The organism is Flavobacterium sp. UW10123, assembly GCF_040538975.1.
Lineage (GTDB): Bacteria > Bacteroidota > Bacteroidia > Flavobacteriales > Flavobacteriaceae > Flavobacterium.
Map to the genome: position 1 here is coordinate 1 of NZ_JBEWQE010000022.1, position 57,671 is coordinate 57,671.

Sequence of the window (57,671 nt, forward strand, 5' to 3'; positions counted from 1 at the left end):
CTAACTAACTAACTAACTAACTAACTAACTAACTAACTAACTAACTAACTAACTAACTAACTAACTAACTAACTAACTAACTAACTAACTACTTAATAATCTAAGGGTTAAACAAAAAAAAAAAAAAAAACTCTCTGATCCCATTATCCCTAACCAAAATCAAGAATAGAAATAATCTAAAGTAACTGACATGGAGCTTGTAAAAAAACATTAGAGAATAAAAAACAGCCCGAAGACTGTTTTTTTATTTCATGCGATGTGAGGTATAAATCATCTATAATCTATGGATGCCAGATGCAATAATTAACCGCTAGCGCATCTGATGCATTATCCTTTTTCCTTCTCTATTTGATTAAAAACTTCGTTTTATAACTCGAATCTGTATTTCGCAGCATTAAGAAATAAACACCCGAGGTTCTTAAATGCATTTTTATTTCTTTATTGAAAACGCCATCGATTTCCAGTTTAGATTGTCTGTAAACCGTTTTACCGCCGGCATCAAAAATAATCAGATCAAAAATTCCCTGATCGCCAGTTAGATGCAAAGTAAAGTTTCCATTATTTGGAACCGGAGAAATAAAGAAACCTTTTTTATCTGAAACTGGATTTTCTACAGACAGCGATGCGTCCACTTTTACTTCCAATGCTGTTGTTTTACTGCATGATCCCTGAGTTAAATAATTCAGAGAAAGTGTCTGATTTCCTTTTTCTGTCCATTTAATGGTTGCCATATTATTATTTTGCCCAACAATTTCTCCACCGGTAACATCCCATGTATAAAGTCGCATAGACGGTGTAGCTGTATATGTTACTGTTGTATTATCATTTGTAATAAGAACATCACCTGTAATCTCTGCAGTATTATTTAAAGCAGTTTCGACATTAACAGAAACAATTCCTTTTCCTTGCAGACCGCTTGATTTTTTATTCAGTTTTGTTAAATCAACTCCGAATGTATGATCTCCCTCAAACTTTTCTATGTTTCCAATTTCAAATTCTTTATCTGAAACTTTAGTTAAAGTTATGTTTTCGTTAGAAACTGCAATTCCGCCTGACTTCACAATAATGTCATTTTTAGTCAATGACGAAGCCATAATTTCATCGGCAAACTCCACTTTCAAAATATCCGTTTCAAAACAATTATTATTTGCGCCGCTTAACGGAGTAACTGTACAATTAAGATCTGCAATGTCAATATAAACATCTATTTTGCTTGCATCGCTTGAGTTTCCAAACTCATCAAGAACTGCCGCTTCAAAAGTATTTTTCCCGAAATATCCTTTTATCGGAATTAAAACTTCTTTTGCCGTTTCCTGTTTTTGTCTGCTAACCAAAGTTCTTCCGGTTGGCGTTACAGCATACAGCTCAACAGTTTGTTTGTTCCCAGTAGCGGTTAAGGCAATCGATAAATCATTGCCAGAAGTAATATTATCTGAAGCCGATGATCCTCTGTCTGGCGTAATGCGCATATTGGAAGGTGGAGAAGGCTTTCCAAACTTTACTTCCCACATTGTGCTTGAATTTCCCGTTCCAAAATTGCCCGAAAGATCTTTAAAGCTTGTTTGGTCTACGACAACTTTATAACCGCCTTCGGCCAGAGTGTATTCTCCTAGACCTGAAATTAAATAATGTAAATCGTCTTGTTTGGCCACATTCAGATTTGCATTTAAATTAACGCTGCCTTTGTAAAGCGTAACCCAGCTTTTCTCAAAACTGCTTATTGGTTTATTTAAAGTTACGGCAATATCTGTTACGTTCTGGGTGTGTACTGCTCCCTGATATTTAGGGGTGAACGCATCAATTTCTGGGATAGTGATATCCACTTTCCATTTTTGGGTTTGCACAATTAACCCCAAGGTGTTGTCTTCTGCTTTTATTGACGGAAGATCAACTGCCAGCTCATATTGGCCTTTTTCTTTGTTGTACTCATTTAATCCAACAATAGTATATTTTAAATTATCATCGGTAACAATAGAAACATTATCCAGCGGTTTCCCGTTCAAAGTCAGTTTGTCTTTTGTAAACTGAACAGGTTTTACAGGTTTGTTAAATGCAATTTCGACACTATTTACAGCCTGGGCTTCTATTTGATCTGTTTTAAACTGAACAATTCCAAGTTCGCCGATTATCTGAATCCATGAAATGCTTTTTCCTTCATTTCCTTCATTTCCTTCCAAATCTTTTATTCCGGCACATTGAACTGCTAGCTCATAATATCCGGAAGCAAGTGATAGTGTTTTGATGTTTAAAACATAAGTCGAATCGTTTACCTTGCCAATAAAACTATCATTAAACGGAATCTTTGTCCCCTGATGAATCAAGGTGACATTCTGCGCTGTAAATGTGCTTGAGCTAATTGCTTTATTAAAGTTTACCTGAACAGATTCTACTGGTTTTGTAGCTGTTGAAGGCAGGCTTTCAAAAGAAACTACTTTTGGAACGTTGGCATTGATGACGCTGTAATACAAGGTATATCGTTCTAATCCTGATATTTTATCAAGGAAATGAAGTTTGTATTCATACTTTGGCTCGAGTCCGTCTCTCAGCGTTACATGCGTTTGCCAGAAGTTTTCTATTGGCAGTTCCAGATTATCGCTAATTCTGACTACTCTTTCCAGTTTGTACTTATCTGATCCTGGATCAGCTGCGTTACCGTAGTTCCATCCTGTTTTAGACGAATCCATAGTTAAAGTCGTTGTAAGCTGACTTGGAGAAATTGTATTGGAAACTGTTCCTGCTGTTACTTTATACACTTCATCGCTTTCTCCGTTTGAATAATAAATGGCATCTGGAGTATCATTTAAATCTACGACATCATTTACCAAGAAGTCATTGATATTATCCTGACCTGCTCCGTAAGCTTTTACGCTCTTAATTAATTCGTGAGCATACGATGCTTTTATCAGACTCAGGTTTTTATTGCCATAGCTGCTTAAATGCTTTATTTTAAGATCGTATTCTACAAAATGGCCCAGCAGAGTACTGGTAAACCACCACTGTCCAAGTGCTGTTTTTTGAGCTTCTATATTTCCGAAATCAACATTCAGCAAGCCTAATTGTTTTGGTTCGTTGTTAAAGTTGCTCCCGATAATTTCGAAATCGATCAGTAAGCCCTTTTTATTTTCTATAATTTCTGGCTGAACAGATTCTACCTGAACATTTTTAGCGATTCCGTATCCTTCGTTTTTAATTAATAGAGCCATTTCTGCCGGAGCAATCGGCTCGATTTTATCTGTAAGCGGATCATCACCTAAAATATCGCGCTGCATAAAATAATGCATCACCAAATCTGGACTTGGATTCACTTCTAAAGTTACCGGATATAATTGCACCGTCACTCTGTCTCCTGTATTTGGATCTAAATACGATAATGTACCTCCAAACGAATATGATTTTGGCACGGTTGGCGCGGCATCTTTCGTAGGGATAAAAATAACGGTTCCCGATTCGTTGCTGTTAGGCCCCACAAGTCCTGTTCCGCTAAGGAAAGCATCTTTATTGATCTGGAACAAATGCGTCATATCGTTTCCAGCTTCGTCTCTAATCAGTAAATCTAAGTTAAGATCTTTAATTGTATTGGTCTCGCTACCGTTGTTTAAAGTTAAAGTGCCTTCAAAAGCCTCTCTGGTCATAGTTATTTTTTGAGAGAATTTTACAGTTACGCTTGCGCAAACAGACGATTGGGATGCCAATTTTTCAATATATTCTTTTAAATCTGCCATGTCCTGCTTGTACATTTTTTCAGCAGATTCAAAACCCCTATTTTTTACAAGATCAATTAATAATTGCCTTACTCTGTCATACTCTTCAATATCGTTTTTGTTTACAATATTTGGATATTCAGCATTTGGAGCTTTAATATTTTTATTCCATGCTTCTACCGTTTTATTCCATCTGGCGCAGAATGCTTCAATTTCCTGGCCTGTAATATCAGAACCAGAAAGATTCGTTTTAATTCTAGAAATATCAGCAACAGAAAATGCTTTCTCAGTATCTAAATTTAGAGCCGTTTCTTTCATAAAATCATGAAAATTAGGACTATCTATAATTCTGCCGTTCCCTAAATAAGCATTGAGCCTGCTACTCAAAGCTTTTTGCGCATTATCCATGACATAGAAATCATTATACATGCTTTCAAGGAAACTGTTGCTGTTACTGTTCGCTTTTTTGCCTGATGCCAAGGGATCATAAATGCAAGCTTTTAATGTTCCAACCATACTGGCAACACAGCCTATTGGCCCTGGAATACAGCCTGCAACAGCAATGACTTGATTAATTGTTTCTCCATTCATGGTAGCCAGACCAAGAAGGCATCCTGCTACAGCTCCTGCCGGTCCTCCTGCGCATCCTATAACCATACCAAATACCGAAGTAAGGCAAGGATTGGTGCAGATAGTAGGAAGCGAGGTAACGATATTTCCAATTGCTGTTCCAATAGGAATTAGCGGTCCAAAACCACCACCATTAAAATTAGGAATGCCTCCCACGCTCGGAGTGCTTGGCGTAGAACAAGTCAGCACATAATACGGTTTAAACGCCGCTAAATCCTGTTCGGTTTCGCACACATAAGTTCCTTTTGTAATTAGGTTGTAACTGCAGTTCTGACCTGTTGCAGCAGCTGCTGCGCTTCTTCCGCTCGAAACGGGTCTGGTAATTAAAATTGGAACAATAATAGTCGATTTTGCATTTAAGATATCCAGCTTATCGATCATAAGTTTAAACTTGTAATCTCCCTGAGCATCTACATTAAAAGTCACATTTGATAATGCGATCAAACCGTGATTGGTAACAGTTGCATAGCTCATTCTGCTTTCGCCTGCAGGTAGATCTAGAACAGGATTGTCGATATCAATAACAATTACTGGTTTTGGTACGTTTGTTTCGAATTTAACCACTAAATCAGATTGGTATTCGTCTGCAATTTCCGTTGGTTTTACAACCCATTCGTAACTTACTGCCTGATACGAAATAAATACTTTTTGAGTCGTCACTTTACCTGGATCGATCAATAAATTATTCTGATATGAGGCGTGCTTATCTGCCGACACGGTAACGGTATAATATCCTTCTGGAATTTGAGGTGTGGCAAATAAACCATTTTCATCTGTAAGTCCTTCTGCCAGAACTGCACCGGAAAACGGATGGCGCACTGTTACTTTAGCTCCCTTTACATGAGGTGCTTTCTCCGTATTATAGGTGTATTCATCGACAACATCAACCAATAGAGAACCTGTTGCTTCTGAAACGGTTTCTATTTTAAATGGAATGCTTACTCCTCCTCCATTTGCAGGATTTAAAGCTAAGTTTCCAGTTAAAGGGACATTCAATTGCTGCTTATCTGTTGGCACCAATTCCAAAATGACTTTTGCAGATTCGTTTGGCGCAATTTTATCGATAACAGCTGCACTTTTTAGTTTCATCCATTCCAAATTTGGAACATCTACTTTTACGTTTTCTGCGTCTATTGCTCCTGTGTTAGAAATTGTAAGTTCATAAAAACGAGAGCTTCCTTTAATCATCGTAGTGTTGATGCTTACAGGATTTGCTGCTAATTTAGGTGTTTGCGCTTTAGCATGATAATACGCTAAGACAGGCAGTTTTGCTCCTTGGTTCGATATTATGCTGAAATTGATTTCATAATATTTTTGTTCTGCCGATGCTGTTTCTGCCAATATGGTGTAGCTTAAAACGGCTTCTTGTCCCGATGCCAAAGTCAAAGGGTCTGTTTGTATGGCAAAGCCTGCATCTGCCGGCAATTCAATTTTAATATTTGTTAAAGGTGTTTTGCTGTTATTTTTTAAGACAAATTCTCCTTTATACGGAACTTTGGCTACTACTTCCCATTTTAAATAATCAGAAGGTTTGTTTGTCCACTCAAAACCGACAATGTCAAATTCTGCCTGAACTGCGTTTTTCGTTCCCGGATATCCTGCACTTACTGTATAATGTCCGCTTTCTGCCTGTAAGGGTTCAAAATCGTAAGCAAAATTTCCTGAAGCGTTTGTTTTTACTTTAAAAGAGCGTGTAAAGCTCCCAGCCGCAACAATAATTTCCACTTCTTTATTTATAGCTGGAGAATTGTTTGCCATTTTGGCCGATCCTGTAATTGCAACAACTTCTCCCGATTTGTAGACAGGTTTAGAAACTGAACTTACGGCACTATAGCTAGAAAGTAATTTTAAAGCCGAATACGCCTGATTATTGGCATAAGACAATTCATTTATTTTTTGATCTGAATTTACCGCTGCCACCAAATAATAATCGCCAGCCTGCTGAGGTAGCTTGATTGATTTTACAAGATCCAATGCTTTTCCTGCTTCAATATCGCTGTCAAGCTGTGAGGCAAATACAGGAATTGCATTTTGAATTAATTTATCTTTAGATAGAAAATATTCTATTTTTGAACCTTTTGCCAATAGCGCAAAACCTTGATTTGCAATAGAAGCTGTCACTTCTATAGTGTCTTCGCCATTTGCTTCTGCTACAGTTTTTACTGAATTGACAACTGCATCTGGCTTGTTTTGATCTGTAACCAAAATCCAAGCAAATCCTGAACTGAAAGTATCGGTTTCTGCCTGAATGCGTACGGTTTGATCTCCTGTTTTTAAAGGATCTATAACAGTACTGATTTCTACCTCAACACTTTGCTGTCCGACTGGAATTGAAACTTCCGGCGGAATTGAAACAATAGTTGGAGAATCCGACGATAATTTTGCTAAAATGGCTTTAGAAGTGTCGACTGTATTTCTAGAAATGGTAATTTTTGCCGCTTTTTGAACTCCTGCCTTAACCGTTGCCGGATTTGCTTTTACAATTAAAGCCGGTCCGTTGCTGTCCAGAATGGTAATATCCTTGCTGGCAGTGCTTCCGTCTCCAGCAGGAATGGTGCAGCTGCAAGATGCCGAATAAACATCTGCTGTTACATTTACCACTTTTGTTCCATCTACGATTCCGTTGTTTACAGCTCCAATATTAAACTTCTTCGAATTTACATTGGCAGGAAAATCAACAGCATCTGGCAAAATCAAAGCATTGGCAATACTTGCTTTTAAACGGACTGATGTGCTTATTTCTGATTTATTGATTCGCTTTAATGTCGCATAAGTTGCGTAAACTCCATCGCCTTTAGAAATAGTCTGCGGTGCAATCTCCAATTCAAAAGCTGGAACATTCGAACTTTTTAAAATTACTTCTGCATTTCCTGCCTGAAAACCTTCCGCTCTAAGCGTTAATTTTCCAGTTACAGTCTGTTCAGGGACTTTATTGTTTTTTACGGTTACAGTAAACGAAGCTGTTTTACTTCCTGCCAGAAGCGTAACTTCTGCAGGAACAGTCCAGCGTGAACTTTGGTCTGCTGTAATCGCAAATTTTATATCTTTTGTTTTGGCAAAACCAGTTTCTAAACTAACCGTAATCGTTTCGCCATCTGTTGCCGCACTTTTTGATGGAGTCAGCGTAATGGTTGAAAATTCGTTATCTATAATTTCGATATTATCGGAAACAGCAGGATAATCATTTCCTGCAATTGATAGCGAAACGGTCCTGTTTCCGTCATTCTCTGCATTATCAATCGGTTTGATATAAAAAACTGCCGAAGACTGGTCTTTTACAATTTTGACTGATGAATCAAACTGAAACTGCGAAGCCAAAGAAGCAGTTAAATTATAGATTTTATCACTGCTTCGGTCACCGCTTTGCATTAATGTTGCCCTTATCACTTCAGTAGAGTTCTCATCGATACTCTTTCTGTCAAAAGTTAAAAACAAACGTTTTTCAACTAAAACAGAACTTGCCGCGGTAACTTTATTGTTGTTTTTTAGTGATTCTGGTTCTTTTACCGCTGTATTGGCGATAATATTGATCCTCACTTTAACATTGCCGTCAAGACCTAAAACTTTTGGAAGATTAAAAGCTGCCGTTCTGTTTACAGAATTCTGTTTATCAAGATCCTGTGTATACGAAACCGTTCCTAAATTGTATTCTAAACCTGTCTGGTCAGAAACAATGCTAATCTGCTCGACCCATCCGCCAGAAGCGATTCGGTCTCCAATATTATCTGCTTTCCATGATACATTAATTTTTCCGTCAGGAGCAATCGCAGATTCTGCTGTGCTAATTCCTGAAATCGTCAAATCAGGATATTGTGCTGTGGCAATTGTCAGTTTTCCGTTTACATGGTTTGACCCGATATCAACAGCATTTTTAGAACTTAAAACGACGCCGCTTAAATCTAAATTGTGTATTTCCCCCGAAGTGTAATTCAATGGAATCTCTATCGGAATTTCTAATAAAGCACCGTTATTTCCTTTAAAAGAAGTGCTTGTAAGCGAGAGAAGAATAAAGTGATAATTACGCGGATTATTCTTTTCGATGTTCACATAAATGGCGTGATCGCCTTTACGGCTTTCGATAATTTTACTGTCTTTTTCGCTCACTATCAATCCCTGCGGAACCGTAAGCGTAAACTCAGCTCCCACGACTTCATCGGCATTAGCCAGATCAATTACAATTTTTGATTTTTCGCCTGGTCCCGCTGATGCATTTAATACTTTTAAACTATTCTGGGCTTGTGCAAACGCAGCCATAAATAGGAAGATAAACACCAAAAACGGTTTTATTTTCATTGTTTTCAATTCGTTAGATATCATTATGGTGAAGTTTATTGTATTAACATTTTTCCTTTAAAAAAGATAGGTTTTGCTCCATTTTGCACTTCGATGCTGTAGAAATAAATTCCAGAAGCAAGATTTCTGCGCTGGAAAGTAAATTCATGCTTTCCTTGTGATGCATCGAGACCCGATTTCGTGTAAACGGTTCTTCCTGCTGCATCAAAAACTTTTAAGGCTGCCTTATCTGCCTTTTCAGGCAAATGATATTGGATAACCGTTTTATCAGTAAATGGATTTGGATAATTTGCAAGTATAGCGGCGGTTTCTTGATCTATATCGCCAACTCCTAAAGTTCCTGCTATTTTATAGCTCAATGCTTGGGCATCGGCATTAGAAATCATGGCAGAAACAATCGCTGTTTTAGAAGATAAGGAAGCAATGGCCTGCTTGCCTGAAAGTGGCTTATCCATAGAAAAACCTACAATGCTTATTTCGCCTTCACGTTCTGCAATTGAAACCGTATAACCAATACCAGAAAGAAGCTCTTTTATCTCGGCTTTGCTTCCGCCTTTTAAACGAATGTCAAATGCTGCTGTCGCAGCCGATTGATTGTCGATATAAAGCGTATTGTCTTCAATACTTAAAACCACATCTTCATTGCTGGCCAAAGCCATGCGTTTTGTGCTGCCAGAATTTTCGAGAGTTCCTGCTTGGATTTTATTAATTAATGAAATAATATCCAATACGTTCAGATTCTTATCTTTATTGATATCGGCCGCACCATAATTAAAGAATTTTGGCTTTTGGCTTAAAGTATAATTTAAAGCCGACTGAATATCTAAAATGTTTACAATTCCGTCTAAATTAGAATCTCCTTCTCTATAGGTAATGGTATAACTCAGAATACTGTTTCTTGCAGCTCCTGCAATTTGCCTTAATTCTAAAGTCTGGTTATTTGGAATATTCCATTCGCTCAAAATATTCGTTAATTTAATGCCGTCTTCCGGAACTGTTACCATCTGGAAATAATCCTTTAAAGTCATGTTATAGGATTGGGTTACGCTAAATATAGAATTTGTATGATCGTAATGATTTATTTTTTGATCTTTTAAAACTGCATTTAACGTTAAAGGCAGTTCTCCTAAATTGATTTTCTGGCGATCGATTTTAAAGCTTATCGCTGGTAAAAATGCCGCATCGATTCCTGTCAATTCATTTTCCGAAAGATCAACTGTTTTTAGTTTGGTTACTTTTGATACACTTTCTGGAATGTCTCCAGTGAGTTTGTTCTTGGCCAGATTCAGATTTTGCAGTTCGCTAAATTTTCCAATTTCTGCGCTTATCGTTCCCGTCAGATTGTTGTCAGGAAGATTGATTGAAACCACGTGTCCGTCGTTGGTTGTAACTCCTTTCCATTTCTTTTCATGAAGATTGTTAGATGATGTATCCCAAGCCTCTTTCCATCCAGTTCCGCCTGCATTTTGAAAAAAAGCAACTAGAGCATTATATTCTTCTGCAATTAATGGCGTTTCAGAACCGTCTGCAATACCTTTAAACTGAATATAAGTTCCTTGCGATGTTCCGTTTTTCTGCCAAATAGCAATTTTAGCGCCTGCAGGAACACTGGCCACAGAAATATTTGGAAACGTAATGGTATTGCCCACAGCCGTCGCTTCAGAAATTTTGAAATTGTTGGCCTGCAGTTCAAACTGGTATTGTCCCGTATAATCCTGCGTGGTTTCGTTGTAGGTCGCAACCGCTGGAAGATCAACTATAATTTCGTCGCCTTTTAAATATAAATATTCCTCTTTTCCAATAACCTGACCTCTCAGATTGATATACACTTTGGCCAGATCGTAGGTAAAAGGTTTTTCTAAGGCGTCGAAAGCATTATTTGAAAGATCAATCTGTTCGATATTTTCAAAATCGTTGAAGTGCCCCGGAATTGTTCCTTTGAATCCATTTCCGGCAATCGAAAGTCTTTTCAATCCTGAAACTCCAGATAAAACAGGCAGTGTTCCCTGAAATTTGTTCGATTGCAAATTAAGCGTTTTTAGGTTGGCCAATCTTCCTAAGTCAGATGGAAGCGATCCTTCAATAGCATTCGACTGCAGATTTAAAGTTTCCAAATAAGTCAAATCAGATAATTCTGCAGGGAGTGTTCCTGATAAATTGTTAGCGGCTAAACTTAGCGAAACTACATGCCCATCTCTTGTCCCTACTCCGTACCAGCTTACTTCGTGAAGCTTGTTTTGCGAAATATCCCATTTTTGTGTCCATTGCGCTCCATTTGTACTCGAATAGATTTTTTTCAGGATTTCGAATTCTTCATCTGCCAATGGCTTTCCAAAAACAATCTGGGTATAATTAATTGCTGTTCCTTGTGCTGCTCCGTCGTTTTGGACAATTCTAATTTTATCCGTTAATTTAATCCCGAATAAAGCGATGTCTTTAAAAATTAATTTTCCTTCGCTGTTAGAATAATTCGATGCTTTGTTTACACCATTAATGTACAGCGTAAAATGGTTTTTGCTATTAATAGCGCCTCCATTTGCATTAAATAAAAACGTTGATAAAACAGGCAGATTAATTGCCAGTTCGTTTGCGCCCACTTCGATAGTTGGAATTGTAATATCTTGATACGTAAAATCGACTGTTTTTAAAAGCGGCAAGCGGGCCAAGGATTCATCTGCGTCTTCAATATTATTGTTGCCTAAATATATTGTTTTCAAAGCCTGCAGTTTATTCCATGATGATGGTATAGCTCCTTTTAACTTTGTGTATCTAAGATCTAAAGATTCTAAAGATTCCAATCCTGAAATAATATTTAGATCTGTTGCGCTTAAGTTTTTTGTATAACTGCCGCCGTATAAAGAAAGATTTTTCAGGTATTTTAAATTGGCAAATGAAGCAGGAATTGTCCCAGAAACATTCGAATTATTGTTAAGGTTTAAACCTGTAATATGTCCGTTTTGTATGCTTACTCCGTACCAAGCCCCTTCATGCAGATTGTTCTCTGTCGTTACCCATTTATTATTCCAGTTACTTCCTCCCATTGCGTTATGAAAATCAACTAAAGCCTGATATTCAGCATCGGGAATTTTTGGCTGATCCACTTTTACATTGGCAAAATAAATCCTGGAATCATAAGAAGTAGAGGAACCGCCTTCGTAATCCTGATACAAATACAATTCGTCTCCCGTTTTTAGAGTCGAAAGATAATCGGCCGGAATTGTTATCGTTCCGTCTGAAGCAACTCTTAAATTATTTCCAACCTGGTTTCCTTTTAAAAATAATCTAAATGGTCTTTGTGCCGAGAAATCATTTGTTGTTCTGTTGTATAGCACAATGTTTGGCAGATCGCTCACTTTTACATCGTTTCCTTCATATAAAAAATTAGGAATAGTTAATGTTTGAGAGGTTAATTCTAAATTTACCTGACTTGGCAGTAATGCCTGTATAGTCGAAAGCTTATTGCTGGTAATGCTTAAAGTCTGTAAAGCAGTATTTTTTTCCAGATCTTTAATAAGCACTTCAATCTGATTATAAGAAAGATTTAAAGTGGCTAGTTTTAAAAGATTCCCTGCAGATACCGGAATTGATTTTATCTCATTGGATGATAAATTTACCGTTACTAAACTTTCCATTCCGCCAAAATCTTCAGGCAGTGCTGTAAGTGCATTGTTGTTTAAATAAAGTGTATTTACTTTCTTAAGTTTGTTCCATGACGCTGGAAGATCGCCTTTGATTTTGGCGTATCTCAAATCCAAATATTCAAGATTGGCAAGTTCTGATAAAACGCCTAAATCTGTCGCGCTTAAATCCTTGGAATAGCTGCCTCCATAAAGAGAAAGGGACTTAAGAAATTTTAAATCCTTAATCGAAGCTGGAATTGCTCCTTTTACCGAACTGTTATTGTTTAAATTAAGACCTGTAATATTGCCGCTTTCAATGCTTACTCCGTACCAGGCGCCTTCATGAAGATTGTTTTCGGCAACGTTCCATTTATTAGTCCAGTTTGCCCCATTCATAACGGTATAAAAATCAACTAAAGCCTGATATTCTTCGTCTGGAACTTTTGGCTGGTCTACTTTTACATTCACAAAATTTACAGTTGAATAATACGAAACGCTTCCTGTTGCAGAATCATACTGCTGGTACAGATAAAAACTGTCTCCCGTTTTTATTGATGCCAAATAGGAAGCCGGAATTAGAATGCTTCCGTCTGCTGCAGCGGTTATATTGCCACCAATCTGACTGCCTCCCACATACACGCCAAATTGTCTTCTTGCCGAAAAATTATTCTGGTTTCTGTTGTAATGAACAATATTCGGCAGTGTTTCAATTTTTACATCAGCGCCGGTATACACAAGCCCCTCAATATTTATGGTCTGATAATGAAGCTGCAAGCTAACATTAGCACTAAGCAATCCTGCAACATCAGAAACGTTATTGCTAGAAAGATTTAGCGTTCTTAAAGAACCTATATTTTCAAGCTCTTTTACCAAAACTGGAATTTTATTATCAGATAAATTCAGCGTAACCAAATTGGCAAGATTTCCTATCGATGAAGGAATCGCTTTTATTTGGTTATTCTGGGCTTCAAGCGTTACCAAACTTTCCATTGCTCCAATATTGTCTGGCAATGCGGTTAAAGCATTATATGCTAGATAAAGCGTCTTCAGTTTTTTTAATTTACTCCACGACGCAGGAATGTCACCTTTGATTTTGCTGTATCTGAAATCTAAAAATTCCAAGGATTCTAATTCTCCAATAACATTTAAATCTGCTGTGCTTAAATCCTTGCTGTAGCTTCCCGCATAAAACGAAAGATTTTTAAGGAATTTTAAGTTGGAGATTGAAGCTGGAACTGCTCCCGAAACATTCGAAATGTTATTAAAGCTAAGTCCCGTAATATGCCCGTTTTCTATGCTTACGCCATACCAGGCTCCCTCATGCAGATTATTTTGGGCAATATTCCATTGATTATTCCAGCGTGTTCCGCCCATTGCATTGTAAATATCCACTAAAGCCTGATATTCTAAATCTGGGATTTTTGGCTGGTCTACTTTTACATTTACAAAATTAACTTTTGAATAATAAGAGACGCTACCTGTTGAAGAGTCATACTGCTGATATAAATAGAACGAATCTCCCGTTTTTAGCGAAGCCAGATAAGCCGCAGGAATTGCCACACTTCCGTCTGCAGCTGCTGTTACATTATTTCCAACCTGACTGCCTCCAACATAGACTCCGAATTGTCTTCTGGCAGAAAAATCATTTTGATTTCTATTGTAATAAACAGTATTTGGCAGATTAGAAACCGTTAAATCAGAACCTGTATAAACCAATCCTTCAACATTGATATTTTGATAATGAAGCTGCAAATTGACCGGGCTGCCAAGCAATGCCGCAACATTTGAAATATAGTTGCTTGCAAGATTTAATGTTTTTAATGTTAAAACATTTTCCAGCTCTTTTACCATAACCTGAATCTGATTATCCGATAAATTGAGCGTAACCAGATTTTGAAGGTTTCCAATAGAAGCTGGGATGGTTTTTATCTGATTGTAGGGAGCTTCAAGAATAGCAAGGCTTTCCATTTCACCCAATTCTTCAGGCAGTCCGGTAATTGAATTATTGTAAAAATAAATTGTTTTTAATTTTTTTAACTTGCTCCATGAAGACGGGATGGCATTTTGTATTCGGCAGTACCGCATATCTAATGTTTCCAGAGACTGCAGTTCTGATAAAACATTTAAATCAGTTGCGGTTAGATTTTTAGAGTAGTTCCCTGCATAAAGAGATAAATTTTTCAGGTATTTTAAATTGCCGAAAGAAACTGGAATTGAACCGGAAACATTAGATGTATTATTAAGGTTTAATCCCGTAACATGGCCATTTTCTATGCTTAAACCCGTCCATGCGCCTTCATTAAGATTATTTTCGTTTATATCCCATTTATTGTTCCAGCTGCTACCTCCCATAGCATTGTAAAAATCTACTAATGCCTGATATTCTATATTAGAAACAGCTGGCTGGTTTACTTTCACGTTTGCGAAATAAACCTTGCTGTAATAAGAAATGCTTCCGCTTGAGGAATCGTACTGCTGGTACAAATATACTTCGTCAGCATTTTTTAAAGAAGATAAAAAGGCTGCAGGAATTGTCAGACTGCCGTCAGCGGCCATAACCACATTGCCAATTTCACTGCCGCGAACATAGACTGCAAAATGCCTTCTGGCAGAAAAATCATTTTTAGTTCTATTGTATGAAACAATATTAGGAAGGTTATCTATTTTTAAATCTACTCCCTTATAAATAATATTTTCAATGTTTACTGCCTGATAATGCAGGCTGAGATTTACCGTACTTGGCAATGATGCTAAAATTGAAGCAATTTTATTGCTGCTTAGATTTAAAGTTCTGAGTGCCGTTAAATTCTCCAGCTCTTTGATTAAAACTGGGATCTGGTTGTCTGAAAGTTCAGCCGTTACAAGACTTTCAAGCTGCCCAAATTCAGGAGACAGACCTGTAATGGCATTGTTGCTTAAATAAAGGGTTTTAAGCTTTTTCAATTTAGCCCACGATGCCGGAATTATGCCTTTTAGTTTGGCATATCTTAAATCTAGAGATTCTAATGCTTCTAATTCGGAAAAAACATTTAAATCGGTTGCGCTGAGATCTTTTGCATAATTGCCTCCGTATATGGAAAGCGCTTTAAGAAATTTTAAATTCCCAAAAGAAGCCGGAATTGAGCCAGAAATATTGCTTGTGCCATTAAGGTTAATAGCTGTAACATGTCCGTCCTCAACTGTAACCCCATACCATGGCACTTCATGCAGATTGTTTTCTTTCGTATTCCATTTATTCGTCCAGTTGGCTTCTCCTGTAGCTTTGTAAAAATCTACCAATGCCTGATATTCTGAATCTGGTATGGGAATATTAGCACTGTTTTTTGCCGATAATAAAGAAAGGCTGCCAAATAAAAATAGCAAGCCGATAAGTAGTTTTCTCTTCATAGATTAGTGTTTAAATGCCAGTATATTAAGAAGATACTTTTTGTTAAAAAATCGGCATAAAAGTAGGAAAAACTTTTCTTTTATTATTCTGGAATGGATCGAAAAATAAATAAAATAATGACAATCAATAACTTAAATACACAAATTACCTGAATACAGGTAGCTTAGAGTGATGCAGAAGAAGGATTTTTTAAGCACATTTTTTTAGAAGTTTTTTCTGAGTTTTAATGCTAAAATTCAAGCATGTTTTTTTATGCCAAATTATTGCGAATCCCTTATTTTCGGCAAATCCAGTTCCAGAAATTCACTTTCCAGAATTTGTAAGGGATGAATTGATAAGGGGTACAAATGGGGTACAAATAAAAAAACTGCAAAAAATTCGCAGTTCTTAATTTTAATATCTTTTATCCAGCCTGTTATTTACTTCTTTTTGGATTTCTGCTATCGTCTTAATTCGCCCCGACTTAATCCAGTCAAGCAGTTCACTCTTTAGGAAATATAGCCGCTTTCCCTTTTTGCTTACTGGCAGTTCATTCCTGCATACTTTAGAATATATAGTGGCAACAGAAAGCTTCAAGAGTTTTGAAGCATCCTGGATAGTCAGTAAATTATCATCAATTTCTTTCTCCTCTTTCGCGTTATTTTTTAAAATCCTTTCAATATTTTCTATACGCAAAGAAAGGGCTCCTAAAATATCTGGCAAATCTTCAAATTTATATGGCATCATAGTATGTCTGAGTTTTTTAGATACAAGTAAGGTCTGTATCTATATTAATTTACTCATTTTCGAATTATCTTTAAGCAAACACTTCTTTAAACAGTATTTACTAAAAAATTGTATTCCAAAATATTAAACCCTAATCTTTTAAAACTTGATACTCTTTCCAAATCATCCAAAAAACAATCGTTTCGAATTTGTATCGTAATGGTCACTCTGCCTTCTAGAAAACAACAATAAATGTATATCAATACTTTAAATCAAGGTGCAAAAATAATCTAATTTATCTATAAGAAATAGGATAATGACAAGAGAAAACAAAAGTTTGAAAGAGCAGTCGGCTCAAAGGAACTTTGTTATAAAATTCTTCCATAAACTTATAAACTCAACGAGATATACAAGGCTAAACAATCTTCCTTAAAAGTAAAATTGGGCACTAATTTCAAACAAAATGCCATAGTTTATTCCAAATGAAAGTAAACAGTACTTCGTTTATTCTTATTCTTCGTTGGAACATAAATTAGATAGCCGTAATCATCTAACTCACGCATACATTTATGATACGTCTTTGGAGATATTACTTTAGCAATATTCTGGATTTCTATGCTGTACGCCTGAATCGGATTGCTAAAATCTCTGCTTGCTCGAAACTGAAGAAGAGCAGCAAAAATTGCAATGTGGGTGGTGCTTATTCTGAAATCATTTTCAATTGCCTGAAAAAATCCCGATAAAAGTTTAAGATTTTCCATAATTATACAAGATTTGTAAACATCACATATGAAGCTTCCTTTTTGTGTTTTGAGTCTCAATATTCTGCTGCGTTTTTTGCACAGGGCTAATTTTACAGCCGTTTTTAATTTCCGTTAAGCTAAGCTTCTGCATTCTGTCATTATAGAAAGTCAAGGTTTTAAAGCGTGGATTTGCTTCCAAAAAAACCTTCATTTCCCTTCCTTCAATGAGCAGTACTGCTCCTTCCCTCCTGCCCTTTTTCAAAGAATCAGCCAGAGATTCAAATGTCTCATAGTCATCATTTTTAAGTGGGATGCCTCTTAAAGCATTACTGATATTGTAGCCATACGCCTGCGGAAATTCATGCATCCGAAAATTATCATTGAGGTCTCGATCATAGAAATTAAACTGTTTCCAAGTCCCGCTTTTAAGCACTGCTCTTCCTGCCAGCATTTCGTATGCCTCCGCAGCATTAAAACTTTCAGTTTTTTCATTCTTGAAATAGTGCGTACTTCGGCTTGATGGCGAAGAATCATTATGAAGTATTGACCTGAATCCGTCAAACTGGTATGCTCCCTGTGCATCTTTTATGAATTGCAGTGAATGCTCCAGCCTTTCATTTTCTGAGATGTGATAAGAAACAGGAACAGTGAAACTTAGCTTCTGTTCCTGCATATTCTCCAAAACTTTACCGTAAGCCTCATGAAAACCGCTTTTTACAAGCTGTTCTTCTAATGTCTTTTTGTTTAATTCAAGATTTCTAAGGTAATCACGCTTATCTATCCTTTGAAAAACAACGGCACTAAGAGCTTCATTTAAAAGCCGGTTAAAGACATTTGGATAGACCTGTCGGCTCAAATTATTATATTCATGTTTGAGAAATCTTAAAGTTATTTTTTCGTCTACAGCTTTAGTCTTTTTATATTTAAAAAGCAGCATCTTGAAAAACTTTAGTTTTTCAATTCCAAAAGAGCGTTCAATCTTCGGGCTGTTCTGAAAAAGAAATTTTAATTTTTCTTCCTTGGACATCCAGACTTTTATCTCGTTTTCTACTCTATTATTTTCAGAAGACATAGCTGATCTTACTTAATATTGGACTTAAACCGATCTACCCGCTTTTTTTGAATGGGAATTACTTTTTTTTTCTTTCTGAGAAGGCTCATCATTATTAGTGCTTTGCTCTGTACTCCTTTCTTTGGATTGGGACTGTTTTTCCGTCTTGCTTTCTCGGTCATTTATTCGCTGCAAGGAAGAGTCGTAAATCTTTATGGTTTTAAACTGTGGATTGGCTTCGACGAACTGTTTTCGCTCCTCTCCGCCGACAACAAAAGTCACGGACTGCAGATTGCCTTTCTTAAGCGAATTCATCAGATCTTCCTTATACTGCGGTGTCAGCAGTTCCTTGATTGAATGCTTTTCTAATGCGGCTTCCAGATCATATCCATAGTTCTGATGATAGTGCTGCAATTTGAAGTTTCCGCGGTCATCACTTTCCTTGAAATTCATGGAAATCCAGCAATTATAGGTCTCGCCTTCCTTATTTTTCAAATCCTTATTTACAGATCTGCCTTCCATCAAATTATACGCCTCCTTTAGGGTTATGCTGGTATTGTCATTATTAATATAAAAAGTCTGCTCCAATCCAGGCTTATTTTCCTCTTTCTGAAGATTAACTTTATAAGAATTAAAAAAGTACATATCGCTCTGATCGGACTTTTTGAAATTCAGTTCAACGGTAACGGTATCCTTGTTAGGGACACCGTTGTTCATGATGCCGGTATGTGCTATTTTAAAATCCTTATCCCCTTTTAGAATATTCTCTCTTAATTCAGCATCAAAAGTTTCTCCGAAGCCGGTATATTTTAACTGGTCTTTCAGATACGTCACATTTTTCTCGTTCATGATATTCAAATTTAAAATTAGTATTAATTACAAATTACCCAGTATTTCAAGATTAACAAGGCGCCTGTTTTTTATGTTTAGTTCCAGATGCCTGCCTCCATTTTTCTCAAAAACCTGCATTGTGAATTTCTTTTTTTCCGGTATCGTAAATTTAGATAAGGCAAAAACTACCGTAGTTTCAGATTTGTCCGAAATTCTGCTAAAGTCCCCGGTGCATAAAAGCGGGGTCATTTCAATTTCCTGAGATGCAGTTCTTTTCGATTTTTTCTGGTCACGGATAAAGAAACGAAGCTGGTCAACATCGTAATTGATTCTGGAATCGTTTCCTAAAAACACTCTGAAATACATCACGTCCTGATGAATAAAAATGCCGTCAACCTTAAACTCGATCTCTGCACTCTTTACATCCAGTCCGCTTATTTTATTTTTCTTAGATAACGCAAGCAGTGCATATTCTTTTATTTCTTTCTGGTTTTCGTTCTCAAGTGAAAACAGGAGTAATTTATCCTCACCAATTCTTAATCCTGCATCTACATTTAATGTCGGACACAGATCATCAAAGTTTAAAATGAAGCTGTAAAGCTTACCGTCCGATGTTACGACGGTAAGGTTAGTCTGTGCAAAATTCTGCCTTCCAGCTTTTAGCAGCAGTATATTTTCAACTCCTTTAGCTTTCTGCACCAATACATCACGGCTTCCTATGTCCAGGCTTTTTATAGCGTAAGGAAATAAAACACTTGTGGTTTTAGAGTAGCTCAATTGTATATTATTAAATTCGGCTCTAGCATTATACTGTGCTGATACTGAAAATCCAGCAAGAAAAACAAATACAGCAATTAATATTTTTAACTTTTTCATTTCGTCTGTTTTAAGTTTATTTATCATTCTTTTCCTTTTCATCGTAGAGAAGCACTTTATATCCTGCCTTGACAGATACTTTAATGAGCTTAACTTTTTTGCTCAAAAGTGTTTTTGCTGCTTCCACTCCCATTCCTGCCGCCTGCGCTCCCCACGTATCGCTTACTTGTGAAAGTCCAATGCTCTGCATAGACCTGTCTGCGGAAGCCTTTGCAACATCCCTGTTAATTGTTCCCGGGATATAAATGCCTTTTATTCCGTCAATATCGAAGACCGAGAGTTCAACCGGAAAAATAGAATTCTGGTATTTTACGGTACTGATCTTTATTTCCAGCCTTTCACCTTTAAGTGAGGCCGACCCAAAAACGAAACTATTCCTTGGAATCAATACACCATTGATAAAAACATCGTTTATCAGCCTGATTTTTACAATAGAACCGTTGACAATGGTCTGAGTTTCATGAATCACAGCTTCAACCGCATTCTGAACTTCTTCCTGTGCAATTTCACTTTCAAGCGAATAAAATGAATTTACTGCCGCCTCTCCTTTTATTTTCGTGCTGTTCTCCAGAAAGCTTTGGTTTTCCTCATCAGCTTTTCTGCTCACTGAAAAAACTTTTCCTTTTTGAACTTTGGAGTTCTGGCGAAGTTTTTCCTGAACTCGTTCAGGATGCTGGATATCCAGAATATTTTCAAGCATGCCGCCAAGCTGGGCAAGTTCTGGGTCAGGTTCAGATGGCGCGCTCATTGCCGCCATCAGCTGTTCAAGATTCTTCATTTCGGCCGATTCTCCATAAGGCGGTTTCTGATACTGAAATTCTCTCATATCTTGACCATACTCGCTTTGTTTTGAAGGCTCTGCAATTGCTCTCTGAAGTGCTTCGAGTTTCTGATACATCTTTCTTTCATTCTCAGGCTGTAAAGAGGCTGTATTCAGTCTGCTTCTTTTTCCATTCCATGAAGACGCATCCATATCCAAAAACAGCTTCGATTCAGGACTATCCTCATTTTGAGAAGAAAGTGAGTAATTAGGATCTTTCTTTTTCTGTTCCTGCAGTTTTATCGAATCCACTGCTGCCTGGTCATAGTAGCTCATTTTATCCAAACTTGAATCCTCTTTTAGTTTTGGATTTGGAAGCAGCATATTAAATCCTGTTTTTTCAGCTCCTAAAGGTGGATTTACCGTTCCTTTCCCGCCTCCCAATACCCAGAATAGCATGGTTATAAACGGAAGGACAAGCAGCGGAAGAACAAGCAGCAATCTGCGTTTTTTTTGCTCTTTTACTGAAAGTGTTTTATTTTCCATAATTGTATTTGTTATAGTTCGATCAATTAGTCTCTCTAGTCGTTGGACTATTTTTAAAGTCTCGTCCCTTGAAGTCATAATTTCCAGACAAATCGATTATCTCAACAGCTTTTATAACACTGTCAATGTATATGCTGAGATTGGATTGCTTAGCATATTGCTTAACTGGCACTTCTAGAAATTTCATTTCTACACTTTCATCATAAGCAGGCTTAAGCATTTTTAGTGCATCAATATGAATTGATCCCCTTCTGTCTAAAAGGAAACCGCTCAATGTTGTATAACTGCATATTCCTGTTCCAAGCACCGCAAAAATGACCAGAGAAAACTGGAGCTGTGATTTTGAAAGGCCTCTTGTAAGCCGATTCATTTTTGTTACCCACCAGAATCTGATAATCAGATACAACCTTGACGGCTCGGAATTCCATTTTTGTTTTTGAAACAAACCTCTCATGGCTTTCTGTTAACTGTTCCAAGATCTTTATTCTCCAGCGTATTGAAGCGCTCAATTAAAAATCCATGCGGATTATTATCGCTCCTTGAAACATTTCGCAGTGTTCCTTCAGTTATAAGGTTCCTGTTCAGAATGCTTGTTGTCCTTATGATATTCTGCCGGGCAAAACACTTGAAGCGATAGGGATATTCATTAATATCAATTCGGATGCTGTCTATCGCAACAGTCTGGCTGATATTTCCTGATATAATGGCTGAATAATATCCATTCTCTTTCAAGTCATCATAGATGCGCTTTACAGAATTGTCTGCCAGATAAAGCGCCTTTGTTACGTTTGTTTTAATTACTTTATCATCGGGGTCAAGGCTGAAGAAAAACTGATGGAATGTCTTTATATGATCCCTCGCTTCAACAGGCACATTGTCCTTGCGGTCAGACGCGTATGCTTCAAGCGCTTTTCCATTTGCGAGGATATATACCTTATCCTGCATCAATGCCACAGAGGCGAAACTTTTATACAGAGCATAGCAGGTTATGGCTGTACAGCCCAGAACAACAAACATTGTAAATCCTCTGACATGGCGAAAAGCAGTATCTATATTTTTCATCTTTGTAAACATGATTGATTGCTTTTAAGTTTTAGAATTTCCTTTGAGCTTATCGCTCATATAATTCCCTTTCTCTTCAAAATAAGGTGACGCTGCTGCTGAGGAACTCATGCTCTGGCTCATTCTGCCGGCTGCATTGCCCATTGAATCCATTACCATTCCAGCCCCTGTCGCAGCGCCGCCTACTACAGAAGAAGTAGATCCTCCAAACAGAGTTGTCACTTTCTGTCCCAGTGCACTTCCTCCAGATGCATGCACGATATAATTGGCGACGGAAGGGACAGTAAAATAGCCCACAATTCCTATGATCATGAAAATCAAATATCCGATATCGGTCCTGCTGAAAAAAGTGTCGCCTGAAGTATTAATCTGAGAAATATCGAGTCTGAGCATCTGTTCCTGAATCTTCCCAATAATGCTTCCGAAAATGTTGGCAACTGGAAGCCAGAGATAAATGTTTATATACCTGGCAAGCCAGACGGTCAAAGTATGCTGGAATCCGTCAAAGACCGCAATGCCGAACACTAAAGGACCTAAAATAGACAGCACCACCAGCTGGAAAGTCCTGAGCGTATCAATGCACAATGCAGAAGCCTCGAAGAGAATTCTCAGAATTTCGCTCAACCATTCCTTTACAGAATTCCTGAAACTGTACGAAGCTTTTTCCATTGCAAATTTTACATCATTACCAATGCCTTCCATAAGTCCTTCATCTGAAGGATCTGCACCGTCATGGGTATATTTATACCAGCGGTCACGGTCACCTGTGCCCAGCACTCCGACATACATTTTCCACGGTGCGCTTTCTTTCACTGCTTTTTCTTTTTCCTTCAGCAGCACTTCGATCGCTTTGTTTGATCCATCGACCATTGAAGCGGTAGCAGTAACAGTCGGCTTCATAACACCATTTATGAGTGCCAGAACAGAAGGAAAAATCATTATGCAGAAACCGATCACAAACGGCCTGAAGAGCGGATAGAAATCAATAGGTTCCGCATTGGCAATATGCCGCCAGACCCTTGAAGCGATATAGAAGACTGCGGCAAAACCCGCCAGCCCTTGCCCGACTCCAATCAGATTGCCGCAGAGCGGCATCATTTCATTATAAAGCTGTTCCAGAACGCTATGTAGACTGCCGATCTCATCCCCAAGTCCCTGCGCAGAAACTCCAGCAGGAAATATAAAAAGACAAACCAGCGCAGATTTAAATATATTTGCCATAACAATAGGTTTAATTCTTGAACTGATAACTATTTCTCACAACAGCCGCATCATTTGATTCCTTGAATCGCTGCAGCGCAAGCACAGTAGCCGAGCCGTTAAAATCCCTAATAAACAGCACCTTAAGTTGCATGTCTTCATGTATTTTATCAATTGCCTCCAGTCTTTCGTCATCACTCATTCTGAGCTTGTCCGCTGTCACAATTGAAGTCAGTTCCTCAATATTACGAAGGCTTTCCCTGCTTAAATTTGAATAGACTTTTTCAAAATACTGGATTTCCTTCGTGCTGAACCTTTCATTTTTTATAATATTGTCTATCCCTTTTCTGCTTTCCTTCATAAGCGTAAACTGATATTCAATAATATCCCCTACTCTTTTGTAATTCTTGACTACAGGGCTAACCTGCATCAAAGCATCCAGAAAAGTTTTGTGCAGCGAAAAATTTCCTTTCGACATATCCTTAACGGACTTGTAACCTCCGCTGAGAATATCATATCCTTTTTTCATGTCGCTCAAAATCTTTTTAAACTGCGACAGCTTTTCGATATTTAAAATGAGCTGCTGGATTTCAGCCGACTGCGCCTTTACTGGAAAAGGCATGCAGTAAAGAAGTACTGTTATAAAAAATATAAATATCTTTTTCATGATATGTTAGTTTATAAACCAAGCAGAGCACCTGCCTGTCTGGCATCATTTTTTTCTTTAGCTTTTGATAATGCCAGCATTTTAAGTTCACCGCTGAATTTCTCGCAGAAAGCATAATCTCCCTGCGCAGCTTCATACAGTTTATCAATGCGTGCAATCCGCTCATCATCTTTCATCTCAAGTGAAGTGCTGGCTGTAATTAAAAGCAGCGTATCAAGACTGTCGCCGCAGCTGTCCAGCAGGCGTTTGAAGGTTCTTTCAATATAATCAAGTTCGCTGCCGTGAAACAGATCATCCTGATGGAGGCTTCCCATTGTCCTTTTATAAGTCTTTACAATTTTAACTTGAAGAGCGATTATTTCAGCAGCCCTGCCGTAGTTTTTTACTTTTGGATTGACTGCTGCCAGCGATGTGAAATAATCGCTGTGCAGGCTCAGTTCTCCTTTCTTGGCATCGGATATGAAATTAAGTCCCTTTTTAACTGCCTTATAGCCTTTTGCAGCATAATCCGCGTAGGTGCGCAGCGCCGCTATCTGAAGGAGCAGCATTCTTTTCTGCTTTGCCTGCTGGGCCTGAAGCTGGCAGACAGCTAAACACACTGCCATAAGCAGCATTATTGTCTTTTTCATCATTTTTAAAGTTGATTACGGTATTCCGTAAAATTGTTTCACCTTATTTGTATCAGCATCCGTTTTTGCCCGCTGAAGGCTGAGCAGCACATTCTGCTGGTTGAAAAGCCTCAGGTCATTATAGTTTGAATCTATCTGATCTGCCGCCGCATTTATGATTTCGAGCCTTTTCAGATCGCTCATCTGCGTGGCAAAAGACTCGATGATTAAAAATATCTGATCGATATTCTTCATGCTTTCTCCAAGGATGCCGTCATACACTTTTTCCATATATTCCAGTTCTGAAACCTTGAAATGTTCGTCTCTTTTAAAGAGATTCCAAGCTTTTTCATATTCATCAATCAGTCGGGTCTGTTTTGCTGAAATCTCTTTTATCCTCTGATAATAGGTTATAATAGATTTTACTTTCTGCAGCTCTTCATAATAATCCTTGTAGAGATCCCGCTGTTTTTTTGTCCAATCCGAAATCTCATCGAGTTTCAGTTTTGAAAGCGTGTTTTCAATCTGCTTCTGTGCATTCTGCAGCCAGATGGTCTTGTTCTGAAGCCTTTGGATCCCAAGGTCAATGGCCTTTATCACTTTCTTGGTAACTGCTTTTACAATCTCCAGTATCGGCAGAGCCACTGTTTTTTCTGCAGGTCTTGCAGGCATGCTGGCTAAAAAGAAGCACATTAAAAATGTGGCAGCCTTAATTTTCATATTCATTTCCCAATAATTTAAGTTCCGTTTCTTAATTCCTGAGCCATAGCGGCAATCCCTTTTTTAATGTCCCCGCCAAACTTGGCAGCGAAGGCATTCATTTTCACCTTTTCGCTTTCCTCTGTAGTATAAGCGAGATATTCCTCCAGAGACACTTCGGTTCTGTACACCTTTGACAGCATCCCGCCAAGTGAGATAAAAACCTCTTTATATTTCTTGGAAGGATCATTCGCTTTGTTCACCGAAAGGACGAGTGCTTTCTCCTTATCAGTCAGTCCCAGCAGCTCCTGAATCTGGTCAAATTTATTCTGGTATTTACTTTGGTCCAGAAGAATCTTGCAGTCGCTGTTATTGATTATGGCCTGCTTCACAACCGGTGAAGAAATAATGTCTTCAACCTCTTGAGTCACTACTATAGCCTCGCCAAAGAACTTCCGCACGGTCTTGAATAAGTACTTCAGGTACTCTGCCATCCCTTCTCTGGCAATGGCTTTCCAGGCTTCCTCAATTAGGATCATTTTTCGGATTCCTTTCAATTTTCTCATCTTGCTGATAAACACCTCCATGATAATGATAGTAACTACCGGAAATAGTATCGGATGGTCTTTTATGTTGTCAAGTTCAAATACTATAAAACGTTCTTTCAGCAGATTGAGATTCTCAGTGGCATTTAGCAGATAATCAAACTCTCCCCCGCTGTAATAAGGGCGAAGCACGTACAGAAAATTATTCACATCGAAATCCTTTTCCTTTACTTTGTCGCTCTGTAGAATTGCAACGAACTCCTCTTTCAAAAACTCGTAGAAAGTATTGAAACACGGAAAAATTGATTTATCCTTTTCGAGGTTTTCATAATACAGCTGCAGGGCATTGGAAAGCGCCACGTACTCGCTTCTGTTAAAGGTTTCGTCATCTTTCTTCCACAATGCCAAAAGCAGTGTTTTGATGCTTTCTTTCTTCTCGGTGTCCAGACTGTCTCCCTCTCCGATGTAAAAAGGATTGAACCGGATCGGGTTCTTTTCGTCATAGGTAAAATAATAGCCATTTACCATGTCACAAAGACCTTTATAGCTGTGCCCGACATCAACCAAAACAATATGTGTTCCCTGCTCGTAATAACTTCTGACCATGTGATTGGTAAAAAAGGATTTACCGCTTCCCGAAGGGCCAAGTATAAACTTGTTTCTATTGGTGCAGATTCCCATCTTCACAGGCTCATCACTGATATCCACATGAACAGGTTTTCCGGTCAGGCGGTCTCCCAAACGGATCCCGCATGGACTTAAGGAAGACCTGTACCCCGTTTCCATATTCAGAAAACAGACTGCCTGCTCGGTAAATGTGTCAAAGGCATCATTCATTGGAAAGTCGGCCGCATTGCCGGGAATACCCGCCCAATAGATCTGAGGAGCACCGACGGTTTCCTGTTTGGCTGCAGCATCCATCTGTGCCAGAGCAGATGAAACTTTGTTTTTTATGTTTTTCAGTTCTTCTTTTTCAGATGTCCAGGCAAGCACATTGAAATGCGCTTTGACAGGCAGTCGCTGTTGGGCGATAGCTTCGTTCAAAAAATCATTGGTTGCATCCCTTGCAATCATATTCTCCCTGCTGTAAGCAGACAATGATTGCAGTCTTAACCTTTTGCTTTCCAATTTCTGGATTGTCTTCTGCGCATCTTCAATAAAAATATACTGGTTGTATATATGATTGCACGACAACAGCTGGCCTAGCGTTGAAGCAAAACCTACGCTGAACTTCGTCCTATCTGTTGAATACCTGTCAAAATTGATCCTCGAACCACAGAGCGCCGGGAGATCAGCGGCATCGCCAAGCGTAAAAAGCTGGCTGTGCTTATCTCCTATCTGCATACCATCTGAAAACTTAAGATCATTATAGACATACGCATTTTCATTTTCAGATAAAAAACAGTACTTTTCTATAAGACCTGTCTTTCTGCTCTGGCTTTTCAGCTCATCATCTCTAAGTCTTGTCAGGCTGATGAATCCGCTGTCTTCTATAATTCTTTTAAACTGGCCTGTGCTGTCAATGAAATCCTGAAGAAAGTGAATGTTTAGTGTTTCGTCAGGCACAATATTATTCCTTATAAGATTAGAAAATAACGAACTGGAATTTTTTCTTCCTGTTGGTTTCTTGGTAATCATAATATAGCAAGAGTGATTAAGAAATGGCCTTTCATTGAAAAACCGCTCACTGCTTCTTGTCAAAAAACTGCTGTCTTCATTTTCAAAACCTGCTTTATAACTGCTTTCTAGAAACCAGTCCTGTTTATGAAAGACAGTGAACTTGGGCAGTATTTTTACAGCCTTTATCCATGACTGGTGAAACGCCTCATATTCCTGGTCAGAAAGCGTAAAAATCTCAGGAAGCTCCGCCTTAAATACCACAGTTATATCTCCCTGCTTTGATAAAATGCAGTCATGCTGCACATCCATAATCGGTAAAACATCATCTAACTCCTTTTCCATTTTTTCTGGTTTTACTAATTTTTACTTTTTCCTGCCAAATACTTTTGGCAGTATTTAGTATATGAAGGCCAAGCTGCGGATCCACGCAATTGCGAAGGACCTGCCTTTTATTTGGAATATTAGATCCCTTCAAACAGAATCCCAAAGACTCTTCAAGATCGGGAATCTGTGCATGGCGTATCTTAATCACTGCCTGCATATTTGACTCTGGAATCTCAAAATTGGACCAGAAAAGGTGGCGCTGCAGAACAGCATTGGGTTCGATCAACGGAGTGTAATAAGGCTTAACATTTTCTACAGCCCATAAGCACCCGGCATTGTGCTGCAGAAATAAAATTTCCTGATACAGCTTCATATCGGGAAATACCGCAGGAGTGCCGCGAAATCTTACGCAGATGTTCTGCCTGAAAGAGGAATGCGACTGGCACGGCGGTGATGACCAGATAAATTCAAATTCTTTATAATGATCTAAAAGATACTGGTGCGCATCACCGACTACTATTACATCCTGCGGAAACTTCTGTCCGTAAGCTTCCGCCAATAATGGATCGAGCTCAACGGCAGTAACTGAAACATTTTTCCAATTTTTACGGTTTCCTCCAATCCCGGCATATAAGTTTAAGACTTTCATAATCATTCTTCATTTATCCAACGTTCTACAACTATAACTTCATAAAAACAGCCCTGCTGCGAACCTTGACACTTTTAGGAACCTGTCTTGATGCAAGAGCTTTCATCATCCCATATTCGCCATACTGTCTGCTCATTTTATAAATCTTCAGCACCATTACAGTTCCTGCCGTTCCTATAAATGCCACACAGACAAGTGAAGGAATACCGATTATAAAAAGCACTGCAAAAACAATCATCAGTCCCACAACACCTCCTCCCAGATACCATATGTACTGGGCTTTAAGTCCTTTAAATTCAATTGACTGATTAATTCCTTTGTTAATCTGATAAACACTGCTCATTTTCAGATTTTAGACACCAAAAAAAGATTTGATCACTGTAGCCACAACGACCAAAAACACGCAGCTTCCAAACCATGCCGCAGCAACTTTCCCTGTATCGGGATCCCCTGCATTCCACTTCTGATATACTTTCACCGCTCCTATGAGCCCAAGTATTGCTCCAACGGCGTACATAAGTTCCGTACCGGCATCAAAATAGCTTCTTACTTTTTGGTTGGCTTCATTTATTCCAGCAACGCCGTCTTGAGCATATCCATTCCCGTTAATTAGTATAACCAAAAGAATTGTGCCTACTAACACCTTGTTTGTTTTAAAAAAACGCTTTAATTTTATTCCATCACTGACCATCACACATCATTTTAAAGATTAATACTAATACAAAAAGCAGAGGAACAGCGCCGTCACATCATCTATTCTCCTTGTCACATTTTACCATACCGCACTAGAGCGGACGGGGAAAATTCCTCTGCTGTTATTTAATTATTTTCTTCCCATAGGTGATCTGCCTCTTGAGAAGTAAGACGAAGTTCTGGATGCTTTTTGGACTGGTAAGCAAGCAGATTATTTACATTGCCGCGTAAAGAGGAAATTTTTACATAAGGATAATCAGAGAATATTAATCTGATATAATTTTTGAATTCCTCCTTTGAACGTCTTATTTCGGCGCTTTCTGAAACGGCCTCAGTAATACGTGCTGATAGTTCTTTAACCTCATCAAGAGTGGCAAAAGATTCATCAAATGCTTCATTGAGATTTGTAGGATTAACATCTTCCAGGTCAGAAGAATGAAATGAATCATTTTTTGTTTTTTTTCCTAATGACGGAAAACCAATTTTCTTTCTGCCCGAAAGAATCTGCTTTATCTCAGACGAATAATAGCGAAATCCGGTATACAGATACCATAAAAGTAATACAGTAGCAACAGCCAATAGGTAACTGTTCCATGAAATAGAATTTAACATAGCATTTCCATTTATCATTCAACATCATCTCATACTATGAATAAACCAATAGAAGAATTATGGTTTATTTACAGGACAAAGTAACCGCATTGCATAAAACTAAAAAAGCACAACTTTAAAGTTGTGCCCCAAGTTGTGCCCTAGAATATAAATTACTAATTATTAACAAAATAGGTATTTTTACCTATATAAATTAACTCGTTGTTTCCTACATTTGAAGCAAAACCAATGATATGAAAACCATAATTCATAAAAGCTTATTGCTTCCAATATTTTTAGTATTGCCCTTGCTTTCTCAAGCGCAAGAACTCAAAGCTGCTGTTCCAGACACCTTAAAAAATCCTCTGAATGAATCTGCTTTCAATAAGAATATCATGCAGGATATCAACTTCATGGTATTAGGAGAAAATAATGCAAAACAGGGTTTTGCCTATGAGTATGATGAAAAAAAAACAGAACTTTCTCTCAGCGGTGCCCTGATCAGCAGCAAGTATTTTTTAGCTACAGTTGATGGTTCATTCTCTGTCGATGAAGGTGCATTTATCTTTGATAACAAAGACGGCGGAAGTAAAAAGGGAAGTTTAAGCCTGAATCTATTTGCACCTGCGTGGTTTGGCAATGGAAAATTTTATCCTGCTATTAAAGACAATGTCGACAGTGGAAAAGCAAACAGGGCACGCTATTTAAATTACCTTACGCAAAAGGAACTTACGCAAAAAGTAGCTGATACACTAAGGATATTAAATAACATTCTGGTAGATCTGGAACTTCCTAAATCAGAGCTTAACGAGAGTTGGTATGGGATATTTGGAGGAAAACTGCAACATCAGAATTTGATGCAGACTTTAGGCTGGTTCTCTAAGTATGTACAAGAACCTTTAGAGCCAGCCGATAAAAAAGACCTGCTAAAGTTTCTCGAAAAATATTATAAAAATCCAGATCCAAATGCAAAATACGCCGATTACGACACTCTTATCGCGGCGGTAAAAAACGGAAAACAGACTACCTTAGTAATAAGGGGAAGAAGTGAAGAAACTTTGGAAATTAAAGTTCCTGACGGCCTCGATTTGGCGAAATTATTTAAAGATTATGACAGGATTCTTGTGAGGGCAGAGAATATCGAAGATGAAGTAAATGATAAACAGATCAAACTATTTAAGGACATATGGACTATTGAATACAATACTTACTTTGGTTTGTCTCCCTACTACGAAAGAGAAATCCTTGACATTTACAATAATAACAGCAGCATACAAACTTTTGCCGATCGTTTCAGCGATACCAAAGGGGATTTGTACGGCATAAAGGCTAGTTTTAATCACGTTGCCACAACAAAGTCCGGCGCCTTTTTAATGTTGAGGGCTCTGGCTGACTTTGGGAGAGCTTCCAACTTTAAGGATTTCAGTAAAAAAGATTTCATTTATAACACTAATCCTGAAAGCATTGATACAGGAACAATGGTCGAGGAAAAGAAAAAAACGGGCTACTTCACAAAAGACGGAGCTCCATATTCTTATGGATTTCTTCAAAAATACAGTACCGAACTTTACATTTCATCAAAGGTCATAGGCGTCTACGCCAAAATTGGATACAGCAAAAATGAAGCATTGGTTAAGAAAGAAACTCTACCATTTGAAACTGGCTTTATGATTAATGTGAAATCAGAAAAGAAAAGCGTTGTAAGTATTTTGCTATTCGTTTCAAGAGATGATTTAAAAGTCCATCCTGATCTTGACACAAACTTTGGTTTTAAGGTCGGACTGCCTATCAATATCAGGAAATCTGAAAAAGAAGAAAGCAAAAGCTGATATTTTTAGTAAGTGTCAATCTTACTGATCAATTTCTCCAATATTTTCTTGGCAATTTCCTTATCCCTCTCCTCCGCATGGTACGCTTTACTTCTGACAGCGTCATACGATAACTGCTGTTTCAGCGGAGTAGACACAAAGGGAATAATCTGTTTGAATACCTGGCTCATTGAACGGGATACCAAGAGCTGGGATTCATCACAAGCTCGAAGTATCAACGCCAGCTGGTCTGCAGAAAGATTAACCTTTATCTTTTCCTGTACTGCGAGTGGTTGCCTGATTCCTTTCTTTATTTCACGGACATTCTCTGGAAGATGCATTGTTTTTTCAAGATAAAGAATTTCCTGACGGAACCAGTTGTCCAGTATCAGCTTAAGATTTTCATGTTCAGGATAGAGCACAAAACTCTGGTGCGACTGCATCTGGCTGAATTCTTTGTAATGAAAATGAAGACTGTCAATCCGCTCAGTCTTTGTCTCTAAAGCATTTACCTTTTCAGCGATACTTTTGGTGAAATAGTTGATATAATCTCGGCTGTTATAATTCATGTAAACCAGTAGCTCGTGCAGACTATTATATAAACTTGTACGTCTTTCATCGCTGCCGTGCTGCTCCAGTTTCTGCAACAGCTCTTTTCGGTAAAGCAGCTCGCGTAAAGTTATTGTTTCCGTTTTTTTAGATTGCACAAAGCGATAAAGGCTGTCCAAGACGATAGAGGTGAATACTGGATCTGCCACATCGGCAATTAATTTCTTTTGAAGACGGTTAAGCTTCAGTTTCATCTCATTTCTGGATACGTTCAGATAAGTCGGCGGAACTCTTTCTTCTAATGTCAGATAATTCAAATAACGTGCTTCAATAAAAAATAATAATTCATCAAGGCATGATATAAGAGTTCCTGCAATATTTCCGTACTCTTCCTTGCTAAAAGAAAAATCTTTCAAATAATGGTCAAGAGTATCAAGAAGAATGATAAGTGCCGAATGATATTTTTGTACAAGCAGTCGTATCTGATTTTCTTTATGCAGAGCAAAAATCTGGTTCTTCAGCTCAGACTGTATATGAACAGCTTCAATGACAGCTTTTTCAGACAGGTTCTGGATATCGTCTTTCCCAAGATCCCGAAGATACATTTTTGAAGGGTTGAGAGTAATGGAAATCAGAGAATCCAGCCACTCTAAGGGATAGTTCTGGATCATTTTTTTTGATTTTTATTAAGCCGGTACTCACTGGGAGTTAGCCCTGTATGTTTTTTAAAAAATGATGTAAAGGAAGCATGACTTTCAAATCCCAGCTCCTCAGCAGCATTGTAGATCGTAATTTTTGTTCTCAGCATTTCCCGTGCCTTTTCAACAAGTATATTGTCGATAATAGATTTTGGAGTTCTCCCTAGTGATTTATGAACTGCTGCAGTTAGATATCTCCTGCTTACGAAAAGCTGCTCTGCGTAATCCTTCACATAATGCAGAGGAATTTTTTTTGAATGCAATAAGCGTATAAACTGCTTGGCTAATACTTCTTCTCTCAGATCAAAACTTTCTAGTCTGCTGAGCATCTGAAAAAGATGCTGAAAAAATATTTTTATATAAAGCTGCGCAAGCATTCTCCCTTCTTTCTTTAGTTCTGCATTATATAGTTTCTTAAATATCTGTACCGTCAGTTTAATATCTTCTGCCTCAATTTTTACGAACACTTCTCCATTGACATAAAGTTCCAATAGATTGTGGTTCAAAATTATATTGGTATTGTCAATTTGGAGAAGGTAAAGATATTCAGTTGAAGGCTGTTCACTTAAAGTTCTTTTTATATTAACTGAAGCCTCTTTATTTATGAAAACTGAAATATGGATTTCACAATTTATTTTTATTGGAAAAATGACAATTATCTTTTCAGTATGCTTTTTCGAAAGCAGGCTAAGGACTTTTTCATAACTTTCATAGAATATTTGAAACTGTATTTCGCCCCTAGCCTCTTTCATTACTTGATTTTCAATGTAGAATATTTGAAATTCCCGCGTTTATGATTGCATGGGAAGAACTCTGTTTTGCACCGTAGGCTGTCGAAACAAAATTACCCACAGACAGCTCCCAATCCCTGTCTTTCCCTTTGCGAGCACTTCCGTTATAAATATCATATCTGACAATAGACAATGTTGACAGCAGTATCTGCTTTTCTTCGGCACTCAAATTTGAAGATATAACCTGCGATTCAAAAGCTATCAGAAAAGCATAAGCTTCATCATAAGCCGCATCTTGCTCTTTAAGCAGCAGAAGCCCTGAAATGCAGTTAAGCAGCATCCCCTGTGCCTGTGTGCTAAGTCCTGATTGAGAAATCGCAAGACTTAAGTCATCAATAGAAAGCTGCTGCACTGCAGCAATTGATTGAAGACTCTCGGGTATATAGCTGGCATTGAGTATCCCCATTCCTGTACCAATTGTTTCAAGAACTTCCTTGGCATCTATTGAATTTGACGGCTTTGGATGAAAGATATCATAATTATCAAGCAGCAGCAGATAGGATTCTCCCACATTATCATACGGGTTGAAGGAATTTGATGCTGCAACTCCTGACAGATTCGTTTTTTTTGCTGTATTCTGTGCTGTAGAAGTGTTTTCCTCTATACTATACTATCCGTACTGCATGCGGTACTGATTAGAAACAGTGCTATAAAAGATAGATTTTTCATTTTGTCAATAGGTTTCGTTAAATAAATAATTTATCAGCCCATTAACCCGGATTAGTGAACCTGGATTGGCAAATGCAATCCTTGTCCTTGAATTCAAAACAAACTTAGACACACCACACGGACCCTGCAAGCACTAACTATCTGACTTCCGGAAAGTTTGATGGTAATTTCCGGAATTTCACAGGTATTTTTTCCTAGGAAAAAACTTGTATTTTTAAACGTTTGCGTAACTTTATGCCTATTCTGGAAATTAATATCCTTGTCTCAAACTTTCCATGTGTCAAATACTTAAATCGACCTAATGATTAAACATGTATGGTTACTTACGATAGTTCTTTTGATTGCTCAGATATCAAATCTGTACAGTCAAAATAAAAATCTTCTGCAAAAGGATTACGAATCTCTGGAGGAGACGATAGATCAGCTGAAGGGCCGGCCGGATGTGTTTCCATATTTGAATGCCTATCTGGAAAAAGCCAAAAAAGAAGAGAATCTGGACGAGGTTATTAATGGATATAAAAATTATATTTATGAAGTGGAGTACGGACAGAAAATTGCATATTCGGATAGTGTCCTGATAGCTTCGGAGCTGACGAAAAAAAATGACAAGATAGGTTCAGCACTGCTAACTAAGGGTATAGTTTACTATAGCGGCAAAGATTACAATAAAGCTCTGGACTGCTATCTCTCTGCCAACAAACTCATTGCCGGCGGCAGCGATGATTATTTAAAATACAAAACCCAGTATAATATTGCTTTGGTAAAGTACTATCTGGGTTTTTACAATGAAGCGGTTTCAATCCTTTTGAAATGTGCCGACTACTTCAGAGACAAGAATTCCCGTGCTTATCTAAACTGTCTTCACTCCTTATCGCTCTGTTACACCAAGCTCGGTAATTACCACCAATCAGCGGATATTAATGAAAAGGCCGTGCAGGAAAGCGGCAGGCTTAAGGATTCTTCAATGCTGTCATATCTAAAACATTCCGAAGGTGTCAATGATTACTACCGCAAATTTTACTCGCAGGCTATGGCAAAACTAAGTAGTTCTCTGCCTGAACTTGAAAAACAGAAAGACTTTGCAAATATTGCTGTTGCCTATTTCTATATAGCCAGCTCTTACTGGGATAGCGGAAAAAGAGAACTTGCCTATCCATTTCTGATAAAAGTAGATGAAATTTTTACGGACACTAAGTATATCAGGCCTGATCTGAGAAAGACCTACGAAATGCTGATCGATTATTACAGAGGAAAAACTGACCGTGAATCAGAGCTTCATTACACCACAAAACTTATTCAGGCTGATAAAATTCTATACACAAATTATAAATATCTGTCAAGCCGCATTTATAAAGAATATGACACCGCAAAGCTCATAAACAACAATGTAGAAATCAGGCACGAACTTAATACCGAAAAAAAAATGCGCAGGGCTCTGCTGGCCCTTTCCTGTCTGATGATTCCCATTGCAGGATATCTTGGATACCGAAACTTTCAGCTTCGCCGTTATAAAAAGAACTTTGACAGCTATAAAAAAACAAATATGCTTCCGCTGGTTCAAAATACCAGCAGGGCGCAGCGGCCAAACATATCAGATGATTTAGAAGAAGGACTTCTAAGGAAACTGGCTAAATTTGAAGAAACTTTAGGCTATTTGAAAAAGGACTTAAAAATAGAAAAGCTGGCGATAAGTTTTGGAACCAACTATAAGTATTTATCGCAGGTTATTAATTTTCACAAGGGAATGTCTTATCCTGATTATATCAGCAGCCTTCGAATTGCCTATATAGTTAAAAAGCTTGAAGAAGACTCTAAACTACGTAGCTACAATTTTGGTGTTATTGCTGAAGAAGCAGGATTTGGAACTGCACAGCAGTTTAATGATATTTTTAAAAAGAGAATGGGGATGCCATTGAGTTACTTCTTAAAAAATCTTGAAAATAGCTAAATTAGTTTTATGGCTTAAAAGCCTTTAAGAGTTATTTACTTACTTCTTTCAACCAGATTATTAATTTTTGGATCAAAATAATAATTATTCAACTTACCTGTCAATATTAGATGAATTACTTCTTCAACAACTTTCAACGGAACATTAAACCATTCTCTTGGTTTATATGAAACATTTCCATTGAACATTTCGATATCAAGATTAACAACTGAAAAAAAATGATGAATAGTTTGCTCTATATTATAAGATAATATATTAAAACATCTAAATGTAGAAACAACTTCTACTTCATGAAAAAGATATGTTGATTGACTTCTGGCATTTTTTATCCTTTCAGAAACTAATCCTGTTGTATGCCCAATCTTATATAAATCCTTGAAATGAGTAACATTGGGATTTAGACTTTTAAGTATGTAGATATATCCATTCAATATATCATCGTCATTCACTGTTTCAGACTTTACTGAAATTGTATTTAAATCACTTATACTGTAACCGTCTAACTGTAATGCCTTATCAAGCGATCTAAAAAGCATGTCGGATTGTGTACCATTATCAAATATGCACAATGTTCTTCCATCATATCTTTCGCGAGCACCGCTCTTATAATCATAAGAGTCATTTGAGCCATCGACGGTCTTTAAGAATAGAAGTATCCCGTCTAAAACATAAAAGCTCCCCTCTTTTAAGTCTCTCGGATTGTAACTAATTAAATGTCTTTTTTTTGATGATAATTCATCATGTATTGCTGTAAAAAGATAATGATAGTTAGAAAAATCAGGGCAGATTTTTCGGCGAGAAAGGTAGTCTGGTTTGATTCGACTTGCAGGATTTACGTATTTTAAATTGAAAATTTCTTTTTCACTATCATCATTAAGTAAACCTAATGGGTCATCCAATAAAATATCTTCTATAGTTATCTCCTTTACTTCTGGTTGTTTTAGTAACCCTATAAAATCGTAATGCTTTAAAATTCTCACTTTCTTCGCATCTTCACGTATGGCTTTAAGCCTTGCGTATAGTTGAAACTCAATCATATTATTTAAATTAGATTGAGGTTCTCTATTATTTTCTTCAACAAAAGCATGAATTTCTTCAAACGAAGTTATAAGAATACAATCCTTCTCATCTTTTAACCTATATGAAGTATTTGATTTGAGTAATCCAAATTGATCTTCTTTAATTAAAGACAGTAATTGTTCCCTTTTACTCATCACGTTTCACTTTTAATTTGTCTAAGATATACCAAAACCTCTGCCAATCGTTTTTCATTTGGATCCATTGCATCTAAACTTGGTGCTTTTCCCATTACCCTATAAAAGTCTTGAACCTTTGGCCATAAAAGCATTGCCTCATCATCGGTAATTCTTATTCTTAATGCTTGAATGCACTGCTGGATAGCTTTAAAAACTTTTTTATTAAGTGATTTTGACATTACCTCAAATGCATTGCAAAAGGGATTAATTGAATATATCAGATCCATGTTTAATTCGTCTACATTAACTAATCTATCTGAAAATGTCAAAAATTTATCTCTACCTTTAGATATAATATTGCCACTCTGAATAACAGAACTGGTAATAATATAATCCCCAAGTTCCACCAATTCCTCAGAACTTAAACCTGGATAAACCTCCTGTATAATTTTTGGAATTAAAACTGTGTTGATCATTTTGGCATCACTCTTATTTCCAAAACAACTTTGAATATCTGGCGATTGTAATATTTTTGCTTTTAAATCTATGATATCATTATCAATAATATCTTGTACATTTTTGGAATTTGGTTCTTTATATCCTTTTACTACCAAATTAACTGCATCATCGGAGTCTTTTGCCTTTGATTGGAAATTAAACTTGGGTGCCAAAACTTCTTCCATTAATAGGGATGCAGCTATTGCTTTGAGTATATTGTTAACACTATTTATAATTTCTGAATCTTCCGCATCAGGCATGGCAATTAAATTGGTAAACTGAGCGTGAGATTTATTTTCACTATCTCTAGTACAGCGACCAATTATTTGTATTATTTCTGTCAAAGATCCCCTATAACCAACCGTTAGTGTACTTTCACAAAAAGGCCAATCAAATCCTTCTTTGGCCATTCCAAGTGCTATTATAAAATCGACATCATCAATTTTACTAATATTTCTTAAATACCTAATTACTTTTTCTCTTTGTAAAGGATCATCATTGACTAAATCAGCGATTTTTAAAATTTTACCATTATCAGCCTGAACATGAAAAATTCCGAATTCATCTGTCTTGATATATTTTCCCAACTTATCAATGATAGAGTCAACTTCGGCTATTTTTTCTTTTGTGGACTCTGCCGCGTTTACATTTGGGATATGAATAATTGTTTTGCGATTTATATCAATTGTACTACTAATAGAATCCAAATATTTACCTTGATAAAAATGAAAACCAATTCCAAGCGATTTAAGATATTGATAACCGTCTAGTTGTTCATAATAATTATAAGTAATCTTTGTAAACTTCTGCTCATCATGTGGGGATAGTACAGCTACGCTATCTCCTCTAAAATATGAACCTGTCATTGCTAAAATACTAGCATCTGTATTGTACATTATATTTCGTAGCAGTTCTCCTAATTTGTTCTCAACATCTGAGGACACATGATGAAATTCATCAATAGCAATTAGACATTCATTAAAAGCATCAATATCAATTTTATCAAAAGCAAATCTTAAAGTCGCATGGGTGCAAATAATGATTTTATCACCTGACTCCATAAAATTTTGAAATGCTATAGTTTTTCTCGGTTCACCCCCTGGAGAACAAAGATCATAAAGTGGATTAATCTCCCAATCACTATGAAAACCAGCACTACGCAAATCAGTTGTAGCAAACGACTTCCCTATTGATCTTTCGGGGACTGCTATAATAACTTTTTTTACAAGTCCACTTCTAAGTTTTTCTAGAGCCAAATACATCAGAGCTCTTGACTTTCCTGAAGCAGGTGGAGATTTAAGTAATAAATATTTTGATGTATATTTTTCATAAAGACGCCTCTGCATTTCTCTCATTCCAAATTCATCAACCAAAATACTTTTTCCAGTTCTATTATATTCCGTTGAAATTATGTTATCCATGTTTTGCTGCAATTTCGTATAAATCAAACAATTTTTTTAAGCGCTCAAGATCATTTTCAAAAGGCATATCTTGATAGCAATAGTCAACCAAGTTATCTAATTCTAAATGTAGTTTTCGTAAAGGAGCAGGCAAATCATTGTAGAGCTTACCAAGCGGTAAATGACAGTACTTCTCTCTTTCAGCTATAATATTGTAAACAATTGCAGATATCTCTTCTTTTTTGCTTTTTACATATTCAGTAGTTGGAAACGTATTATAGCCTAGTCTGCTAGAATATCTAATCCTACTTTCTAAAGCGCCACATACAGTTCGAATCCAAATCATATGCATTCGAGAAGATAGTAAGCCAAAAACCCAAGCTTCACAATCATAAATTGTGAAAGCTAGATTACTAACTACAATTTTGGGGCCTATAAATCCAATAGGAATGTAGGGTCTATTCTCGGAAGAAACAGAAGGTATAACTAAGGTTTGGGTTGAAGTAGCTTTAAACTCTCGAAATTGATGAGCTCTATTTGCTAACTTTTGAGCACTTTTATCTGATTTTGACAGCCTATAATCCCTAACTTGCCGTACCCGTTTTGCAATTTCAGGTATCTTCATCGCCTCTTCCAGATCATTATCAGTTATCCATAAACAATATCGTTCAATACCTTTTATAAATTCATTTGATCCAACTATTTTTTTTATATAAGCTTTTGCTTCAGGAAAGGCACTTAAAAAAGAATCCTTTTCCTCTTTAGAAAACATTAAATATTGGTTATCATAAGGCATGTTACCCTTCGGCATTTTAGGTAATTCTTTTGATAATGGCGTAGTTAGTTCTTCAACTATTACTTTACTTGAAGTGACAAGATAAGGGCTTATATAATCCATTTCAATCATTTGACTTCCTGTATATAAATATTTTGAGTCAAATTCAGCAGTCTTAGCAGAAATACCAACAACAATTACAGTTACTCCGGTTGAAAGTGATATATTGTTCTTCCATTTAAATGGCAGGTGAGCAAAATTAATGATACCTCCTAATCCAAATATTTTATTCCATATAAACGAAACTTGCGCCCCTTGGCAAACTGAATTTGTTATAACAAAAGAACATTGTGATTTAGAATCTTGCAGATATTTCATCGCTTTGTACAAATATGTACAACTAAAATCAACTTTACCAGTACCACTTGTTCCTAAAATCTGTCCCATTTGTTTCTTTTCCAGAGCAGATAACTTTTTTGACCCCTTGAACGTCGGACTTCCTATGATATAAACGTTGTCATTATTACTGCAAATCTGTTCCCATGCTAGTTCTAGTGACTGCCCAAGAATAATAGAAATATTAGTATAATTTTTTGTCAAATCTACCGCTGTTAATTCTTTTTTTCTTTGGATACTGATAATCCAAAGAGAAAGTCTAGATAAATCGTGTGCTACCCTAGTACTAACAATTCCATGAAAATTACTGATGTTAATCTCGTAATTTGAATTTTTTGTATATTTTTCAATTTCCTCCAATAATGAGACTACTGAATTAAATGCAGCAACTAAAAAACAACCTGGACCATTTGTCGGATCTAAAAATTTAAAATTTAAAATTTCTGTACGTATTTCAGTAAGTTTACTCTGATTATATTTATTGGTATAAATTAATGACCGATAATGATTTACAAATAATGGTTCTAAGACTTTTGAAACATTTTCTAACGATGTGTAATTTCCATAAATATTTACAGAATCTTCCGTTTCAGCAAATTTGTAAATTAAACTCATTAATACATCAACACTAACATCTTCTAAATCGTAGAGTAATATTTGATGAATTTTCGAAAATGAATTTTTTGAAATAAATTGACCTACTATAGCCTCATTATTGTCTATAAAACTCCAAGTAGGTAATTTTGAGTAAAATGCAATATTTTTCTCCCCTCGAGTTATTGAATTAAAAATATTTTTTATTACATCTTTATAATCAACATTGTCCGCAATACTAATTGATGCAAGAATTTTCCTTAATTCTTCGTTATTGGTAAAAAATCTGCAAAATGATATTTGCACTAAACTAATAATAAAACTAGCTATTTTATCCCTCTTAGTAACTAAACTTTTATCTCCTGATAAACTTAACTCATTATATAATTCTCCCAGCAACTCAGCAAGACCAACTGTATTGGTAACATCATAGGATTTCTTTGCGCTTCCATAGATTAGTGGAAAGTAAAAATATAGATTTTGTATTAATGACTGCTGATCTATCCTCAGTACTTCATCAGTTAGATTATCTTTACAGATTAGAGAATTCGACGTAATTATTATTATTAACCTACAATCAGACAAATGTAATTTATCAAATACTTTATTATCAGACAAATTATGTTCAATGCTATCTGAGTTTACAATATATGCTCTTTTGTATATCTTAAGATATCCATTAGTAGAATTGTTCAGCTCTTTTAACGACCTAACAATTGTGTTGTTCGGAATTTGAAAAGCCGACAATAAATCATATACGTACTGATCAAAATTGCTAAATTTTAACCCCTGAAGTAAATCGGTTATTTTTTTTACATCATTCATTTAATTTTAAAAGTACTTTCTCTGCTATATATTGTGCCATTTTGACGGGTACAGCATTACCAATCATTTGCTCTAAATTCGACTTACTACCTTCAAAGATAAAATTATGTGGAAAAGTTTGCAAATAACTTCTTTCTTTAGTTGAAAGGGATCTTACTTCTTTAATATTATTTGTCTTATCTGCTGGATGAATTTTATAAGTATCAGGAATAGGTCTATTAACTCCTCTAATTGTAGAACTTGGTTCATCAACTGAAAAAATTGCTCTTCTATTATAGCTCCTAGGATGCATATAATAGTAATTTGTTTTCAAGGATTCTCCCAAATAATCTCTAACAGTAGTTCTTTTATCTGACAATCCTTCTAGCAAATCATCTATCATAAAGTCAGATTTTTCATCAAGCTTACCAATTAAAAAATATCTCTTGCGAGATTGAGGCACTCCCATAAAACTTGAGTCAAAAACGCCTTTAGTTAATCCATATCCAGCACTTTGAAACGTAGAAAACAATTCGGGAAGCAAGCCAGACTTTTCAATATTATAGACATTTTCCATTACAAAACATTTAGGTTTAACTGAGGTGACTATATTACTAAATGCGATAGTAAGATTCGCGCGTTTTCCTTCAAAATGTCTATTTCCGGCTATCGAAAAATCTTGACAAGGTGGTCCTCCAATTATCAAATCAGGGTTATATGACTTTAAATCAGCAATTATAGACAAATCACTTAAATCTTTTTGAAAGATTGGATGACTAAAATTTTGTCTATAAACATCCACTGCTGGTTTCCAATGGTCAAATGCAGCTAATATTTCAAATCCAGCTTTTTCAAAACCAAGAGACATTCCTCCACAGCCAGAAAATAAATCAATAACTTGGGGCTTTTTCATGATTTATTCAAAATATGACTTTTTAAAATATTTCCAATAAATTCAGAAAGCTTAACTGGAACTGCGTTCCCTATTATCTGATTTACCGTAGTTTTTGAGCCTATAAATTTAAAGTCCTGAGGAAAGGTCTGAATCATACTCCTTTCTTTCACTGTCAATGTTCTAATAGAGCTATTCAGCTTTATTGGATCAGCATTATGTCCTAAATAACCTTTAGGTACTGGTCTATCAACTCCCCTTATTGTCATTGAAGGTTCATAAATACTAAATATTCCTCTTCTATTATATGATCTTGGAACTCTAAAATAATATTCAAAACCTAATGAATCTCCAAAATAATCATGAAGCGTCATTTGCTTATTAGCTAGATTATTTTCTATTGCATCTGAAACAAAATTATCATTTGCCCCATATTCTCCAATTAATACAAAACGCTTTCTTTGCTGTGGCACACCACATAGACTTGCATCAATGACTGTTTGTGTTAAACCATAACCTAAACTTTTAAATTTTTCAATAAGAGGATTAAAAAGTTGGCTTTTCTGAATTCTAGGAACATTCTCCATAACAAAATACTTTGGCTTTATTAGTTCTATAATATCAAAGTACGAATTAGTTAACTCTGCTCGCCCTAAACTTTCATTACGATGACCAGCACTTGAAAAATCCTGGCATGGTGGGCCTCCAATTATTATATCAGGATTATATTTAACGATGTGATCAAAATTTACTGAATCTCCTAAATCACATTTAATAATTGGATGACTAAAATTCTGTTTATAAACTTCAATGGCAGGATCCCAATTATCAAATGCCGCAACAACATTAAACCCTGCATTTTCAAATCCTTTGGATAAACCTCCACATCCCGCAAACAGATCAACAACCTTTAACCTACTTATTTCCAAAACTTTAATTCTTTACTTTAACATTAATGTGTAAAACTTTCTCCAATTCAAGCCAAAAATTCACACAAGTACAAATGTAAATTTATTTAATTAGACCTCTAAATTTTTTATACATAAAGAAGTAAGAGGTTCATAGACAAAATTTTACAAGAAGCACTTTTATTAATTATTATAAAATAAGAAATTAATAAGTGAGAAAACACAGAATAATTAACACAAGTCCACCTAAAATCATTAAGAAAGAAAATATAAATAATAACCCTTCAACAAAAGGAATTATTAAAGACTTATTGTAACTCTTAAACACCTGCATCCCTCCTATTTTACTTCTTTTAAATCTTCTTTTGCCGATTATATATTTTATTACAAGTCCAATGAGCAGTAATAAAATCTCAACAAAACAAGATAGAAAAATTTTCAATTTTCTTGGATTATCAGTTTTAGTTTACTTAAAACTAAACATTTAGATAAAAAATTTAAAATATTTAATTTCTAATTTCCAGAAATTACTACGTAAAAAAAAGATGTCAAATAACATCTTTAATCTTTTGGTATTACAAATTCAAAGTTGAAAAGTTCTTTAGGCTGTACTTCTAATCCTTTTGCCAGCTCATAAATTGTTTTGAGCTGTATACTTACCTCTCCTTTTTCATATTTTCCGATATCACTATAATCCAAGTCACAATTCTGGGCAACTTGTCTCAAAGTTAAACCACGTTCTTCACGTAGGAAACTTAGTCTTTGCCCAAATTTAATTTGAAATTGTTTTTTGTGATTTTCTGCCATCCTAGTATTTAAAGAAGCAATTTCTTTAAATTCAAAATTTATTTTGTGGGTTATAAAACCCACATTTAAAATATTATTATTATATTTGTTATTAATAATTTAATTTTGCGATACTTCTAATAAGAATATTTGAAGCATTCGCTTGGAATCCCGCACTAGAAAACTGGTAATTTTTGCAACGGGATGATAAGTGTAAATGCTCACGTCATATATGGCGTGGGCTCACTTATTGTTGCCGGGTATACCAGTACCTCTAGTGCAGTAAGCTGAGTTTAAACCCGCGCCTCCTTTTTGAGGAGTTCTGTTTTCTTCCCAGCTTAATTCTCAGCTTTGTTTCTGTCCAGTATCTCATGTTCTAACCCTCTAGTGAATGCATGTAAGATTACATTTTTGTTTCTTTCCGACCGGTACACTCCTTTGGTTCCGGCATGCTTCCATGCAGTGAATCCGCAAAGAAGACTTTGTGAAATTCCATAGAAAAAACGTAACCTATTACTAACTAACCAATAAAACCATTTTACTACATGAGAAATTAAACAGGCACAAAAAAAGACCCTCTGCTGCTACTTGGCGGTACCGCAGAAGGCCTCGGTAAAACAAAACATTCGTTTCATTTAACAATTCAAAATTATGAAAATAATTTCATTGAATAGGGCTTCTTTTGCCTTTATTTTAGGGCTCTCCATGCACTTTACTCAGGTGCAGGCCGATACTCTCGGAAAGAGCCTTTTTTTAGTTCGCTTCCAGTCTTCTGTTACAGGGACTGTAAGCGACAGCCGGGGTCCTATTCCCGGCGTGACCGTTATGGTAAAAGGAACTTCAATCATCACAACTACCAACTTTGACGGCAGATATACCATTCAGGCATCTAAAGGGGATATTCTTGTGTTTTCATTTATTGGATTCTCAACTGTTGAGAAAATAATAGACAACAGTCTATTGGACATCATACTATCTGAGGATGCAACTACTCTTAAGGAAGTCGTAATAAATGCGGGATATTATTCTGTAAAAGATAAAGAACGTACGGGAAGCATAGCCCGAATTACCTCCAAAGATCTGGAAACTCAGCCGGTGGTTAATGTGCTTGCAGCAATGCAGGGACGAATGGCTGGGGTGGATATAATTCAGGACAGCGGAAGCCCGACAAGCGGCTTTCGCGTAAAGATACGTGGACAGAACAGCCTTCGACCAGCAGGAAACGATCCTTTATATGTAATTGACGGAGTGCCTTACTCAACCGAAACCATAGGCTCCGCCAACACATCCACAGCTCTTGCCACACCAGCAAGTCCCTTGACTAACATAAATCCTTCCGATGTAGAAAGCATAGAAGTCCTTAAGGATGCTGATGCAACAGCAATCTACGGTTCAAGAGGTGCCAACGGTGTAGTTCTTGTGACAACACGCAGGGCAAAAGCAGGTAAGACCTCAGTAAGCTTTTCTGCATCTACCGGAGTCGGGAAAGTTACCCGCTTTATTGAACTGATGGATACCAAGGCTTACCTCGAAATGAGAAAAGAAGCGTATGCCAATGATGGTATCGCACAGTACCCTGCGAATGCTTATGATATTAACGGGACTTGGGAACAAAACCGTTATACAGACTGGCAGAAGGAACTTCTTGGAGGCACATCAGAAATACGCAATTACACAGGCTCCGTGTCTGGGGGCTCAGAACTCACCCAATTTCTCCTCAGCGGATCGATACATAACGAGAGTACAGTGCAGCCAGGAGACTTCGGCTATACCAAAGCAGGCGTCCACATCAGTAGTAACCATACTACCGAGAACAAAAAATTCAAAATGTCATTTTCAGGGGGATACACGTTTCAGGATAATCTTCAGTCGGGAACAGACCTGACAAGGATTTCACGAACGCTTGCTCCCAATGCTCCCGAGCTCTATGACAGTGAAGGAAACCTTAATTGGGAGAACGGCACATTCAGTAATCCTATGGCTTCTCTTGAATCAAAAACTGCTGCTAAAGTAAATGACTTTGTCGCCAGCGCTTCTTTAACCTATAATTTTCAAAGCGGCCTTCAACTTAAATCATCTTTTGGCTTTACGAGCCTTCAAAGCAGCGAAATACGCACCGACCCCTCTACAGCCTATAATCCGTTTTTTGGAATGGGAAGCGAAAGCTCTTCTCTTTTTTCCAGTCTGGTTGACAGGAAATCTTGGATAATTGAACCGCAGATCAGCTGGGATAAAACTATAGGAAAAGCTGGAATAAGCCTGCTTGGAGGCGCCACGGCACAGAGAATACTGAATGGCAGGCTACAGCAGACTGGAGTAGGTTTCACAAGCAACAGCTTTATTGAGAACCTATCCTCCGCAGCAACAAAAAACATAACATTAAGCGACGAGACCGAATACAGGTACCAGGCCTTCTTTTTAAGGGCAAATCTTAATTGGGATGGCAGATACATTCTCAATCTGACAGGACGAAGGGATGGTTCAAGCAGATTTGGTCCGGCTGACAGATTTGCATGGTTTGGGGCAGCAGGCGCCGCATGGCTATTCTCGAAGGAAAAATTCATGCAGCAAAGCAAAATTATAAGTTTTGGCAAGCTGAGGGCAAGTTATGGAACATCAGGCAATGATCAGATTGGGGACTATCAGTATGCCGATACCTATGCCTCAGCGGGCCGATCTTATGATGGACTAGTCGGACTTATTCCATCAAGACTGTATAACCCCAATTTTGGCTGGGAAATAAACAAAAAAATAGAAGTGGCTCTGGAAATGGGATTTTTTAAAGACAGGCTTTTTTTAACAGGGGCATATTACAGAAACAGGTCTTCAAACCAGCTTATTGGAGTGCAGCTTCCCAGAACGACCGGTTTCGCATCTATAAATGCCAATCTTGATGCCACAGTGGAAAATTCAGGCTGGGAATTTACCTTAAGGAGCGAAAACATAAATAACGGGGATGTTGCATGGAGTACAGTTTTTAATATATCGGCGGCAAAAAACAGGCTTCTTGCTTTTCCCGGACTTGAAGGATCTGCCTATACCAATACTTACGTCATTGGCAAATCAATCAATATAGCAAAACTTTACCAGTTAATCGGAATTGACAGCCAGACAGGTGCATATACCTTTACAGACTATAATAACGACGGCATTATATCCGATCCTGACCGGCAGCATGTAGCCGACCTGACTCCAAAATATTTTGGAGGAGTTCAGAACCAGCTTCGATACAAAAACCTTGAATTGGATTTTCTTTTCCAGTTTGTTAAGCAGCAGACCGCCGAATATACCTTCCCGCTGGCTGGAACATTAAACAATCAGCCTATATCAAGGACAGACCGTTGGACCACACTAGGCGATCACAACACTTATCAGCGCTATACATCGGGAGCATCCAGTGCCGCAGTGCAGGCAGGCAGCAGATATGCGCAGAGCAGCGGAGCCATCGGGGACGGCTCCTACATAAGGCTTAAAAATATTGCTCTGACTTACAATCTGCCCTTGAATCATAAAGCTCTTAAGTGCAGGATTTATTTTCAAGGCCAAAACCTGCTGACTTTCACTCCTTACAAAGGAGGTGATCCCGAGTTCAGGTTTTCCGGCTTCCTGCCGCCGCTGAAAATTTATTCTGTAGGCATTCAGTTAAATTTCTAATTCCAAAAGCTATGAAAAATATACAGATCTTATTAAAAAAGCATTCCACTGCTATACAGAAGGCGTGGGTATTATTTTTTCCGATTGTGGCGCTGGTTCAGGGCTGCGATAATTTTGTCGAAACAGCCCCTCCGCATTCCCAGATTTCAAGTGAGGTGGTTTTTGAAGATGGTAAAACTGCGGATGCCGCCGCCTCCGGCATATATATAAATATGCGCGACGGAGGAATCTTAAGCGGCTCGTTCAGTGGTTTGACTTATAAGCTTGGCCTTTATGCCGATGAGCTGGACAATTATGCGCCAGGCATCAATTTCTATTACGGTAATTCGCTCTTTGATGCAGAGGGCGGCATACTTGACACATGGACGAGAAGCTATTCCCAGCTTTATTCTATTAATGCATTAATGGAAGGGGTTTTAGAATCTCAACAGATCAATCAGAAGCAGAAGGACAGACTGCAGGGAGAAGGCCTTTTTTTAAGAGCGCTTATACACTTTTATCTTATGAATCTTTATGGGGCCGTGCCTTATGCCGGCACCACTGATTATAAAATAAACAGCAGGCTTGAAAAACTGCCGCCGGCTGAAATGACAGAACATATAATACAGGATCTTAACCAGGCAAAGACGCTTTTGAATACGGAATACCCATCCCCCTTTCGGATAAGGCCAAACCGTTTTACCGCTTATGCCCTGCTTTCAAGGGTTCTTCTCTATGTCGGACGATGGGACGAAGCGGCAGATGCGGCCTCAGCAGTCCTAAACAGTCCGCTTTACAGCCTGCCTCCTGCTTCATCTGCATTTCTTAAAGAAAGCCAGGAAACAATCTGGCAATTACAGCCAAACGGCGCGGCAAACAATACAATTGAGGCGCAGCTCTTCATCTTTACAGCCGGGCCGCCTCCGCAAGTTGCACTTACAACCTCTCTCCTTAATGCATTTGAACCTGCAGACCAAAGAAAAATACAGTGGATAAAAGCCGTCGCAAAAGGTACGGATATATGGTATCACCCCTTTAAATACAAGGAAAGAGCTGCATCTGGGACATCCAAAGAATATTCAATTATATTCCGTCTTGCTGAACAGTACCTTATAAGGGCTGAAGCTCGTGCAGAACAGGGTGATTTAATAGGAGCAAAGCAGGATTTAGATGCCGTACGCACAAGGGCTGGTCTTAATGGCACTTTGGCGGCATCAGAGCAGGACATTAAAGCAGCTGTGATGCAAGAACGCAGAATAGAATTTTTCACAGAACTGGGACATCGGTTCTTCGATTTAAAAAGATATGGAAAGCTGGATGCTGCGCTCCATGGTCTAAAACCGGGATGGAACAGCACCGATCAGCTATGGCCTCTTCCTTCTCAGGAACTAAGTGCCAACCCAAAACTCAATCCACAGAATTCAGGTTACTAACTTAATATCCATTGCAATGTTATTTAGAATTAGTTTTTTAATTAGTATCCTTGCGGCAGCCTGCCCCATATGGGGCCAGGCGCCTCAAAAAAGGATCGTTACGCAAGAGGATTTCAAACTCTGGCACAAAATAAATATGGCGGAAGTCTCTTTAGACGGTAACTGGCTGTCTTATGTAAAGAAATATGAAGGACATCCCGATACCCTGTTTATCAAGAGCATAAAACCTTCATTGGAGTACAGCTTTCCTGGAGGAAAATCAGGACATTTTGGAAAAAAAATTTTCACCTGCATAATGCCGGATTCTTCTCTTAACATATTGAATTTGAATTCATATAAATCATCCTCAATCAGACAATGTGGCGGGTATGCCTTAGCTCATGGAGGCAGAAGGATTATTGCCGTTAAGGGCACTAAAAAAATCAAAACCATTATCATCGCTGATAATACAGGCGCGGTTCTGGACTCACTAATGAATGTTACCGAACATATCATCTCAGATAATGGAAGATACATGGCACTTGTAGAGAAAAACAGCTTTTGTTCTTCGCTGAAATACTATGATCTTTCAAAAGGAAAAGTTCAAACGGTATTTGAATCTGATGATGAGATACTGAATATTGTATTGGGAGAGAGAGGCATTTACATCGCTTTTTTTTCCGGAAACGCAGCCCAGCCAAACAGAGTCCATCTTATCGAGTCTTGCTCCGGCTTTCATAAATCTTATGCCGTAAAGCAAGAGGAAAGCATTAAAATTTTCATGAACAGAAAACTCAAGATCAGCCGTGACGGGACTATGGTATTCTTCGACACTTATTCTTTACCGCCAAGTACAGAAAATCAAAATGTTGAAATATGGCACAGCCGTGATGAAATTATATATCCACTTAAAAAAGCCGAGCAATCTGACAAAAACTACTTCTTTTCAGTATGGTATCCTAAAAAAGGAACTCTCATAAGATATGGCAGTGCCAGGGAAACGGCCAATCTCAGCGGAAGAGAAAATTATGCCGTCTTCTTTAAAGGGGGATTGCAAGGCCAGGAAGGAAACAGGTACCACATCAACAGCATTTATATAGAATCTTTTGACACTGGAAAAAGGGTTCTTGCCGTGAAAGACATTATCATGGAAAAAAGCCGTGTCAGTCTCAGCCCGTCAAATGATAAAATGGCTTATTATTACAATGATCAATGGTGGTGTTATGATATGAAATCGGATAAACATATTTCTCTTACTTCCTCCATAGAAAGCCAATGGGATGATAAAATTCAAGCAAGGACACAGCCTGAAGTTTATGCCGCAGCTCTTTGGTCCCAAGACGGGGAATCACTGCTTCTTCAGGACAAAAATGATATCTGGCTTGTCAATGCAGACGGAAATTCTGCCAAGCGGATAACTAACGGCAGAGAGCGTAATATTGAATTTTTAGTAGATTGGGACAGCCTTAACAGAAACAAAAAAAGACATCCCTATACCAGTCTCCAATATCCTTCCGTTTCATTACAGGAACCAATCTGTCTTTCAGCAAGGGGAAGCAATAATGAACAGGGCTATTTTACTTTTCAAAATGGAAAAATGCCGCAAAAGTTATTATACGGAAACTTTGCGGCAGAACAGCTTTTTAAAGCTGAAGCAGGCAGGTATTTCGCAAAAGTGCAGAGTTTCAACCTCCCTCCCTTACTCTGCTGGACAGACAGTCCAGACAAGAAAATGCATACCGAGGTGAGAAGCAATCCCCAGCACTCGTCATACGCTTGGGGAAAGTCAAAACTGATAACCTACAGAGTGCCAGATGGCCGTTTTTTAAAGGCGGCACTGCTTTATCCTGCCGGATTCGACCCTGCAAAAAGATATCCCATGGTAGTTAAAATATATCAGTCGCTATCCTATCAGATACATGACTACATGATTCCTTCTGTCAAGGAAGAAACAGGATTTAACCCTGTAAATTATACCTTAAACGGTTACCTTGTTCTCCTGCCCGATATTGGATATGTTTATGGCAGGACAGGAATCTCAGCAGCAGAGTCTGTCGAAGCTGCCGTAAATAAAGTGAAGGAAATGGGAATTGTAGAGAGCCAAAGTATAGGTTTGATAGGACATTCTTTCGGCGGATATGAGGTCAATTTCATCTTGACGCGCTCCTCTTCTTTTGCTGCTGCGGTATCAGGAGCTGGAATAAGTGATATGACCGCATATTATTTCAGTACGGAGAACAATTACAAAGGCACACAAGCTTGGCGTTTTGAGAGCCAGCAGTGGCGCATGAGGAATTCGTTTTATAATGCTAAAGAATCCTACTATGAAAACTCTCCAATCTTTCATGCTGAAAAAATAACTGCGCCGCTGCTTATCTGGTGCGGTAAGGAAGATGTTACCGTTCCTGCTTCCCAAAGCGTAGCATTATACCATGCCATGCGCAGGCTAAAAAAAGAGACGGTATTCCTGCAGTATAAGAATGAGGACCATAATCTCAAAAGCAAAGAATCCCAAAAGGATCTTAGTTTGAGAATAAAACATTGGTTTGATCATTATCTGAAAGGAGAGAAGTCCGAAAGATGGCTTAAAGAAAACCTGTAAAATAAATGCAGCCCGAAGGCTGCATTTTTAAATTAGTTTTGATCCTTAAAAAGAGGGACATTACAAGGTGCATCCGGAGAGTCTTTGTCCCAAGCGACATCTTCATTAATCCCGTAAGTACAGGTAGGACCATTGGATCTGTTGCACTCAACCTGTACTGGTTCACAGGGATCAGCAAGGGTATGAATATAAGCAGTTTGCGGTGGCAACGCTGTTCTGCTAATTTTTGCAGTATTGGTGCTTACAGCTCCAGCACTGGCTAATGCAAATCCAATCATTGGAAATGCAAGCATTTTCACAGTTGTTTTCATAATATATGGATTTAAAATTAATGATCTACTCTATTGCAGGTTTTCGATCGTTCCCCTGATACCGGCCGGTAATTTATTAGCGCCTGATATGTTTTTTAACAGGCTTTCCAAAACTGTATTTCTGTATTTTATCTCCTAAAATGCCGTAAAAGGCAGTCTGGGTAACTGTAAATTCTTTAAGCTTGTTTTTATCAGAATGGTAAACATAAAAACTGGACAGGTAATGGCCATTTTCTAAATAATACAGATCAATAGCTCCCGCAGTATTCCATACTTTTATGGACTCATGTTTGCCCCTCAGCATGGACTGCACAAAAAGAACTCCCCCTTCCGCACCTATCTGCCTGTTGACCATTAAAGGAGGCGCAGCAAGCCTTGTATCACCAGAACCTTTCATAGTTACTATCTCAAGTTTTGCCTTTGAAACTGTATCGATTGTTCTGCCCCTTAAGGAGAGCTGCATCGTACTGTTTGCAGCAATAAACTCATTCCTATAATAATAGATATAAATAACTTTACCACTAGCTTTATCATAGGTAAACTGCCCGTCTGTGTCAAATACTCCATCCTGTTGCTTGATCAGAAAATCTGGAAAGAATTTGGTCTTACCCTCGTTGCCAATCTCCAGCAGTCCAGCTACATGCTCTCCTCTTGGCGGCTTCTGTCCTCTGATGACAAAAGTGTTTCCGTTTATCACTGCTGCATCGGTAAAAAAAATCTTCTTATCCATTATGGTCTTGGCTGAAAAGTCTGAAACATTTCCCCGGAAGATTACTGGAACCATACCATCATACAGGAAAAAATAAGGATAGTCTATTCTTACTTCTGTAGACTGGAATGGATAATCATACTTGTCAAGGGTAATTTTGTGTTTGGCACTTTTACGCAGCAATGTATCAATTTCAGTAATGTAAAGCGGCGTGCTGTGATTGCCAAGATATATTTTATCACTGTAGGATCCTGCAAAATAATAACCATAGCCGTCCAGTTTATATTCTGCTGAAAATTCTGCTGACATTGGAATAAACCTCCTAGTGAAAGGGTTCTCTTTCTGCATTGCTGATTCAGAAGAAAAAAACAGCAGCGTAACAAAAGCTACACTTCCTAAAAGTGCTCCTAAAAGGATGAACAAAATATTTATCGGTTTCATACAGTAAAAGTTTTAGTGGAATTTTTATACTTTTTATTCTCGATAATAAAAAATCCGGTGCCTGAAATAATCACAAATACAATATTGAAAATAATGTGGTCCCGCCAACCCAGACGCTGCAGGACGCCTCCACAAGAGCAGGGTATGTAATCACTGAAATTTAAAATGATAATAATATAGCATGTAAACATTGCCATAAGGATAAAGGATGCTAGAAGCGCAAATTTTCTGCACGGTTTCCATGCAAGAAACAAAGCCGTTAAAAGCTCTGCAATAAGAACGCTTGGAGCTGCTGCACCTGCATAAGCACTCAATACCGGAGATTGACCTAGTTCGACCCTGAAATTCTCATAATCAAGGATTTTGCTCATTGATGCATATACAAAAAGCACAATAAGACTGAAACATATTATTTCTTCTGTAATCGATAAAAATTTTACTGAAAATTTCATTTGTAGTAGCTTCATAGTTGTTATGCTAAATTAATAAGCATATTGCTTTTAAAGCTTTGCCAAAAGGTGCAGAAACTTTATCAAAAGGATAAAAAATAAAGGATGCCCGCAGGCATCCTTTTAAAGTCATTTTTTTGCTGCTGCGCTCAGCTTCAGCAGCTTCTCGTTTATCTCTTCAAGCCCTCCTTTTTTTAGGCAGTCGGCTGCGAGAACTTTTAATTCCTCTTGTGTAGCGCCGGAAACAAGACCCGAGAACGGCATGTCTTCCTTTACCTCGTTGCCCTTAAATCCTCCGTCGATAATCTGGTGCAATAGAAGGATTGCCTTCCTTGAAATCCTCGTATCGATCCTTACCTGCTCATTCATGCCGGGAGTGCTGAGAACCGTATCAAACACCTGGGCTACTTCATTGTTTGTCATCATACATCTAGTGTTTTAAAATTTTTAAATTAAAGTATAAAGATAGCTATACAGACTTAAGCCATCATAAGTAAAATTTACCCATGATGGTACGTAATCAATTTTCCTGTATAAATTCGTCTAAATATTTGAAGTGGTCTGAGTTTTTATACAGACTCTTTAAGATTGCCTGCCTTGCAGCAATCTGCAAGATGTCCGGTTGTATCACAACCGATATCTTGCTGCCTCTCTGCTCGGAACTCGCTGGCAGGGAAAACTGGAAGATTTGTAATGTCGAATGAAAAGGAAAAATGATGAAAGACGAGAAAAAAAACAGAAACAGATGGCTTCATCTAAGGCTGAATGAGCAAGAATATAAGATCCTTCAGAAATATTTTGCAGACTCTCTTTGCCTAAAACTGAGTGATTTTGCCCGAAAAAATCTGCTGAGAAAACCTGTTGTTTTAAAATACAGAAACCAGTCTCTTGATGATATAATAGATGAATTAACAAAGCTCAGATCAGAGCTGAATCCCATTGGAAACAACTTTAATCAGGCAGTGAAAAAACTGCATTCTCTATCGCAGATCTCTGAATTAAAATTGTGGATTATGGGTTTTGAAACAGACAAAAAATTGCTGTTTAATTCTATTGAAGACATTAGAATGACTATTCGAAATCTTGCTGAAAAATGGTTGCAGTCATAAACACCGGATCATCAGTCAGAAGCATTTTCAATTATAATGAAAATAAAATCGAAGCACGAAAAGCGGAACTTATAGGAGAAGGAAATTATCCTGCAGCAGCCTCTGAACTTCACAAAAATTCAAGGCTGAAACTTCTTTTAAAACAGCTTGAATTAAATGCAAATGTACAGCGCGGAAGCGTCCACATATCGCTCAATTTTGATTCCTCAGAAATTAATCTGTCAGAAGAAAAACTTATGGAAATTGCGCATTCCTATATGGCTAAAATTGGGTTCGGATCGCAGCCATATCTGGTCTATCAGCATTATGATGCAGGACATCCGCACATACATATAGTATCTGTAAAAGTGAAGTCAGACGGAAAGAGAATTGACATGCAGAACATAGGCAGGAACCAATCTGAAACAGCCCGTAAGGAAATTGAAAAGGCATTCAGCCTGGTTCCTGCACAGGACAGACAAAAAGAAAAAATACTGAATATAAAACCTCCACAAAGCAGTGTTATAAAGTATGGAACAGTTGAAACAAAAAAAGCAATTGCTGCTGTATTAAACGCAGTAATTCCTAATTATAAATTTACAACCCTAGGAGAATTAAATGCAGTCCTGAATCTCTATAATGTTACCGCCGTGCAGGGAAATAAAGATTCAAGAATGTTTTTCCATAAAGGTCTCGCTTACCAGATCCTAAACGACAAAAAACAGCCTGCAGGAGTTCCTTTAAAAGCCAGCAGCTTTTACATTAAACCCACCCTTAAAAATCTCGAAATAAAATTTGCAGCAAACAAGGCAGGACGGAATCCTCATCTAAAGAGAGTAAAAAATGCTGTTGATCTCGCCTTTCTACAGAATAGTATAAAGTCAGTTTCAGACCTTGACAGAATTCTGATAAAAGATGGAATCAAGACTGCTGAACGAAGAAATGAACAGGGGATTCTTTACGGTCTGACCTACATAGACCATAAAACAAAGTGTGTTTTTAACGGAAGCTCTTTAGGAAAGTCTTACTCAGCTTCCGGCATTGAAGAACGCTGTGGTCTTAAAAGCTTCAGCACTGGAACTGCCGTCGGTAAAATACTAGATCACGATGAATTAAAAAATAAACAGCAACATTCCTCTTTTATTTCTGCTGCCGAGCTGCATAAGATAATTGATTCGGTACTCCAGCCCGAGTTTTCAACTGATTTTGTTCCCTCTCAGCTGAAAAGAAAAAAGAAACGAAAAAAAGGAAAAGGACAATCAGATTACTAACTAAAAAACTTAGACTATGCAGACAGGTGAAAATGAACAGGCGCTTAGAAAAATTTTGGATATGACAAGGCTTATCAGCATAATATTTTTAGGTCTTCATTTCTATTATTATGGATATAATGTGTTTAAAATATGGGGACTGGTAAACAATTTCAGCGATAAACTGATGGGAAATATTTTCCGCACTGGACTCTTTGGATATTTTCATTTATCAAAGCTGTTTTCTTTGGGATTTTTATGCATTTCCCTGCTTGGGGCAAAGGGCAGAAAAAATGAAAAGCTAGACTTCAAAACTGCGTTCTGTTATATCGCTTTGGGGCTATTGGCTTATTTTTTGAGCTACTTTTTTTTGGCTATTTCGGCTGCTCCTGAAAAAAAATTGGCCCTTTATATATTCTGTACTGTTTTGGGATATCTGCTCCTGCTTTCGGGCGGAACACTTTTGTCGAGAATCATAAGAAGAAATCTCAGCCATAAGGATATTTTCAACAGTGAAAATGAAACATTCCCGCATGAAGAAAGGCTTCTTGAAAATGAATATTCCATTAACCTGCCGGCACATTACAGATTAAAAAACAAAGTCCGAAAAAGCTGGATTAATATCATTAACCCCTTTCGCGGAATCTTGGTTGCAGGAACCCCGGGCTCCGGAAAATCCTATTTTGTGATCCGACATATCATAACCCAGCACATCCGTAAAGGCTTCTCAATGTTTGTTTATGATTTTAAGTTTGATGACCTGAGCATAATAGCCTATAACACCTGGCTTCAGAATAAACATTTATACAAGGTGGAACCTAAATTTTACGTCATTAATTTTGATGACCTGAGCCGCACGCACAGATGCAATCCACTTGATCCGAAATCAATGGACGACATAACAGATGCAGCTGAATCAGCACGCACAATTCTTTTGGGCTTAAACCGTGAATGGATAAAAAAGCAGGGAGATTTTTTCGTCGAATCGCCGATCAATTTTCTTTCTGCTGTTATTTGGTATCTACGCAAATACAATAATGGCGAATTCTGCACCCTGCCACATGTAATTGAATTGATGCAGGTTGAATATAACAGCCTATTCACACTGTTGAGAACTGAGAAAGAAATAGAGATTTTAATAGATCCATTTGTCAGTGCCTACCTTCAGAATGTCATGGAGCAGCTGGAGGGGCAGATAGCCTCGGCTAAGATATCAATGGCAAGACTTTCCAGTGCTCAGCTTTACTATGTGCTCTCTGGAA

At 37.5% G+C, this 57,671-nt stretch carries 40 protein-coding genes (1 of these 40 running past the window's edge); 8 read left to right on the forward strand and 32 right to left on the reverse strand.

Annotated features, from left to right (window positions below):
- Positions 1-344 precede the first annotated feature (344 nt).
- From ABXT06_RS20890 to ABXT06_RS20980, 19 genes are all read right to left on the reverse strand, one after another.
- Positions 345-8,648, reverse strand: coding sequence for a T9SS type A sorting domain-containing protein (locus ABXT06_RS20890; protein ID WP_354592471.1), 8,304 nt, complete (start codon positions 8,646-8,648; stop codon positions 345-347).
- Between the two features lie 11 nt (positions 8,649-8,659).
- Positions 8,660-15,631: a leucine-rich repeat domain-containing protein gene (locus tag ABXT06_RS20895; RefSeq protein WP_354592472.1), complete on the reverse strand. Its 6,972-nt coding sequence runs from the start codon at positions 15,629-15,631 to the stop codon at positions 8,660-8,662.
- Positions 15,632-16,025: 394 nt separating this feature from the next.
- Entirely contained in the window at positions 16,026-16,358 is a 333-nt protein-coding gene (locus tag ABXT06_RS20900) for a helix-turn-helix domain-containing protein (RefSeq protein ID WP_354592473.1), read from the reverse strand.
- Between the two features lie 452 nt (positions 16,359-16,810).
- Positions 16,811-17,098, reverse strand: coding sequence for a hypothetical protein (locus ABXT06_RS20905; protein ID WP_354592474.1), 288 nt, complete (start codon positions 17,096-17,098; stop codon positions 16,811-16,813).
- A 22-nt stretch (positions 17,099-17,120) separates the two neighbouring features.
- Entirely contained in the window at positions 17,121-18,152 is a 1,032-nt protein-coding gene (locus tag ABXT06_RS20910) for a hypothetical protein (RefSeq protein ID WP_354592475.1), read from the reverse strand.
- A gap of 24 nt (positions 18,153-18,176) precedes the next feature.
- Positions 18,177-18,980, reverse strand: a complete 804-nt coding sequence (locus ABXT06_RS20915; protein WP_354592476.1) for a hypothetical protein — start codon at positions 18,978-18,980, stop codon at positions 18,177-18,179.
- 27 nt (positions 18,981-19,007) lie between these two features.
- Positions 19,008-19,838, reverse strand: a complete 831-nt coding sequence (gene traN / locus ABXT06_RS20920) for a conjugative transposon protein TraN (RefSeq protein WP_354592477.1) — start codon at positions 19,836-19,838, stop codon at positions 19,008-19,010.
- A gap of 16 nt (positions 19,839-19,854) precedes the next feature.
- On the reverse strand, positions 19,855-21,144 hold the full coding sequence (traM, locus tag ABXT06_RS20925) for a conjugative transposon protein TraM (RefSeq protein ID WP_354592478.1): 1,290 nt from the start codon (positions 21,142-21,144) through the stop codon (positions 19,855-19,857).
- A gap of 22 nt (positions 21,145-21,166) precedes the next feature.
- Complete coding sequence (locus tag ABXT06_RS20930; RefSeq protein ID WP_354592479.1) at positions 21,167-21,514, reverse strand: hypothetical protein; 348 nt, start codon at positions 21,512-21,514, stop codon at positions 21,167-21,169.
- A gap of 80 nt (positions 21,515-21,594) precedes the next feature.
- Positions 21,595-22,218, reverse strand: coding sequence for a conjugative transposon protein TraK (gene traK, locus ABXT06_RS20935; protein WP_354592480.1), 624 nt, complete (start codon positions 22,216-22,218; stop codon positions 21,595-21,597).
- Between the two features lie 12 nt (positions 22,219-22,230).
- Positions 22,231-23,427 carry a conjugative transposon protein TraJ gene (traJ, locus tag ABXT06_RS20940; RefSeq protein WP_354592481.1) on the reverse strand — a complete coding sequence of 399 codons (1,197 nt, stop codon included), beginning with the start codon at positions 23,425-23,427 and terminating at the stop codon, positions 22,231-22,233.
- A 10-nt stretch (positions 23,428-23,437) separates the two neighbouring features.
- Positions 23,438-24,073, reverse strand: a complete 636-nt coding sequence (locus ABXT06_RS20945; RefSeq protein ID WP_354592482.1) for a TerB family tellurite resistance protein — start codon at positions 24,071-24,073, stop codon at positions 23,438-23,440.
- A gap of 11 nt (positions 24,074-24,084) precedes the next feature.
- Entirely contained in the window at positions 24,085-24,705 is a 621-nt protein-coding gene (locus ABXT06_RS20950) for a hypothetical protein (protein ID WP_354592483.1), read from the reverse strand.
- A 12-nt stretch (positions 24,706-24,717) separates the two neighbouring features.
- The gene (locus ABXT06_RS20955) at positions 24,718-25,407 is read right to left on the reverse strand and encodes a conjugal transfer protein TraI (protein WP_354592484.1); all 690 of its coding nucleotides are present in this window, start codon (positions 25,405-25,407) and stop codon (positions 24,718-24,720) included.
- Between the two features lie 11 nt (positions 25,408-25,418).
- Positions 25,419-27,887 (reverse strand): TraG family conjugative transposon ATPase, encoded by a 2,469-nt coding sequence (locus tag ABXT06_RS20960; RefSeq protein ID WP_354592485.1) that lies wholly within the window; start codon positions 27,885-27,887, stop codon positions 25,419-25,421.
- A complete protein-coding gene (locus tag ABXT06_RS20965; protein ID WP_354592486.1) occupies positions 27,868-28,518 on the reverse strand; it encodes a DNA cytosine methyltransferase in 651 nt (216 codons plus the stop codon). Before ABXT06_RS20965 ends, ABXT06_RS20960 begins: the two co-directional genes overlap by 20 nt.
- 31 nt (positions 28,519-28,549) lie before the next feature.
- Positions 28,550-28,861, reverse strand: coding sequence for a DUF4133 domain-containing protein (locus tag ABXT06_RS20970; protein WP_354592487.1), 312 nt, complete (start codon positions 28,859-28,861; stop codon positions 28,550-28,552).
- A gap of 9 nt (positions 28,862-28,870) precedes the next feature.
- Positions 28,871-29,209, reverse strand: a complete 339-nt coding sequence (locus tag ABXT06_RS20975) for a DUF4134 domain-containing protein (protein ID WP_354592488.1) — start codon at positions 29,207-29,209, stop codon at positions 28,871-28,873.
- 128 nt (positions 29,210-29,337) lie between these two features.
- On the reverse strand, positions 29,338-29,823 hold the full coding sequence (locus ABXT06_RS20980) for a hypothetical protein (RefSeq protein WP_354592489.1): 486 nt from the start codon (positions 29,821-29,823) through the stop codon (positions 29,338-29,340).
- Positions 29,824-30,056: 233 nt separating this feature from the next.
- On the opposite strand from ABXT06_RS20980, the gene ABXT06_RS20985 reads away from it, so the two are divergent.
- The gene (locus ABXT06_RS20985; RefSeq protein WP_354592490.1) at positions 30,057-31,631 is read left to right on the forward strand and encodes a hypothetical protein; all 1,575 of its coding nucleotides are present in this window, start codon (positions 30,057-30,059) and stop codon (positions 31,629-31,631) included.
- Positions 31,632-31,636: 5 nt separating this feature from the next.
- Here the strand turns inward: ABXT06_RS20985 and ABXT06_RS20990 are convergent, their stop codons facing one another.
- From ABXT06_RS20990 to ABXT06_RS21000, 3 genes are read right to left on the reverse strand one after another with little or no spacing between them, the layout of a single operon-like run.
- Complete coding sequence (locus ABXT06_RS20990; RefSeq protein WP_354592491.1) at positions 31,637-32,830, reverse strand: hypothetical protein; 1,194 nt, start codon at positions 32,828-32,830, stop codon at positions 31,637-31,639.
- Positions 32,827-33,609: an AraC family transcriptional regulator gene (locus ABXT06_RS20995; protein WP_354592492.1), complete on the reverse strand. Its 783-nt coding sequence runs from the start codon at positions 33,607-33,609 to the stop codon at positions 32,827-32,829. The genes ABXT06_RS20990 and ABXT06_RS20995 overlap by 4 nt, the downstream gene beginning before the upstream one ends.
- Before the next feature lie 10 nt (positions 33,610-33,619).
- Positions 33,620-34,159 (reverse strand): hypothetical protein, encoded by a 540-nt coding sequence (locus ABXT06_RS21000; RefSeq protein ID WP_354592493.1) that lies wholly within the window; start codon positions 34,157-34,159, stop codon positions 33,620-33,622.
- A 459-nt stretch (positions 34,160-34,618) separates the two neighbouring features.
- Here ABXT06_RS21000 and ABXT06_RS21005 point away from each other — a divergent pair, with 459 nt between their 5' ends.
- A complete protein-coding gene (locus tag ABXT06_RS21005; RefSeq protein ID WP_354592494.1) occupies positions 34,619-36,265 on the forward strand; it encodes a tetratricopeptide repeat protein in 1,647 nt (548 codons plus the stop codon).
- A 35-nt stretch (positions 36,266-36,300) separates the two neighbouring features.
- Here ABXT06_RS21005 and ABXT06_RS21010 read toward each other — a convergent pair whose 3' ends face one another.
- The 6 genes from ABXT06_RS21010 to ABXT06_RS21035 all read right to left on the reverse strand — a co-directional run bounded on the left by ABXT06_RS21010 (position 36,301) and on the right by ABXT06_RS21035 (position 44,535).
- The gene (locus ABXT06_RS21010; RefSeq protein WP_354592495.1) at positions 36,301-37,479 is read right to left on the reverse strand and encodes a GIY-YIG nuclease family protein; all 1,179 of its coding nucleotides are present in this window, start codon (positions 37,477-37,479) and stop codon (positions 36,301-36,303) included.
- Entirely contained in the window at positions 37,479-39,380 is a 1,902-nt protein-coding gene (locus tag ABXT06_RS21015; protein ID WP_354592496.1) for a DEAD/DEAH box helicase, read from the reverse strand. Before ABXT06_RS21015 ends, ABXT06_RS21010 begins: the two co-directional genes overlap by 1 nt.
- Positions 39,373-41,949, reverse strand: a complete 2,577-nt coding sequence (locus tag ABXT06_RS21020) for a type IIL restriction-modification enzyme MmeI (RefSeq protein ID WP_354592497.1) — start codon at positions 41,947-41,949, stop codon at positions 39,373-39,375. The genes ABXT06_RS21015 and ABXT06_RS21020 overlap by 8 nt, the downstream gene beginning before the upstream one ends.
- Positions 41,942-42,841 (reverse strand): DNA cytosine methyltransferase, encoded by a 900-nt coding sequence (locus ABXT06_RS21025; protein WP_354592498.1) that lies wholly within the window; start codon positions 42,839-42,841, stop codon positions 41,942-41,944. The genes ABXT06_RS21020 and ABXT06_RS21025 overlap by 8 nt, the downstream gene beginning before the upstream one ends.
- On the reverse strand, positions 42,838-43,749 hold the full coding sequence (locus ABXT06_RS21030) for a DNA cytosine methyltransferase (protein ID WP_354592499.1): 912 nt from the start codon (positions 43,747-43,749) through the stop codon (positions 42,838-42,840). The genes ABXT06_RS21025 and ABXT06_RS21030 overlap by 4 nt, the downstream gene beginning before the upstream one ends.
- A 540-nt stretch (positions 43,750-44,289) precedes the next feature.
- Positions 44,290-44,535, reverse strand: a complete 246-nt coding sequence (locus ABXT06_RS21035) for a helix-turn-helix domain-containing protein (RefSeq protein WP_354592500.1) — start codon at positions 44,533-44,535, stop codon at positions 44,290-44,292.
- A gap of 630 nt (positions 44,536-45,165) precedes the next feature.
- Between ABXT06_RS21035 and ABXT06_RS21040 the strand changes: the two genes are divergently transcribed.
- Genes ABXT06_RS21040 through ABXT06_RS21050 form a run of 3 tightly spaced genes read left to right on the forward strand, consistent with a single transcriptional unit; the run spans position 45,166 to position 52,161 of the window.
- Positions 45,166-48,168 (forward strand): SusC/RagA family TonB-linked outer membrane protein, encoded by a 3,003-nt coding sequence (locus ABXT06_RS21040; protein ID WP_354592501.1) that lies wholly within the window; start codon positions 45,166-45,168, stop codon positions 48,166-48,168.
- 11 nt (positions 48,169-48,179) lie between these two features.
- A complete protein-coding gene (locus ABXT06_RS21045) occupies positions 48,180-49,580 on the forward strand; it encodes a RagB/SusD family nutrient uptake outer membrane protein (RefSeq protein ID WP_354592502.1) in 1,401 nt (466 codons plus the stop codon).
- Positions 49,581-49,596: 16 nt separating this feature from the next.
- Positions 49,597-52,161, forward strand: coding sequence for an alpha/beta hydrolase family protein (locus ABXT06_RS21050; RefSeq protein ID WP_354592503.1), 2,565 nt, complete (start codon positions 49,597-49,599; stop codon positions 52,159-52,161).
- A 32-nt stretch (positions 52,162-52,193) separates the two neighbouring features.
- Here the strand turns inward: ABXT06_RS21050 and ABXT06_RS21055 are convergent, their stop codons facing one another.
- The 4 genes from ABXT06_RS21055 to ABXT06_RS21070 all read right to left on the reverse strand — a co-directional run bounded on the left by ABXT06_RS21055 (position 52,194) and on the right by ABXT06_RS21070 (position 54,497).
- Positions 52,194-52,472, reverse strand: a complete 279-nt coding sequence (locus ABXT06_RS21055; protein ID WP_343614945.1) for a hypothetical protein — start codon at positions 52,470-52,472, stop codon at positions 52,194-52,196.
- A gap of 76 nt (positions 52,473-52,548) precedes the next feature.
- Positions 52,549-53,622, reverse strand: a complete 1,074-nt coding sequence (locus tag ABXT06_RS21060; protein ID WP_354592504.1) for a hypothetical protein — start codon at positions 53,620-53,622, stop codon at positions 52,549-52,551.
- Positions 53,619-54,089, reverse strand: coding sequence for a MauE/DoxX family redox-associated membrane protein (locus ABXT06_RS21065; protein WP_354592505.1), 471 nt, complete (start codon positions 54,087-54,089; stop codon positions 53,619-53,621). Before ABXT06_RS21065 ends, ABXT06_RS21060 begins: the two co-directional genes overlap by 4 nt.
- Before the next feature lie 111 nt (positions 54,090-54,200).
- A complete protein-coding gene (locus tag ABXT06_RS21070; RefSeq protein WP_274250648.1) occupies positions 54,201-54,497 on the reverse strand; it encodes a hypothetical protein in 297 nt (98 codons plus the stop codon).
- Between the two features lie 287 nt (positions 54,498-54,784).
- Between ABXT06_RS21070 and ABXT06_RS21075 the strand changes: the two genes are divergently transcribed.
- The 3 genes in view from ABXT06_RS21075 to mobC are tightly spaced (at most 16 nt apart) and all read left to right on the forward strand, a layout consistent with a single transcriptional unit that may run on beyond the window.
- Entirely contained in the window at positions 54,785-55,180 is a 396-nt protein-coding gene (locus ABXT06_RS21075) for a plasmid mobilization protein (protein WP_354592506.1), read from the forward strand.
- Positions 55,165-56,430: a relaxase/mobilization nuclease domain-containing protein gene (locus ABXT06_RS21080; RefSeq protein ID WP_354592507.1), complete on the forward strand. Its 1,266-nt coding sequence runs from the start codon at positions 55,165-55,167 to the stop codon at positions 56,428-56,430. Before ABXT06_RS21075 ends, ABXT06_RS21080 begins: the two co-directional genes overlap by 16 nt.
- A 16-nt stretch (positions 56,431-56,446) precedes the next feature.
- Positions 56,447-57,671: the 5' portion of a conjugal transfer protein MobC gene (mobC, locus tag ABXT06_RS21085; protein ID WP_354592508.1), read on the forward strand. The gene runs 764 nt beyond the window's last position; only the first 1,225 of its 1,989 coding nucleotides appear in the window; the start codon lies at positions 56,447-56,449; the stop codon falls past the right edge of the window.

Bases quoted from the DNA above. Each gene is read 5' to 3' on its own strand.
- ABXT06_RS20890 (WP_354592471.1), bottom strand. From the start codon at position 8,648: ATGATATCTAACGAATTGAAAACAATGAAAATAAAACCGTTTTTGGTG.
- ABXT06_RS20895 (WP_354592472.1), bottom strand. From the start codon at position 15,631: ATGAAGAGAAAACTACTTATCGGCTTGCTATTTTTATTTGGCAGCCTT.
- ABXT06_RS20900 (WP_354592473.1), bottom strand. From the start codon at position 16,358: ATGATGCCATATAAATTTGAAGATTTGCCAGATATTTTAGGAGCCCTT.
- ABXT06_RS20905 (WP_354592474.1), bottom strand. From the start codon at position 17,098: ATGGAAAATCTTAAACTTTTATCGGGATTTTTTCAGGCAATTGAAAAT.
- ABXT06_RS20910 (WP_354592475.1), bottom strand. From the start codon at position 18,152: ATGTCTTCTGAAAATAATAGAGTAGAAAACGAGATAAAAGTCTGGATG.
- ABXT06_RS20915 (WP_354592476.1), bottom strand. From the start codon at position 18,980: ATGAACGAGAAAAATGTGACGTATCTGAAAGACCAGTTAAAATATACC.
- traN (WP_354592477.1), bottom strand. From the start codon at position 19,838: ATGAAAAAGTTAAAAATATTAATTGCTGTATTTGTTTTTCTTGCTGGA.
- traM (WP_354592478.1), bottom strand. From the start codon at position 21,144: ATGGAAAATAAAACACTTTCAGTAAAAGAGCAAAAAAAACGCAGATTG.
- ABXT06_RS20930 (WP_354592479.1), bottom strand. From the start codon at position 21,514: ATGAATCGGCTTACAAGAGGCCTTTCAAAATCACAGCTCCAGTTTTCT.
- traK (WP_354592480.1), bottom strand. From the start codon at position 22,218: ATGTTTACAAAGATGAAAAATATAGATACTGCTTTTCGCCATGTCAGA.
- traJ (WP_354592481.1), bottom strand. From the start codon at position 23,427: ATGGCAAATATATTTAAATCTGCGCTGGTTTGTCTTTTTATATTTCCT.
- ABXT06_RS20945 (WP_354592482.1), bottom strand. From the start codon at position 24,073: ATGAAAAAGATATTTATATTTTTTATAACAGTACTTCTTTACTGCATG.
- ABXT06_RS20950 (WP_354592483.1), bottom strand. From the start codon at position 24,705: ATGATGAAAAAGACAATAATGCTGCTTATGGCAGTGTGTTTAGCTGTC.
- ABXT06_RS20955 (WP_354592484.1), bottom strand. From the start codon at position 25,407: ATGAATATGAAAATTAAGGCTGCCACATTTTTAATGTGCTTCTTTTTA.
- ABXT06_RS20960 (WP_354592485.1), bottom strand. From the start codon at position 27,887: ATGGAAAAGGAGTTAGATGATGTTTTACCGATTATGGATGTGCAGCAT.
- ABXT06_RS20965 (WP_354592486.1), bottom strand. From the start codon at position 28,518: ATGAAAGTCTTAAACTTATATGCCGGGATTGGAGGAAACCGTAAAAAT.
- ABXT06_RS20970 (WP_354592487.1), bottom strand. From the start codon at position 28,861: ATGAGCAGTGTTTATCAGATTAACAAAGGAATTAATCAGTCAATTGAA.
- ABXT06_RS20975 (WP_354592488.1), bottom strand. From the start codon at position 29,209: ATGGTCAGTGATGGAATAAAATTAAAGCGTTTTTTTAAAACAAACAAG.
- ABXT06_RS20980 (WP_354592489.1), bottom strand. From the start codon at position 29,823: ATGTTAAATTCTATTTCATGGAACAGTTACCTATTGGCTGTTGCTACT.
- ABXT06_RS20985 (WP_354592490.1), top strand. From the start codon at position 30,057: ATGAAAACCATAATTCATAAAAGCTTATTGCTTCCAATATTTTTAGTA.
- ABXT06_RS20990 (WP_354592491.1), bottom strand. From the start codon at position 32,830: ATGATCCAGAACTATCCCTTAGAGTGGCTGGATTCTCTGATTTCCATT.
- ABXT06_RS20995 (WP_354592492.1), bottom strand. From the start codon at position 33,609: ATGAAAGAGGCTAGGGGCGAAATACAGTTTCAAATATTCTATGAAAGT.
- ABXT06_RS21005 (WP_354592494.1), top strand. From the start codon at position 34,619: ATGATTAAACATGTATGGTTACTTACGATAGTTCTTTTGATTGCTCAG.
- ABXT06_RS21010 (WP_354592495.1), bottom strand. From the start codon at position 37,479: ATGAGTAAAAGGGAACAATTACTGTCTTTAATTAAAGAAGATCAATTT.
- ABXT06_RS21015 (WP_354592496.1), bottom strand. From the start codon at position 39,380: ATGGATAACATAATTTCAACGGAATATAATAGAACTGGAAAAAGTATT.
- ABXT06_RS21020 (WP_354592497.1), bottom strand. From the start codon at position 41,949: ATGAATGATGTAAAAAAAATAACCGATTTACTTCAGGGGTTAAAATTT.
- ABXT06_RS21025 (WP_354592498.1), bottom strand. From the start codon at position 42,841: ATGAAAAAGCCCCAAGTTATTGATTTATTTTCTGGCTGTGGAGGAATG.
- ABXT06_RS21035 (WP_354592500.1), bottom strand. From the start codon at position 44,535: ATGGCAGAAAATCACAAAAAACAATTTCAAATTAAATTTGGGCAAAGA.
- ABXT06_RS21040 (WP_354592501.1), top strand. From the start codon at position 45,166: ATGAAAATAATTTCATTGAATAGGGCTTCTTTTGCCTTTATTTTAGGG.
- ABXT06_RS21045 (WP_354592502.1), top strand. From the start codon at position 48,180: ATGAAAAATATACAGATCTTATTAAAAAAGCATTCCACTGCTATACAG.
- ABXT06_RS21050 (WP_354592503.1), top strand. From the start codon at position 49,597: ATGTTATTTAGAATTAGTTTTTTAATTAGTATCCTTGCGGCAGCCTGC.
- ABXT06_RS21055 (WP_343614945.1), bottom strand. From the start codon at position 52,472: ATGAAAACAACTGTGAAAATGCTTGCATTTCCAATGATTGGATTTGCA.
- ABXT06_RS21060 (WP_354592504.1), bottom strand. From the start codon at position 53,622: ATGAAACCGATAAATATTTTGTTCATCCTTTTAGGAGCACTTTTAGGA.
- ABXT06_RS21065 (WP_354592505.1), bottom strand. From the start codon at position 54,089: ATGAAGCTACTACAAATGAAATTTTCAGTAAAATTTTTATCGATTACA.
- ABXT06_RS21070 (WP_274250648.1), bottom strand. From the start codon at position 54,497: ATGATGACAAACAATGAAGTAGCCCAGGTGTTTGATACGGTTCTCAGC.
- ABXT06_RS21075 (WP_354592506.1), top strand. From the start codon at position 54,785: ATGATGAAAGACGAGAAAAAAAACAGAAACAGATGGCTTCATCTAAGG.
- ABXT06_RS21080 (WP_354592507.1), top strand. From the start codon at position 55,165: ATGGTTGCAGTCATAAACACCGGATCATCAGTCAGAAGCATTTTCAAT.